At 33.4% G+C, this 57671-nt stretch carries 60 protein-coding genes (1 of these 60 running past the window's edge); 13 read left to right on the top strand and 47 right to left on the bottom strand.

Annotated elements, in window-relative coordinates; translation table 11 throughout:
• Positions 1 to 313: 313 nt before the first annotated feature.
• The 4 genes from recA to NBRC110019_RS09635 all read left to right on the top strand — a co-directional run bounded on the left by recA (position 314) and on the right by NBRC110019_RS09635 (position 4111).
• Entirely contained in the window at positions 314 to 1321 is a 1008-nt protein-coding gene (gene recA / locus NBRC110019_RS09620) for a recombinase RecA (protein ID WP_281754397.1), read from the top strand.
• A 111-nt stretch (positions 1322 to 1432) separates the two neighbouring features.
• Entirely contained in the window at positions 1433 to 1867 is a 435-nt protein-coding gene (locus NBRC110019_RS09625) for a hypothetical protein (RefSeq protein WP_281754400.1), read from the top strand.
• Positions 1868 to 1916: 49 nt separating this feature from the next.
• A complete protein-coding gene (locus NBRC110019_RS09630; protein WP_281754402.1) occupies positions 1917 to 2468 on the top strand; it encodes an RNA polymerase sigma factor in 552 nt (183 codons plus the stop codon).
• Entirely contained in the window at positions 2468 to 4111 is a 1644-nt protein-coding gene (locus NBRC110019_RS09635; RefSeq protein ID WP_281754404.1) for a hypothetical protein, read from the top strand. The genes NBRC110019_RS09630 and NBRC110019_RS09635 overlap by 1 nt, the downstream gene beginning before the upstream one ends.
• 81 nt (positions 4112 to 4192) lie before the next feature.
• On the opposite strand, the gene NBRC110019_RS09640 is transcribed toward NBRC110019_RS09635, so the two are convergent.
• A complete protein-coding gene (locus NBRC110019_RS09640; protein WP_281754406.1) occupies positions 4193 to 4927 on the bottom strand; it encodes a lysophospholipid acyltransferase family protein in 735 nt (244 codons plus the stop codon).
• 543 nt (positions 4928 to 5470) lie between these two features.
• On the opposite strand from NBRC110019_RS09640, the gene trpS reads away from it, so the two are divergent.
• Positions 5471 to 6439, top strand: coding sequence for a tryptophan--tRNA ligase (gene trpS / locus NBRC110019_RS09645; protein ID WP_281754408.1), 969 nt, complete (start codon positions 5471 to 5473; stop codon positions 6437 to 6439).
• Positions 6440 to 6601: 162 nt separating this feature from the next.
• Here trpS and dprA read toward each other — a convergent pair whose 3' ends face one another.
• Positions 6602 to 7705, bottom strand: a complete 1104-nt coding sequence (gene dprA, locus NBRC110019_RS09650; RefSeq protein WP_281754409.1) for a DNA-processing protein DprA — start codon at positions 7703 to 7705, stop codon at positions 6602 to 6604.
• Positions 7706 to 7784: 79 nt separating this feature from the next.
• On the opposite strand from dprA, the gene NBRC110019_RS09655 reads away from it, so the two are divergent.
• A complete protein-coding gene (locus NBRC110019_RS09655) occupies positions 7785 to 8729 on the top strand; it encodes an HU domain-containing protein (protein ID WP_281754411.1) in 945 nt (314 codons plus the stop codon).
• 129 nt (positions 8730 to 8858) lie between these two features.
• Positions 8859 to 9374, top strand: a complete 516-nt coding sequence (locus tag NBRC110019_RS09660; RefSeq protein ID WP_281754549.1) for an acyl-CoA thioesterase — start codon at positions 8859 to 8861, stop codon at positions 9372 to 9374.
• Between the two features lie 53 nt (positions 9375 to 9427).
• On the opposite strand, the gene NBRC110019_RS09665 is transcribed toward NBRC110019_RS09660, so the two are convergent.
• The 24 genes from NBRC110019_RS09665 to NBRC110019_RS09780 all read right to left on the bottom strand — a co-directional run bounded on the left by NBRC110019_RS09665 (position 9428) and on the right by NBRC110019_RS09780 (position 29725).
• Positions 9428 to 10654 carry a murein hydrolase activator EnvC family protein gene (locus tag NBRC110019_RS09665; RefSeq protein ID WP_281754413.1) on the bottom strand — a complete coding sequence of 409 codons (1227 nt, stop codon included), beginning with the start codon at positions 10652 to 10654 and terminating at the stop codon, positions 9428 to 9430.
• A gap of 9 nt (positions 10655 to 10663) precedes the next feature.
• Entirely contained in the window at positions 10664 to 11443 is a 780-nt protein-coding gene (gene lolB1, locus NBRC110019_RS09670) for a lipoprotein insertase outer membrane protein LolB1 (protein WP_281754415.1), read from the bottom strand.
• 4 nt (positions 11444 to 11447) lie between these two features.
• Positions 11448 to 12398 carry a tetratricopeptide repeat protein gene (locus NBRC110019_RS09675; protein ID WP_281754417.1) on the bottom strand — a complete coding sequence of 317 codons (951 nt, stop codon included), beginning with the start codon at positions 12396 to 12398 and terminating at the stop codon, positions 11448 to 11450.
• Between the two features lie 14 nt (positions 12399 to 12412).
• Complete coding sequence (locus NBRC110019_RS09680) at positions 12413 to 13423, bottom strand: sugar phosphate nucleotidyltransferase (RefSeq protein WP_281754419.1); 1011 nt, start codon at positions 13421 to 13423, stop codon at positions 12413 to 12415.
• Between the two features lie 67 nt (positions 13424 to 13490).
• Complete coding sequence (gene dut / locus NBRC110019_RS09685; RefSeq protein ID WP_281754420.1) at positions 13491 to 13925, bottom strand: dUTP diphosphatase; 435 nt, start codon at positions 13923 to 13925, stop codon at positions 13491 to 13493.
• Complete coding sequence (locus tag NBRC110019_RS09690; protein WP_281754421.1) at positions 13922 to 15382, bottom strand: lipopolysaccharide biosynthesis protein; 1461 nt, start codon at positions 15380 to 15382, stop codon at positions 13922 to 13924. The genes dut and NBRC110019_RS09690 overlap by 4 nt, the downstream gene beginning before the upstream one ends.
• 247 nt (positions 15383 to 15629) lie before the next feature.
• Positions 15630 to 16091: a hypothetical protein gene (locus NBRC110019_RS09695; RefSeq protein WP_281754422.1), complete on the bottom strand. Its 462-nt coding sequence runs from the start codon at positions 16089 to 16091 to the stop codon at positions 15630 to 15632.
• 85 nt (positions 16092 to 16176) lie between these two features.
• Positions 16177 to 17040 carry an ATP synthase F1 subunit gamma gene (gene atpG / locus NBRC110019_RS09700; RefSeq protein WP_281754423.1) on the bottom strand — a complete coding sequence of 288 codons (864 nt, stop codon included), beginning with the start codon at positions 17038 to 17040 and terminating at the stop codon, positions 16177 to 16179.
• A gap of 36 nt (positions 17041 to 17076) precedes the next feature.
• A complete protein-coding gene (gene atpA, locus NBRC110019_RS09705) occupies positions 17077 to 18657 on the bottom strand; it encodes a F0F1 ATP synthase subunit alpha (RefSeq protein ID WP_281754424.1) in 1581 nt (526 codons plus the stop codon).
• A gap of 40 nt (positions 18658 to 18697) precedes the next feature.
• On the bottom strand, positions 18698 to 19252 hold the full coding sequence (atpH, locus tag NBRC110019_RS09710) for an ATP synthase F1 subunit delta (RefSeq protein WP_281754425.1): 555 nt from the start codon (positions 19250 to 19252) through the stop codon (positions 18698 to 18700).
• A 6-nt stretch (positions 19253 to 19258) separates the two neighbouring features.
• Complete coding sequence (locus NBRC110019_RS09715) at positions 19259 to 19750, bottom strand: F0F1 ATP synthase subunit B (protein WP_281754426.1); 492 nt, start codon at positions 19748 to 19750, stop codon at positions 19259 to 19261.
• Between the two features lie 85 nt (positions 19751 to 19835).
• A complete protein-coding gene (gene atpE / locus NBRC110019_RS09720) occupies positions 19836 to 20036 on the bottom strand; it encodes an ATP synthase F0 subunit C (RefSeq protein WP_281754428.1) in 201 nt (66 codons plus the stop codon).
• Between the two features lie 38 nt (positions 20037 to 20074).
• Positions 20075 to 21172, bottom strand: coding sequence for a F0F1 ATP synthase subunit A (gene atpB / locus NBRC110019_RS09725; RefSeq protein ID WP_281754429.1), 1098 nt, complete (start codon positions 21170 to 21172; stop codon positions 20075 to 20077).
• 135 nt (positions 21173 to 21307) lie between these two features.
• Complete coding sequence (locus NBRC110019_RS09730) at positions 21308 to 21694, bottom strand: hypothetical protein (RefSeq protein ID WP_281754430.1); 387 nt, start codon at positions 21692 to 21694, stop codon at positions 21308 to 21310.
• A gap of 13 nt (positions 21695 to 21707) precedes the next feature.
• The gene (locus tag NBRC110019_RS09735; RefSeq protein WP_281754431.1) at positions 21708 to 21929 is read right to left on the bottom strand and encodes an AtpZ/AtpI family protein; all 222 of its coding nucleotides are present in this window, start codon (positions 21927 to 21929) and stop codon (positions 21708 to 21710) included.
• Entirely contained in the window at positions 21901 to 22308 is a 408-nt protein-coding gene (locus NBRC110019_RS09740; RefSeq protein ID WP_281754432.1) for a bactofilin family protein, read from the bottom strand. The genes NBRC110019_RS09735 and NBRC110019_RS09740 overlap by 29 nt, the downstream gene beginning before the upstream one ends.
• An 11-nt stretch (positions 22309 to 22319) precedes the next feature.
• On the bottom strand, positions 22320 to 24878 hold the full coding sequence (porW, locus tag NBRC110019_RS09745) for a type IX secretion system periplasmic lipoprotein PorW/SprE (protein WP_281754433.1): 2559 nt from the start codon (positions 24876 to 24878) through the stop codon (positions 22320 to 22322).
• A 108-nt stretch (positions 24879 to 24986) separates the two neighbouring features.
• A complete protein-coding gene (locus tag NBRC110019_RS09750; protein ID WP_281754434.1) occupies positions 24987 to 25682 on the bottom strand; it encodes an ABC transporter ATP-binding protein in 696 nt (231 codons plus the stop codon).
• Positions 25683 to 25698: 16 nt separating this feature from the next.
• Entirely contained in the window at positions 25699 to 27174 is a 1476-nt protein-coding gene (locus NBRC110019_RS09755) for a DUF5687 family protein (protein WP_281754435.1), read from the bottom strand.
• Between the two features lie 64 nt (positions 27175 to 27238).
• Positions 27239 to 27955: a hypothetical protein gene (locus tag NBRC110019_RS09760; protein ID WP_281754436.1), complete on the bottom strand. Its 717-nt coding sequence runs from the start codon at positions 27953 to 27955 to the stop codon at positions 27239 to 27241.
• 10 nt (positions 27956 to 27965) lie between these two features.
• A complete protein-coding gene (locus NBRC110019_RS09765) occupies positions 27966 to 28673 on the bottom strand; it encodes a hypothetical protein (protein WP_281754437.1) in 708 nt (235 codons plus the stop codon).
• Positions 28670 to 29119, bottom strand: coding sequence for a hypothetical protein (locus NBRC110019_RS09770; protein WP_281754438.1), 450 nt, complete (start codon positions 29117 to 29119; stop codon positions 28670 to 28672). Before NBRC110019_RS09770 ends, NBRC110019_RS09765 begins: the two co-directional genes overlap by 4 nt.
• A gap of 14 nt (positions 29120 to 29133) precedes the next feature.
• The gene (locus NBRC110019_RS09775) at positions 29134 to 29388 is read right to left on the bottom strand and encodes a hypothetical protein (protein ID WP_281754439.1); all 255 of its coding nucleotides are present in this window, start codon (positions 29386 to 29388) and stop codon (positions 29134 to 29136) included.
• A gap of 4 nt (positions 29389 to 29392) precedes the next feature.
• Positions 29393 to 29725, bottom strand: coding sequence for a PadR family transcriptional regulator (locus NBRC110019_RS09780; RefSeq protein ID WP_281754440.1), 333 nt, complete (start codon positions 29723 to 29725; stop codon positions 29393 to 29395).
• A gap of 359 nt (positions 29726 to 30084) precedes the next feature.
• Here NBRC110019_RS09780 and NBRC110019_RS09785 point away from each other — a divergent pair, with 359 nt between their 5' ends.
• Positions 30085 to 30594, top strand: a complete 510-nt coding sequence (locus NBRC110019_RS09785) for a hypothetical protein (protein WP_281754441.1) — start codon at positions 30085 to 30087, stop codon at positions 30592 to 30594.
• Between the two features lie 68 nt (positions 30595 to 30662).
• Entirely contained in the window at positions 30663 to 31712 is a 1050-nt protein-coding gene (locus NBRC110019_RS09790) for a ferredoxin--NADP reductase (RefSeq protein ID WP_281754442.1), read from the top strand.
• Here the strand turns inward: NBRC110019_RS09790 and NBRC110019_RS09795 are convergent.
• Complete coding sequence (locus NBRC110019_RS09795) at positions 31697 to 32773, bottom strand: glycosyltransferase family 9 protein (RefSeq protein ID WP_281754443.1); 1077 nt, start codon at positions 32771 to 32773, stop codon at positions 31697 to 31699. The two genes, NBRC110019_RS09790 and NBRC110019_RS09795, sit on opposite strands and share 16 nt — an antisense overlap.
• Positions 32774 to 32786: 13 nt before the next feature.
• Positions 32787 to 33392 carry a DUF4254 domain-containing protein gene (locus NBRC110019_RS09800; RefSeq protein ID WP_281754550.1) on the bottom strand — a complete coding sequence of 202 codons (606 nt, stop codon included), beginning with the start codon at positions 33390 to 33392 and terminating at the stop codon, positions 32787 to 32789.
• A 109-nt stretch (positions 33393 to 33501) separates the two neighbouring features.
• Between NBRC110019_RS09800 and upp the strand changes: the two genes are divergently transcribed.
• Positions 33502 to 34161 carry a uracil phosphoribosyltransferase gene (upp, locus tag NBRC110019_RS09805; RefSeq protein ID WP_281754444.1) on the top strand — a complete coding sequence of 220 codons (660 nt, stop codon included), beginning with the start codon at positions 33502 to 33504 and terminating at the stop codon, positions 34159 to 34161.
• Here the strand turns inward: upp and NBRC110019_RS09810 are convergent.
• Complete coding sequence (locus NBRC110019_RS09810; RefSeq protein WP_281754445.1) at positions 34150 to 35079, bottom strand: DUF6427 family protein; 930 nt, start codon at positions 35077 to 35079, stop codon at positions 34150 to 34152. The genes upp and NBRC110019_RS09810 overlap by 12 nt on opposite strands.
• Before the next feature lie 49 nt (positions 35080 to 35128).
• Here NBRC110019_RS09810 and NBRC110019_RS09815 point away from each other — a divergent pair, with 49 nt between their 5' ends.
• Entirely contained in the window at positions 35129 to 35356 is a 228-nt protein-coding gene (locus NBRC110019_RS09815) for a DUF6341 family protein (RefSeq protein WP_281754446.1), read from the top strand.
• A gap of 2 nt (positions 35357 to 35358) precedes the next feature.
• On the opposite strand, the gene purD is transcribed toward NBRC110019_RS09815, so the two are convergent.
• The 17 genes from purD to NBRC110019_RS09900 all read right to left on the bottom strand — a co-directional run bounded on the left by purD (position 35359) and on the right by NBRC110019_RS09900 (position 55611).
• A complete protein-coding gene (gene purD / locus NBRC110019_RS09820) occupies positions 35359 to 36636 on the bottom strand; it encodes a phosphoribosylamine--glycine ligase (RefSeq protein ID WP_281754447.1) in 1278 nt (425 codons plus the stop codon).
• Entirely contained in the window at positions 36633 to 37409 is a 777-nt protein-coding gene (locus NBRC110019_RS09825) for a glycosyltransferase family 2 protein (protein WP_281754448.1), read from the bottom strand. Before NBRC110019_RS09825 ends, purD begins: the two co-directional genes overlap by 4 nt.
• A gap of 9 nt (positions 37410 to 37418) precedes the next feature.
• Positions 37419 to 38468, bottom strand: coding sequence for a UDP-N-acetylglucosamine 4,6-dehydratase (locus NBRC110019_RS09830; protein WP_281754450.1), 1050 nt, complete (start codon positions 38466 to 38468; stop codon positions 37419 to 37421).
• A gap of 41 nt (positions 38469 to 38509) precedes the next feature.
• Positions 38510 to 39652 carry a DegT/DnrJ/EryC1/StrS family aminotransferase gene (locus tag NBRC110019_RS09835; protein ID WP_281754452.1) on the bottom strand — a complete coding sequence of 381 codons (1143 nt, stop codon included), beginning with the start codon at positions 39650 to 39652 and terminating at the stop codon, positions 38510 to 38512.
• A 21-nt stretch (positions 39653 to 39673) separates the two neighbouring features.
• The gene (locus tag NBRC110019_RS09840) at positions 39674 to 41035 is read right to left on the bottom strand and encodes an exopolysaccharide biosynthesis polyprenyl glycosylphosphotransferase (RefSeq protein ID WP_281754453.1); all 1362 of its coding nucleotides are present in this window, start codon (positions 41033 to 41035) and stop codon (positions 39674 to 39676) included.
• Between the two features lie 129 nt (positions 41036 to 41164).
• Positions 41165 to 42307: a glycosyltransferase gene (locus tag NBRC110019_RS09845; RefSeq protein WP_281754455.1), complete on the bottom strand. Its 1143-nt coding sequence runs from the start codon at positions 42305 to 42307 to the stop codon at positions 41165 to 41167.
• A gap of 5 nt (positions 42308 to 42312) precedes the next feature.
• Entirely contained in the window at positions 42313 to 43587 is a 1275-nt protein-coding gene (locus tag NBRC110019_RS09850) for an O-antigen ligase family protein (protein WP_281754456.1), read from the bottom strand.
• Positions 43559 to 44626, bottom strand: coding sequence for a hypothetical protein (locus tag NBRC110019_RS09855; protein ID WP_281754457.1), 1068 nt, complete (start codon positions 44624 to 44626; stop codon positions 43559 to 43561). Before NBRC110019_RS09855 ends, NBRC110019_RS09850 begins: the two co-directional genes overlap by 29 nt.
• The gene (locus tag NBRC110019_RS09860; protein ID WP_281754459.1) at positions 44626 to 45705 is read right to left on the bottom strand and encodes a glycosyltransferase family 4 protein; all 1080 of its coding nucleotides are present in this window, start codon (positions 45703 to 45705) and stop codon (positions 44626 to 44628) included. The genes NBRC110019_RS09855 and NBRC110019_RS09860 overlap by 1 nt, the downstream gene beginning before the upstream one ends.
• 16 nt (positions 45706 to 45721) lie before the next feature.
• Positions 45722 to 46636, bottom strand: a complete 915-nt coding sequence (locus tag NBRC110019_RS09865; protein ID WP_281754461.1) for a sulfotransferase family protein — start codon at positions 46634 to 46636, stop codon at positions 45722 to 45724.
• Positions 46637 to 46642: 6 nt separating this feature from the next.
• Positions 46643 to 47965, bottom strand: coding sequence for an MATE family efflux transporter (locus tag NBRC110019_RS09870; RefSeq protein WP_281754463.1), 1323 nt, complete (start codon positions 47963 to 47965; stop codon positions 46643 to 46645).
• Positions 47944 to 48930 carry an SDR family oxidoreductase gene (locus NBRC110019_RS09875; protein ID WP_281754464.1) on the bottom strand — a complete coding sequence of 329 codons (987 nt, stop codon included), beginning with the start codon at positions 48928 to 48930 and terminating at the stop codon, positions 47944 to 47946. Before NBRC110019_RS09875 ends, NBRC110019_RS09870 begins: the two co-directional genes overlap by 22 nt.
• 27 nt (positions 48931 to 48957) lie before the next feature.
• Positions 48958 to 50208: a nucleotide sugar dehydrogenase gene (locus NBRC110019_RS09880; RefSeq protein WP_281754466.1), complete on the bottom strand. Its 1251-nt coding sequence runs from the start codon at positions 50206 to 50208 to the stop codon at positions 48958 to 48960.
• A 238-nt stretch (positions 50209 to 50446) separates the two neighbouring features.
• Positions 50447 to 51493: a hypothetical protein gene (locus tag NBRC110019_RS09885; RefSeq protein WP_281754467.1), complete on the bottom strand. Its 1047-nt coding sequence runs from the start codon at positions 51491 to 51493 to the stop codon at positions 50447 to 50449.
• 12 nt (positions 51494 to 51505) lie between these two features.
• Positions 51506 to 53191 (bottom strand): DUF6909 family protein, encoded by a 1686-nt coding sequence (locus NBRC110019_RS09890; protein ID WP_281754468.1) that lies wholly within the window; start codon positions 53189 to 53191, stop codon positions 51506 to 51508.
• 45 nt (positions 53192 to 53236) lie between these two features.
• Positions 53237 to 54730, bottom strand: a complete 1494-nt coding sequence (locus tag NBRC110019_RS09895; protein ID WP_281754470.1) for a GH3 auxin-responsive promoter family protein — start codon at positions 54728 to 54730, stop codon at positions 53237 to 53239.
• Positions 54731 to 54738: 8 nt separating this feature from the next.
• Complete coding sequence (locus NBRC110019_RS09900; RefSeq protein ID WP_281754472.1) at positions 54739 to 55611, bottom strand: M23 family metallopeptidase; 873 nt, start codon at positions 55609 to 55611, stop codon at positions 54739 to 54741.
• Between the two features lie 109 nt (positions 55612 to 55720).
• Between NBRC110019_RS09900 and tatA the strand changes: the two genes are divergently transcribed.
• On the top strand, positions 55721 to 55921 hold the full coding sequence (tatA, locus tag NBRC110019_RS09905; protein WP_281754551.1) for a twin-arginine translocase TatA/TatE family subunit: 201 nt from the start codon (positions 55721 to 55723) through the stop codon (positions 55919 to 55921).
• A gap of 136 nt (positions 55922 to 56057) precedes the next feature.
• Positions 56058 to 57284 (top strand): MFS transporter, encoded by a 1227-nt coding sequence (locus NBRC110019_RS09910; RefSeq protein WP_281754474.1) that lies wholly within the window; start codon positions 56058 to 56060, stop codon positions 57282 to 57284.
• On the opposite strand, the gene NBRC110019_RS09915 is transcribed toward NBRC110019_RS09910, so the two are convergent.
• On the bottom strand, positions 57281 to 57671 hold the 3' portion of the coding sequence (locus NBRC110019_RS09915; RefSeq protein WP_281754475.1) for a Tex family protein. The gene runs 1736 nt beyond the window's last position; the window shows 391 of its 2127 coding nt (coding positions 1737-2127); the start codon falls outside the window, past its right edge; its stop codon occupies positions 57281 to 57283. The two genes, NBRC110019_RS09910 and NBRC110019_RS09915, sit on opposite strands and share 4 nt — an antisense overlap.

Genomic DNA, 57671 nt, shown 5'->3' on the forward strand with positions numbered 1-57671 from the left:
CAATTTTATAGTATAAAAAACCAAAAAGCGCTACCAAAAAAATTTGATAGCGCTTTTCGCAGCTAATTCGTTAATACGTGTGTTTTTTTAAAATCTTATACATACTAACGAATAGCTAACCTCCGTCAAGCTTACAATTTATAGTCATATAAAAAGTAAGGCAACCGTTTTTTAAAAACATTTTCTTGCTCAAATACTTCATATAACATCCCTGTTTATAGGGTAGATACGAAAAATTGAAAAAGGTTGCGCTGCCAATTGTATCCTGATAAAAGAAATAGTATTTTAGCCTGCATAAAAAGGAAACGAAGATATGGCCTCAGAAAAAGACGCAAAGTTAAAAGCACTTAAGCTAACGTTAGATAAACTAGACAAAACATACGGTAAGGGTACCGTGATGAAAATGGGTGATAGCGCTGTAGAACAAGTAGAAGTAATACCTTCTGGTTCTATAGGTTTAGATATAGCACTTGGAGTTGGCGGATATCCAAAAGGGAGAATTGTAGAAATCTACGGTCCGGAATCTTCGGGTAAAACAACCCTTACGTTACACGCTATAGCAGAGGCTCAAAAAGCCGGTGGTATTGCTGCTTTTATTGATGCAGAACATGCTTTTGACCGTTTCTATGCAGAAAAGCTAGGAATAGATATTGATAACCTTATTATATCGCAACCAGACCATGGGGAACAAGCGTTAGAAATTGCCGATAACCTGATTCGTTCTGGAGCTATTGACTTGGTAGTTGTGGATTCGGTTGCCGCTTTAACTCCTAAAAGTGAGATTGAAGGTGAGATGGGAGATTCAAAAATGGGATTACACGCTCGTTTAATGTCGCAAGCCTTACGTAAATTAACCGCTTCTATTAGTAAAACACATTGCACCGTTATATTTATTAACCAGTTACGTGAAAAAATTGGGGTTATGTTTGGTAATCCTGAAACTACAACAGGTGGTAATGCATTAAAATTCTATGCTTCGATACGTTTAGATATCAGACGTTCTACACAAATTAAGAGCAACGATGGTGATGTAGCCGGTAACAAAACACGTGTGAAAGTAGTTAAAAACAAAGTAGCACCACCATTTAAATCAGCTGAGTTTGATATTATGTACGGCGAAGGAATATCTAAAGTCGGCGAAATTTTAGATATTGGGGTAGAATATGAAATTATAAAGAAAAGTGGCTCGTGGTTTAGCTATGGTGATAGTAAATTAGGCCAGGGTAGAGATGCCGTTAAAAACTTATTAATGGATAATCCTGAACTCCTCGAAGAACTCGAACAAAAAATAAAAGAAGCCTTAAAAACGGTCAATTCATAATTACAATCAAAATCTCGATGTTTATCGGGATTTTTTTTATTTTAACGCAACCTTTACACAACCCTTGTATCTACTAAAAAAGTTAATGAAGGTTAGATAAATTTATTGTATATGAAAACGAATATGAGAACCATGAAGAAGTATGCTTTATTATTAATTGTTGCACTTGTATCTTTTTCTTGTAGTATTGATGATGACGAAAATGTAAATTACCGTTTTGAGTTTGTTGCCACTGATACTGTTGAGTTTCCATCAGAAATTTATGTAAACAATACGTACAATGTTACTATTTATTACACCCTACCCAACAGTTGTTATTACATAAACGGAATTGATTACAATTACACTGATGATTATGAACGTACAGTAGCTTTGGTTGCTACAGTATATGATGGCACCAATTGCGATGCAAACACGGTATTAGAGAGCACAACATTTGATTTTAAACCTATTAATGCTGGTACCTATACTTTTAATTTTTTAACAGGCCAAGATGATAACGGAGACTATACCTATAGCACGTATGACGTAGTAGTTTTAGAGTAGTTAAAAAATAAGGATTATATTATAGTATTAATGTAACAAAATTATTCTATTGAGTTTAGAGCAACTCATTACAGCATGTAAAAAGGGCGAGCGTAAGGCTCAGCACCAGCTATACCAATTATTTGGTGGCCGGCTGTATTCGGTTTGCTTAAAATATTCAAGGAATAAAGAAGAAGCAGAAGACAACCTTCAAGACAGCTTTTTAATGATCTTTGATAAAATAGATCAGTACAAAAATAAAGGGGCTTTTGAAGGATGGCTAAAACGGGTTACCATTAATACCTGCTTACAAAAATATAGAAATCAAGGGGTTTTTGATATTATACCCAATAGAGAAATTGAAGACGAAGATGTCTCTGTAAGTTTTGAAGAAGAGTCACTTAGTTTAGATTATTTATTAGGGTTAATACAAGAATTACCTAACAGATATAGATTAGTGTTTAACTTATATGTTTTAGACGGCTATTCGCATAAAGAAATTTCAGAAACGCTAAGTATTTCAGAAGGAACTTCTAAATCTAATTTGGCTAGAGCTCGAATGATTTTGAAACAGCGAATTGAAGAAGAGGAGATTACAAAAAAAAAGAGTAATACGTTGTAATGGAGCATGAAGATAAAAATATAGACAGGTTATTTCAGGAGAAATTTAAAGACTTTGAGGCTCTCCCTAATAACGCTGTATGGAACAATATACAAGCAAAGCTTGATGAGGAAGACGATAACGCAATTCCTTTAATTCCATGGTGGTTAGGAAGATCGGCTGCTGTGGCTTTATTTCTTATTGGTATGGGGATATTAATGTATTTTAATCCGCCACAAAAAACTGCTAACGATAGTTATGTAACATCACCTGAGGTTATTTTAGGTACCGAAAATAAAAAGAATCTTAGCGATCCTACTACTCAAAACGAAACAACAACTGTTGATGTTTTGGTTGAAAATGATGCCGTACATATCAGCGCAGAAGAGAATACACCTGAAATTAATAAAACTGCAATAGCTAATGACGTAATTGCTAACAGCAAACAACAGTCAGATGCGATTATTTCTACTAATAAAAATACTTTTAATGCCGGTAAAAACGCTAGTAAAAAATACTCGTATCAGAATAATAACTTTAGTACTAAATACAGAAACGATAAAACGTTTAAAAAGAGAAAAGAGTTAGCGTATCCTGAAGAGCCCGAAAATGAAAACTATATTGCTACTGCTACCCCTAATGTAGCAGCCAAAAACAAGGTGTTAGGAACCAATACAACTACTGGAACAACACTAACAAAACAAAATAATAATAGTACGTTACGTGTAATTATAGATACTACGGTTACTACTAATGCCTATGCATCTAATAATTACCTTCCGGTAAACATAGAAAAAGAAAAATTAGATTCTCTTTTGATGGAAGAAGCAGTACTTGCAGAAGAAGCTCTAACACTTGAAGAAGCAATTAGAAAACAACAGGAAAAATATAATGACCCAGAGGAAGACGAGAAAGAAGACAAACTTGCGGGTATGAAAAAATGGAGTATTAATCCTAATGTAGCTCCTGTGTACTTTAACTCTATTTCTGACGGATCACCTATTAGTGGTGACTTTGCGAGCAACGGTAAAACCGGACATGTAAACATGAGCTACGGTATTAATGTTGGTATGCAAGTAGACAAGCGTTTTAAAATACGCTCTGGAGTAAGTAAGGTTAATTATGGCTATGCTACAGAGAATGTTTATTTTACCAACACCTCGCAATCACAAGCTATTAGCTCTATAAATTATTCAGAATCTGGCGCCACTATAGCAATGGCTACCAATACCGATGATTTAACCTCAACCAATGTATCAGACGGATTAATTGATGTTACTGAATCTAATGCATCAGTAGAGAAATATAAAGGGGCTCTTATTCAGAACATGGATTATATTGAGATTCCGGTAGAACTTGAATATCAATTAATAGATGCTAAATTTGGGGTAAATCTTATAGGAGGGCTAAGCACCTTGATTCTAAGTAACAATGAAATTCTATTAGAGTCAGACGGATTAATAACCGCTATCGGGAAATCTAACAATATTAACACGTTAAACCTAAGTACGAATATAGGTTTAGGAATCAATTATACATTTACAAATAGGCTTTCTTTTAATGTAGAACCTATGTTTAAATATCAACTAAATACATTTGCTGATGATAACGGTTTTAAACCTTATACATTAGGATTATATACAGGCTTTAGTTTTAGGTTTTAGTTAGGTTAGGTTAGGTTCTTTTAAAAAGTAATGATGACCTAAATGTGTCCCTGAATTCTTCGGGGGCACTTTTTTTTATGATTACGCCTCTAAATGAGAAAGCATTGTATGGTAAGCCTGTTTCTTTAATTGGTTCTTATCGGTTTTATCTAAACCTTCTGTACTAATAAACGGCAATACTTTAGCTCTTGAAACCCCTGGAGTACCTTTTAAAAAAACATACGGAAAACGCTTTTTATTATTAAATACCATTGGTACTAAAGGTACTTGGTACTCTATAGACAATCTAAAAGCTCCGTCTTTAAAGTTGTCTAAAACAATGCTAATATCGTCAGGAACACCGCCCTCAGGAAATATGCAAATACTTAATCCTTGATTTAATCGCTCTTTAGCTTTTTTATACGCAGCAGATCTACTATTGGCATTACTTCTATCTACCAAAATACATACACGTTTGTAGAAGAAACCAAAAACGGGCAACTTAGTCAGTTCCTTTTTACCCACAAATACAAACGGATTTCTAGATACTTTTAGCATTAGCATTATATCTAACATGCTAGTATGGTTAGCTATAAGCATGTAACTTTTACCTTTTACTATTTTTTCATCATAGGTAATTTTAGGAAAAAAGCCTGCACCATACATCACTACATTAGCCCATATATTTCGTGCTATCCAAAAAAATGCAGGGTACCATTTTTCTTTAGAGCTTAATACCAATAAAATAGGAAAAAATAAAATTATGGGTACCGCTACTAATATGTAAAACCATACCCGCCAAAGTGTATAAATAATTGCCTTTATGATAGTAGTCATAACAACAAAAATAACAAAAGGTTTATTGCTTTACACTAATAAATTTGTTCTACGGTAAAAAAATATCTTCTATGTCGTTTACCTAAACTAAATATGACTATTGTGGTTGCTACCAAATATTCATCTACTGTTAGTATAGGTGAATTTTCGGCAATTCGTATCCATATTTTCTAATAGCAATATTCGGAACCAACCAGATTATAACACCCAATTACTCATACTTGTGTTGAAAATAAATTTTGTAGTCTCCTTCTAGGGTAATATCAAACTTATGATTTACAGAATCGTACCAACTTATAGTAGGATACCAAATATCACACGTTGAAATTTAGTAAGCATTGCATTTCTATTTAGAGACAAGTCTCGGAGCATTTAATCTCAATTATTGAGTGAAATTTTAAATACTCTTAAGCAACATAATCAAAAATTGTGTGGAAGAACACAATGCAACAAGCTCTTTATAAATACAAAAAATTATGTCATAAAATTACGGTAACAATTTTTTTTGCCGTTTTTTTGTAGTAACAATATAAAACCAAGATTATGTCACGGATTTTAACGGGTATTCAAAGTACAGGAGTGCCCCACTTAGGAAACATTCTAGGAGCCATTTTACCGGCCATTGAGATGTCTCAAAAACCGGAGAATGACTCATTTCTGTTTATTGCAGATTTGCACTCTATTACACAAATTAAAGAGGGTGAAACCCTGAGACAAAACACGTATAGTGTTGCAGCAACCTGGCTTGCTTTTGGTTTAGATATTGAGAAGGTTGTTTTTTATCGCCAGAGTGACGTAGCACAGGTAACAGAATTATCTTGGTATTTAAGTTGTTTCTTTCCTTACCAACGTTTAACATTAGCGCACTCATTTAAAGATAAAGCGGATAGATTGGCTGATGTAAATGCAGGATTATTTACTTATCCTATGTTAATGGCTGCCGATATACTTCTATACGACGCAGAATTTGTACCAGTTGGTAAAGACCAATTACAACATATAGAGATTACCAGAGACATTGCTACCAAGTTTAACAATCAAATGGGAGAAACATTTATGTTACCAGAGTCTACTTTAAGCTCAGAAACCCAATATGTTCCCGGAACCAATGGTGGTAAAATGAGTAAATCGGCTAATAACTACATCAATATCTTTTTACCAGATAAAAAGCTACGTAAACAAATTATGGGTATTGAAACCGATAGTACACCACTTGAAGAGCCTAAAAACCCTGATACGTGTAATGTATTTGCGTTATACAAAATATTAGCTTCTACAGAAGAAACGGCTACCATGCGTGCCAACTACGAAGGTGGTAATTATGGGTATGGTCATGCAAAACAAGCTTTGTTTGAACTAATCTGTAAAAAGTTTAAAGAGCCAAGAGAGAAATTTAACTACTACATGGATAACCTTGATGAAGTAGATGCCATTTTAAAACAGGGGGCTAAAAAAGCAGCGGTAATAGCTGACGAGGTACTGGAAAGAGTACGTAAAAAATTAGGTTATTAATAGATTTTGGGCGTACCATACAAAGTATGTAATCTAAAATATTGAGTGAATATAAAAAAGTAACGGGGCTAATAAGCCCCGTTACTTTTTTATATCTTTAATGACTACTACAGATATACCCATCTAAAAAATTAGGAAATACAAATAGTTACATGTAAAACGCTAAACTGCCTCAAATAATTTACCCGGTAGCGGACGTACCAACCCTTTCATCTCTAAATTTAACAAGGTAGCCGATACTTTAAAAACGGGTAATGTACACTCCATAGCTATTACATCCATCAACTGCTTACCCTTATCTCTTAAAAAATTATAGATCGCATGTTCATCTCCGTGTAGCTCTACAAACAATTGCTTCTGTACGGGCTTTACCGTTTCTGTTTCCAAACTCCACCCTAAACTATAAATAAGGTCGGCTGCACTAGTTAGCATTTGTGCTTTTTGTTGCTTTATTAAGGCATTGCACCCCACACTATACGCATCTCCTACTCTGCCCGGTACAGCAAACACATCGCGGTTATAGGAGTATGCAATATCGGCTGTTACCAAACTTCCTCCCCTATCTGCAGATTCTATTACAACGGTAGCATCGGCCATCCCAGCAATTATACGGTTTCTCCGTAAAAAGTTATTTCTATCAAAAGTAGAAGTACTTTTAAAATCGGTTACAAAACCACCATTAGCTTCTATTGAAGCAACATATTTGCTATGAACCTTAGGATATATTTGATTTAACCCATGCGCCAAACAGCCTATTGTCTGTAATCCATTCTTAACAGCTGCTTTATGCGCACAAATATCTACCCCATAGGCAAAGCCACTAACCACAACTACATCTAGTACAGCTAACTCTTCTATGAGGGCTTCACAAAAACTACTCCCATACATTGTTACCTGTCTGGTGCCCACTATACTTACCACCTTTTTCTCCTTTAAATCAATAGTCCCTTTTTGAAAAAGTATTAACGGAGCATCTATACAATGTTTTAGTTTATCAGGGTATGCTTCCTCATTGTAATACGTAGCAGTAATATCATTATCCTTTATAAATCTGAGTTCTTTAGTGGCCTCTTCCAAATAATCTTTCTCAAATAAATTTTTAATCATTAACGTACCAATACCATCTATTTTGGCCAAATGATGTTTCTTTTCGGTAAACACATTCTTGGCACTACCACAATGGTTTATGAGTTTTTTAGCATTAATATCCCCCACTTTTGGCACACTTTTCAGCGCCAAAAACCAAAGCAAATCTTCTTCTGACATTCCATTAAATTTAGCTAAAGGTAACTAAACTTATTAACATACTTCTGAACCAACTTAAAAAATTACTACTTTTGTTTTTATGAAATTGGAAAATTACATAAGCGAACTTTTATACAGATATGAGTGTGTAACCATCCCTGGTTTTGGTGCTTTTTTAACCAGTACTAAGGGTGCACAAGTGCATACCTCTACCAATGCATTTTACCCACCTACTAAAATGATCTCTTTTAACAAGCAGGTTATTAATAACGATGGGTTATTAGCTAATTACATTGCCTCTGTAAAGAAACTATCTTATGATATTGCTCTTATAAAAATTGAAACTTCGGTTTTTGAGTGGCAACAAACGCTTAACAGTAATGCCATTCTAACCTTAAAAAATTTAGGTGAATTTTGGTTAAATAACGAAGGTTCTTTACAATTTAATCCTTCGCAGCATGTAAATTATTTAACCAGCTCTTTTGGGTTATCTACATTTGTTTCTCCTGAAATTACTAGGGAACAACTTCATAAAGAAGTAGAAACAATAGAGAAAAAGACACCTATTACCCTTACCCCTGAAGCTAGAAAAACAGCTCCATCCTATTTAAAATATGCTGCTGTATTTGTATTAGGATTAAGTGTTGCTGGTTCTATAGGTTATAACTACCTGAACACACAGACAGAAAACGCTATTGTTGCAGAACAAGATGCACAAGAGAAGGTAACTCAAGAAATTCAGAATGCTACCTTTTTTGATGAACTTCCGCTAGAGTTAGCTCCTGTACAGCTCACAGTAACTAAAAAAGTTACTCCGTTAAAATATCATATTGTAGCGGGTGCTTTTAGAGATGAAAACAACGCCCACACTAGAGTAGCCGAACTGAAAGAGCAAGGTTACGAGCACGCTACCATTTTAGGTCAAAACAAATTCGGGTTGTGGCAGGTTTCATTACAAGGCTTTGAAGAAAATAGAGAGGCTGAACGCTTTTTGTTTAAAAACAGAAAAGCCATTACAGGTATTTGGCTATTTGTTTCTGAATAATGTATACAAACACCTTTTACTTACTATCTAAGTTAACAATTACTATGTAATTGATAGCTAACCCATGTTTCCTTTTAAAAAAAACAGGTAACTAGTTTTCTTATATTTGCACCAAACAAAAACCAAATGATGCAATCTAAAACTCCAAGTGAATCTAGAACCGTAATGACAGATCTGGTATTACCCAGTGAAACCAACCCTTTAAATAATTTATTTGGAGGTGATCTTTTAGCGCGCATGGATCGTGCAGGAAGTATTGCAGCTCGCAGACATTCCCGAAGAGTCGTAGTAACTGCATCTGTAAATCATGTAGCCTTTAACAGGTCTATCCCACTAGGAAGTGTAGTAACTATTGAAGCTAACGTTTCAAGAGCTTTTAAGAGTTCCATGGAGATTATTATAGATGTTTGGATAGAAGATAGAGAAAACGGACACAGAACGAAGGCAAACGAGGCTATTTACACTTTTGTAGCCGTAGACGATATGGGAAAACCTACTCCCGTACCTTCTTTAACTCCTGAAACTGATTTAGAAAAAGAACGTTTTGTTGCTGCTTTAAGAAGAAAACAACTTAGCTTGGTACTAGCCGGTAAGATGAAACCTAGTGAAGCTACCGAATTGAAAGCTATTTTTATGGAAGAATAAGCACCTAAAATGTAATCATAAAAAAGCCTGCTTAAAAGCAGGCTTTTTTATGATTACATTTTATAAATCCACAGTTCAGGATTTAATTTAATGGTATTCTTATAAAGCAAAAACTTAAGCTCTGTTTTACCAGTATATTTACTGGTAAAAATAGTACCGATAGGTTGTTTAGCAGGTATCACATCACCTTTCTTCACATATAAATGATCTAGATTACAATAGGTGCTAATGTAATTACCATCCTTAAGATACACATTAGCTTTCCCCCTATTAATGGTTATTCTAATCACTTCTCCTTCAAAAATTGCTCTTGCCACTTCTCCTTCGGGCACCATAATATTTACCCCACTATTTTCTTGCACTAATCCAGGATATACAGGATCTGAATATTTACCATAACCAATAGATACTACCCCTCTTTCTACAGGCCAAATTAATTTACCCTTATTAGCGGCAAAGTTATTGGCTATCATTTCTTCTTCTGGTGTTAAGGCAAAGGTATTAGAAGAACTACTTACCTTCTTACCATTGGCGGCAGCTTTTTTTCTACTTTCAGCTATAGCCTCTCTAATCAAGCGCTGAATCTCTTGCTCTAATCGATCTGCTTCTTGTTTCTTCTCTTTAATCTTAGCTAAATATGATCCTTCCTTCTTCTTAATCTCAGTAATAAGTTCCTGTTGCTTTATGCGTTCCGATTCTAACTGTGTTCTAATTTCTTTATTTTCTTCAATCAGCTCCTGCTTATCTGCACGCTGCGTAACCAACGATTGATTTAACCTCTGTAATTCCTTTGCTTTATCTTGAATAATGGTTCCTTGCTTCTTTAAATGCGCCCTAAACTGTCGCATATACTCCATACGTTTATACGCCTGAAAAAATGTTTCAGAAGCCAAAATAAACATTAACCTGTTTTGTTGCGACTTGTTACGATACGATTTACGTATCATCTCGGCATAATTGCCTCTTAAAACCTTAAGTTCATCCTCAAGACTCTTAATGGTTTTCTGGTTATTTTTAAGATTGGAGTTAATTAAATTGATCTGCTGATTGGTAACCTTATTAAGTTTTTCGCGAACCAAAATCTTTTTGTTAAGACCTTCTACCTGTGTAACTACCGACTTCTTTTCTGAAGTTTGCTCATTTAGTAACAACTGTATTTGCTTAATTTCTTGTAATAAATCGTTTCGTTTACGCTGCAAGGCATCTTGCTCTTTTGACTGTGCATTTACAATACCTACAAAAGAGAAACACAAAACAACTATAAGAAACTTAATACGCATGGTATTCAATTATTTTTCTAAGGTAATTAGACTATAACCGCTTGGTATGTTATACGGAAATGTCACTTTTTCGTTCAGTTCTATTTTTTTGTACTCAATATCAATTCCTGTAATCCCTTTTGAATCCTCTACCTTTATACTAACCTTATCAGGAAAAGCTTGTCCGTCTACATCTTGATACGAATCGTACGAAATACTGGAAACACGTCCTTCAGCCGGTTGAGATACCTGCTGCAAACTCATTTTATAATATTTAGGCTCTACCAAAAACAGTAATTTAAAAGCTCCTAATGATTGCTCAGGTTTTAACTGATAACGATTATCACCTACCGTAACACCATACTTATCTTTTTTCATATCTACAATGGCCTGCCCTAATAATACATTCTGTAATTTATCAAAATCAAGTTCGGTACCCAATAAATTACTGATATATGAAAAATCACCCTCAAAGTATGTATTATCTAACTTGTTATAGAATGATACACCATTAGGCGTTATATAAGCCTTCACCAATCCAAAAGTTGCTTCGCTAATCCAAATAGCCTTATCCTTTTCCATTCGAAGACTCACCCCAAAAGAGTTAGAAGAATCCCCATCATTATACTTAACCTTAAGTTTCCCTTTAATGGTTTTAAAATCAAGTGCATTTGTATAATGATTTTTAACAATCTTTTTGGCCGTTAAACTAGTGTTTACAGTACCCTCTCCTACTATCTTTTTGGCTTCGCAAGAAGCTAGTAGCAGTATTACCAAAACCATTGTGGTTGCTTTATAAATCAACTTCATATAGTTATATATCATTTGCTTTGTGCAGATATTCTTGTTGCTCTTGTATATTTCCTAATTGCTTATGGCAATTTGCCAAGGCTAAATACAGTTCTTTTTCTAAAACGACATCATCTACTAAAAATTCAATTGCCATTTCATAAGACTCAATAGCCTGTTTAAACTGTGTCATATGCTCATTGGCCACCCCTTCCATATAATACAAAAAAGGTTGTGTTGGATAACTCGCCAAAGCCTCTTGAGCCTTTTCTTTTAATGTTGCAAAGTCATTAGCTTCTTGTAAGTTAGTAAGCTCATTTCTAATATCCTTTAGCGGATCGGTTTCCTCGCCATCAACAGCATCTGTTGCTTCCGTCACCTTTTCTACATCTTCAGATATTTCTGCATTGTGCTTTTGCATAGCTTTAAAATGCGCACGTTTCTTATCTCTTTCAGAAGAAGATCCGTATAACTCATCAAGTGTATCTAATTGCGCCAAGGCTTTATCGTACTGAAAGTTATTAGCATACAGATACACCAAACTTTCCTTAAATGCATCTTTATACTGAGCCAGATTTTCTGCTGTTTCTATAGCCTCTTCAATTTTGTTCTGTGCTTTGTACACATTAAATAAGGCCTCGGAATACCAACGATTAGAAGGTTCTTTTTCTACCGCAGCTAACAATGCATTTTCTGCATCTTCATACAACCTAGCCGAAGTATAATTAATCCCCATTTCATAATCTACAGCAGCATTTTCGGGGTCTAACTCCTTACACAGTAATAACTCGTCTATAGCCTTTCCGTAATTTTCTATAGCACGCTCTTTTAGAGCCGTAAAAAAATGTTCTTGAAAATCACTTTCTACAGTTTCCGAAGTTACAGAGGCATCATCATTCTCGTTCTGAGCATTTCCTATAGAAACCCACAAACAAAATGTTAATCCTAACAATATAACGCTCGAAAACTTATGCATATAAGCTGTTTTGTTTACACTAATTCTGAGTAATCACCAATACTAATACTTGTAAAATTACCATCAAAGGTAGCATGATTTCCTATCATAGCATTATCTAAGTTAGCATTTTTAATAATAGCATGGTTTTGTACTAAACTATTCTTAATAACCGAACCTTCAACCACACACCCATCTCCTAATGATACATTAGGGCCTAATGTTACATTACGTAATACTACATTATCACCAATATAACAAGGTGGTATAATCTCAGAGTTTTCAATGGTAACCGATTCTGCTACCAAACTATGCCCATCTTCATATAAAAACTGTAACATTCGTTTATTAGTATCTACAGTGATGTTTTTATTTCCACAATCCATCCAAACATCTACCTTACCAGGAACAAACTTCATACCATTTTCCATCATGGCTTTAATTCCATCATTAATCTGGTATTCACCTCCGTGAATAATATTATTATCCAATACTTTTTGCAATTCAGCTTTTAGCACCTCTGCTTGTCTAAAGTAATATATACCTATCACCGCAAGATCGGACACAAACTCCTGAGGTTTTTCTACCAATCCGGTAATATCACTTTCTTCATTTAATTGCACTACCCCGTATGCCTGTGGGTTTTCAACTTTCTTTACCCATATAACACTATCTGCCGAAACATCTAAATTAAAATCTGCTTTAAACAAGGTATCTGCATAGGCAATAACACACGGACCATCTAGTGAGTCTTTAGCACACATAATAGCATGCCCAGTACCTAAAGGTTGATCCTGATAATATATTGTGCCTTTAGCACCAACACTTGCTGCAACCTCTAGTAAGTGCTCTTCTATAGCATCACCAAAATCATCTTTAATTACAAATGCCACTTCTTCTACTGGTTGTTTCAATACCTTTGAAATATCTTCAACCAAACGTTGAACAATAGGTTTACCCGCGATAGGAATCAACGGTTTAGGTACGGTTAATGTATGGGGTCTTAGGCGGGATCCTCTCCCTGCCATAGGTACAATAATTTTCATAATGTTGCCTTTAAAAATTCATTTAGGGGATTTACATATACTATTCTAAAATACTCGCAAAGTACAGTTATTTGGTTCCGGTACTACCAAAACCACCAGCACCACGTACCGTTGAAGACAATTCGTCTACTGTTGCCCACTCTGCTCTCTCATATTTTGCAATGACCATTTGCGCCACACGTTCTCCATCTTCAATCACAAAATCTTCAGTAGATAAGTTTACTAAAATAATCCCTACTTCTCCACGGTAATCTGCATCAATAGTACCCGGAGCATTTAACACCGTAATTCCTTTTTTAGCAGCCAGCCCGCTTCTTGGTCGTACCTGAGCTTCATACCCTACAGGCAACTCTATAAAAAGCCCGGTTTTTACAATGGTTCTTTCCATAGGCTTTAAGGTAATAGGAGCCTCTAAATTGGCTCTTAAATCCATTCCTGCAGAAGCTCCGGTTTCATATTCCGGTAACGTGTGTTTAGAGGTAGTTATAACTTTTATTGTCATGCTTTTTTAAGTGTTTTTTTAAGGGCTTTACCCTCCAATATATAGATCATTAACAAAAATATAAAAACAAATAGGGTTCCCACATATATGTTTCTATTAAAAACATAGAACGACAAGGTTGCATACACCATACATGTACCCATGTATAAGGCTATTTTTTTGACGTTATAAGGGATTTTATAATTTTTTTGACCGTAGTAATACGAAATAAACATCATTCCTGCATAGGCCGCTAAAGTAGCTATAGCTGCCCCTTTATAACTTATGATAGGAATGAGCATAAAGTTTAACGATAATGTGATAACAGCCCCCACAATTGATATGGCCGCACCATACCAGGTTTTATCGGTTACCTTATACCATACCGATAGGTTATGATAAATACCCAAACATAAGTTGGCCATTAAAATAAACGGCACCACCCAAAGAGCTTCCCAATATACTTGTTCCGGAATTAATATTTGCTTTAGGATATCTGCATACACCACTACAAACAACACAATAAACGAACCGAATATGGAAAAGTACAATGTTATATTAGCATAGGTTTCTTTAGCGTTCTTTTTATTGGCATGACTAAAAAAGAAAGGTTCTACACCCAATTTAAAAGCCGTTACAAACAATGTCATAAACACGCCTAATTTATAACAAGCAGCATAGATTCCAACAACATCATCGGCAACTTTTTTGGGTAGCATGTAACGCAATATCAATTTATCGAATCCTTCATTTATAGAAAATGCGATACCCGCTATAAGTACAGGAAAAGCATACTTGAGCATTTTTTTAAAGATAACCTTATCAAAAGAAATTCCAATACGTTTATAAAGGGGTAACACCATTAACAAAGTAAAAGCACTGGCCACTAAGTTTGCCAAAAAAATGTAGTGCACTTTATCTTCAAAATTAAGATGGGCTATTAACCCCTTAGGGTTTTCTCCAGCAATGGCCGGTAGCCCAACAAAGAAAAAGATGTTCAGTGAAAAATTAATAAGTACGTTACTAATTTTTACAAAGGAATATTTAATAGGCATCTCTTGGTTTCTGAACCAAGCAAACGGAATAACTGACAATGCATCTAAGGTTAAAATACCTACGGCATAACCAATAAATGCCGGTGTATAATGTAACCACTGTGCTATAGGATTTTCAAACAGTAAACCCAGAACACAAAACAACACAGAAGAAATAAGTAAAGCCGTTAATGCTGTTGATTGTACCTCAGATTTACGTTCGCTCTTATTCATAAACCTGAAAAAGGCGGTCTCCATACCATACGACAGCATTACGTTTCCTAAAATAAGGTATACCATTAAGGATGAATACACCCCATAATCGGCTTTATTTGGTAACTCATGAATATAGAAAGGAGTAAGAATTAATCCGAGAATACGAGGCAATACGGTTGCTAAACCGTAGATAAAAGTAGTTTTAAAAAGTTTCTGTAGTGCGCTCAAATTCAGTTACAACATTTTAACCTGCGCTAATGTATAGAATTATATACAGCACTACAATTTTATTGGTTGATTTTTAAAACCCACCAGATGATTTACCATTATTATTTGTTTTTAGGTATAGGTACCTCAAAATACAGGTTCTCTTCTACACCAGAAAAAGTAATATTAATTCTAGTTTCCAGTGTTTTCATAACCACATATTACTACACATTTAAAGCAATTACATAAGGTAATATTGCTAAAGGGCTTAGCATTGTTCTTTTAATACACATTCTAACTCATCGGGATTATTAGTAACAATACATACTCTAAACCTACTGGTAACCAAATTAAAACATACTGCCATACCCGGTTTAGTATTAAATACCAATCGTCCTCCCGGTGCTAAACGAATTCCCATACCAAACCAACCAGGTATTTTTTCTTGTGCTATACTTTCACGCAGCATATTCTTAAGAGAATATTTTATATTTATAATACCCAAACCAAAGCTTAGTTTTAAATGGTCTTCTGTTATAGCAATTGTAAAATTAAAGAACAACAAAATAAGCACCACAAACACTACAGTAATACCAATTACAGAATTTAAAGAGGCATATGTTTCTTCTCCAAAATACAATAGCGCCTGAAAAGAAGCCAGAAAAACGATTATAAATACAATAAGAATATGAAATAGTTGTGTCTCTTTGTAAACGTATATTTTCTTCATATATTAAAGGTACTTCATAAAATGATTAAACAAAAAAACCCTGCCTTAATTAAGACAGGGTTAACATATAAAGAGTATTTTCTATTTATCCGTTCAATGCTTCGGCACCACCAACGATTTCTAAAATTTCGTTTGTAATAGCCGCCTGACGAGCCTTGTTGTACGTAAGCTTTAATTGGTTACGTAAATCGGTTGCATTATCGGTTGCTTTGTGCATTGCCGTCATACGTGCACCATGCTCAGAAGCAAACGAGTCTCTAATAGCTTTATATAATTGTGTTTTTAAAGACTTCGGGATCAATGTTTCTACAATTTCCTTTTTAGATGGCTCAAAAAGATAATCTAAAGTAACATTAGCTGTTTCCTCTGTCTTCTCTTGAACAATTGGTAAAAACTGTTCCTGTAGCACAATTTGGTTAGCCGCATTTTTAAAATGATTGTAGATAAGTACAATCTTATCATACGTTCCTTCAGCATAGAAAGTCATTAACGTATCTGCTAAAGCCGCAACATTTTCAAAGGTTAAATCATCAAAAATCTCGTTGTGGTTTTCAACTACCACTTGCGATTTCTTAATAACATCATTTCCCTTTTTACCTATTGTAAAGTAATAAACCTCTTTACCCTTATAGGTATCTGCAGCAGCCAAAGAAGCTTTTATAATATTTGCATTAAAACCACCACACAAACCTCTGTTAGAAGTAATAGGTACCAATAACACTTTCTTCACCTCTCTTTCCGTAGCATATACACTTCCGTTATCACCCTCTAGAGTAGCACTTAATGCCTGTAACAATTCAGTTAACTTACTAGCATAAGGTCTCATTGCTGTAATAGCATCTTGGGCTCTTTTCAACTTAGCTGCCGATACCATTTTCATGGCACTGGTAATTTGCATGGTTGAACTTACCGAAGCAATTCTGTTACGTATTTCTTTTAAATTGGCCATAGTTTTAATTATGGATTATGAATTCAGAATTCTAAATTATCTTGCGTACTTAGGAGCAATCTCTTTAGCTACAGCTGTTAATACATCTGTTTGAGCATCTGTATATTTACCAGCTTTTAACTCATCTAGTGTTGATCTGTGCTTAGCGTTTAAGAAATCGATATATTCTTTTTCGAACTCTTTAACACGCTCTACAGGTACTTCTTTTAATAAGTTTTTAGAACCAGCAAAAATGATAGCAATCTGATCTTCTACAGTATACGGATCGTTTTGAGCTTGCTTTAAGATCTCCACGTTACGTTTACCTTTGCTAATTACGTTCATTGTAGCAGCATCTAGGTCGGACCCAAACTTAGCAAACGCTTCTAATTCACGGTACTGAGCTTGATCTAATTTTAACGTACCTGCTACTTTCTTCATTGATTTAATCTGAGCCGAACCACCTACACGAGATACCGAGATACCAACGTTAATTGCAGGACGTACACCAGAGTTAAATAAATCTGACTCTAAGAATATCTGACCATCGGTAATCGAAATTACGTTGGTTGGGATATATGCAGAAACGTCACCTGCCTGAGTTTCGATAATTGGTAACGCTGTTAACGAACCACCACCTTTTACGATTGGCTTTAACGACTCTGGAAGGTCGTTCATGTTCTTAGCAATATTATCATCGGCAATCACTTTAGCAGCACGCTCTAATAAACGAGAGTGAAGGTAGAAAACGTCTCCAGGATATGCCTCACGTCCTGGTGGTCTTCTTAATAATAATGACACCTCACGATACGCAACCGCTTGCTTAGATAAATCATCATAGATAATTAACGCAGGACGACCTGTATCACGGAAGTACTCACCAATTGCAGCACCTGCAAACGGAGCATATACCTGCATTGGAGCAGGATCTGATGCGTTAGCCGCAACAATAGTAGTATATGCTAATGCCCCTTTATCTTCTAAAGTTTTAGCAATACCAGCAACAGTAGAAGCTTTTTGTCCTACTGCAACATATATACAATATACAGGTTCCCCTGCATCGTAAAATTCTTTCTGATTAATAATGGTATCAATACACACAGTAGTTTTACCAGTCTGACGGTCACCAATAACCAACTCACGTTGACCACGACCAACCGGAATCATAGCATCTACAGACTTAATACCAGTTTGTAACGGCTCATTTACCGGTTGACGGTAAATTACACCAGGAGCTTTACGCTCTAACGGCATTTCGTAAAGAGTTCCTTCGATAGGGCCTTTACCATCGATAGGGTTTCCTAATGTATCAACAACTCTACCAACTACACCTTCACCAACTTTAACAGATGCAATACGTTGCGTACGTTTTACAGTAGCGCCTTCTTTAATGTCTTTAGAAGCCCCTAAGATTACAACACCAACGTTGTCTTCTTCAAGGTTAAGTACCATACCTTCTAAACCACTTTCAAACTCTACTAATTCTCCGTATTGAGCATTTGATAGTCCGTATACGCGGGCAATACCATCACCTACTGTTAGTACTGTTCCTACTTCGTCTAATGAAGCCGAGGCTTCAAAACCTGATAGTTGTTTTTTTAATATTGCTGATACCTCAGCAGCTTTTACTTCAGCCATCTTACTTTAGTATTTAAAACCGTTTCGGTTTATTTATAAATTAAAGTTGTGAAACGTATAAATTGTTATTAAACTCTCTTTCTAATTTTCTGAATTTAGCAGCAACACTTGCATCATATTGCTTATCGCCAATTCGTATTACAAAACCACCAATAATAGTAGGATCTACTTTGTTTTCTAAAGTAATCTTCTTATCTGTTAATTCTGTAATCTTAGCCAACACCTTAGCTTCTAATCCACCGGTAAGCGGTATTGCAGTAGTAACAACTGCCGTTTGCTCCCCTTTATAAGCATGGTATTGAATGATATATTTTTCTGCAACCGTTTGCAAAAGATTAATTCTTTTGTTTTCCTCAAGCACACTAAATAATCCTTTAGTAATTTCAGAAACATCAGCGAAAATTTCTTTTAATGCAGCTATCTTAACATCCGCTTTAACAATAGGACTCATTAACATTAAACGTAGCTCCTTATTGCTAACAATGGTGTTTCTAATAAGCTTCATTTCAGCATCTACCTTATCCGCTATTTTATTATCAATAGCCAACGAAAGCATTGCTTTTGCGTAACGTATTGCTGCTCTAGTACTAACCATAATTTATTAGTTTAAAGTAACTTCGTTAAGCATTTTTTCTACTTGCTTCAATTGCTTAGCCTCATCAGAAAGTTCTTCTTTAACAACTTTCTGTGCAATCTCTAAAGAGATATTAGCTACTTCGGTCTTTAATTCAACTAAAGCAGATTTCTTTTCAGATTCAATCTCAGCTTTCGCTTGCTCAAGAATAGCAGCTCCCTGAGTAGCTGCAGCCTCTTTAGCATCAGCTATTATTTTATCTTTAATTTCACGAGCTTCTTTTAACATTGCATCTCTCTCAGCACGTGCTTCAGCAAGCATTTTTTCATTATCAGCCTGAAGATTCTCCATTTCTTCTCTAGCCTTCTTTGCTGCCTCTAGGGCTTCTTCAATTTTAGACTCTCTATTATTAACTGCAGACAGTATTGGTTTCCATGCAAATTTTCTTAATAAAATAAAAAGAACAACAAAAACAATAACTGTCCAAAATATTAAACTCTCAGGATGTGTAATATTCATAACTTTATATTTTTCTACTTAATAGATTTAAAATTTAGTACACAACTCAAAAACCAACCGTTTTTGAGTTGTGCATTTTCAAAAATTATTTTGCGATTAACGCAACAACTACAGCGAAAAGTGCAACCCCTTCAATAAGTGCAGCAGCAATAATCATAGCAGTTTGAATTTTTGAGGCAGCCTCTGGCTGACGAGCAATTCCTTCCATTGCTTTACCACCAATCTGACCGATACCTATTCCTGCAGCAAGTGCAGCTAATCCAGCTCCAATACCAGCTAAAACCATAATATAAATATTTATTAATTAATTAAATAAACTCAATTTTAATGATGATCGTGTTCTGCAACTGCCTGACCAATAAACAGTGCCGACAACAAGGTAAATACATACGCTTGTAATGCAGCAACCAATAACTCTAACACATTCATGAACAACGCAAAACCAACAGAAACTGGTGATACCCAGGCCGTACCAAAAATAAATATTAAAGAGAATAAACTTAATATAATAATGTGTCCTGCTGTAATGTTAGCGAACAAACGAATCATTAATGCAAAAGGTTTTGTAAAAATACCTATCAACTCTATTGGCGCCATGATAATTTTCATTGGCACAGGGATTCCTGGCATCCAGAAAATGTGTCCCCAATATTCTTTATTACCGCTAAACTGAGTAATTAAGAATGTAATAGCCGCCATTACTCCGGTAAATAAGATATCGTTAGTTAACGTACCAGAAAATGGAAAGAAAGGAATTAACCCAAAAATATTTCCAATCCAGATAAGAAAGAATACCGTTAATAAATAAGGCATGTATGCTTTATACTTCTTCTCTCCAATATTTGGCTTTGCAATATCATCTCTAACAAAAAGAATAAGTGGTTCCATAAACCTACCAATTCCTTTAGGCATTACGCCATTACCCTTTTTATAAGAACGTGCTGTAGGTATAAAGATTAGCAACATCAATGCTGCCGCTAAAAACAAAGAGAAAACGTTTTTAGTAATAGAAAAATTTAGAGGTCTTCTATTTTCTGCATGATGCTCTTCATTTAAGGTAATACCACCATGCTTATTAGCATAATAAATTTCTTCGTGTAAGCGCACAAACTTCATCCCATTCTTTTCAACCACATGCTCTCCGGTATTATCATGATGAAATTCACTAGACATAAAAGTAACTAAACCATTATCTGTCCAAAGAATAACAGGGAGCGGGAAAGAAATAGATTCTCCATTAATATCGGCGACATGAAATTCATGAGCATCACTAATGTGATGCATAATTAACTCGGTTGCATCAAACTCTTCTTCCGTATCTGCCTTTTTTTCCGCTTCATGATGTTCCTGAGAAAAACCAAGAATAGAGGTGAACATTAAAAATAAAAGCAATGTTCTCTTGATAGTTGTTTTTGCTATCATTTTATCTGTATATGTTAAAAATTATAACGCTCAAATTTTGCGCAAAGGTACACTATTAATTTATAACTGAAACTTTGAAATAATTTTTTTTTATAATTAATAGCGTTATCCTATTTTTTGATAAAAATCTCTAAATTATTTCTTATTAATCAACGAAATAGCACCTATAGTTTCGAAAATCAAAAATATGAAATAAGGTATAAAAAAGTTGAGAATATCTGCTAAATAGTTATATCCGTCTAAATTGATAAGAGGAATAAACAGTAAAAACGAAGCCAACATTTTAATTACTACACCAATTAAAAACCCCATTCCTACATAATCTTTCAAAAACTTCGACAAATAATATAACCCTAAGTAGATAAGCAATGTAAGACTAAAAAGATACACATATATTATCCATAGTGAATAATACATACCTGAGACCTCAAGACCCCAATTAAGTACACTGTAGTGCACCCCAAACGAAAAGATGGTTAACAACACCAACCTAATTATAAAACCAATCAAACTATTTTTCAAAATACTATCATCATTAGTCTTCCTTATTCATAGCATTCACCTTCCTAAATACATTATATAAAGCAAGAAAAACACCAAATAAAGAAAGAGCCACCGTAAAAAAGGGGCTCATATCTGTATATTTCTTATCTAACCAGTCACCTAAAAAAGCTGATAGGACTATTAAAACTGCCATTTCAATTCCCATTTGAGAGAATTGAATCCATTTACGATGCTGATTTTTTTGATTGCCCACTTGTCAATGATTTTAAGTTATTGGGGCTCATATTACAAGTTGCGTTAAAGACAGCACCAGCGTCAATATCTAATTTAGAGGCTACAATTTCACCTTCAACATTAGCAGTAGATTTCAACGAAAGTAAACCTGATACAATTAGGGTACCTTTATAAGTTCCTTCTATATCTGCATTTTCGCATTCAGCCTTTCCGTCTACAACTCCCGTTTTTCCAATAACTAATTTTCCTGAAGTTTTTACCGTTCCTTCTAAAGATCCATCAATTCTAAAATCGGAATCAGAAGTCACTTCTCCTTTTATAGATGTATTTACTAATATACGGTTAGACATTCCTGTTGCTTCTCCTTTTGTTTTAACCGGCTTCTTTTCTGAAAACATAATGTGTTGGTTTAGGGTAAATTTGGTTCTCTATATTCTTTTAAATTCTTATGGATTTGCAATATACTATAATTACCCGATGTGATGAAAAACTCATCCTCAGGTATTGTCAAATCTTTAGTTTCTTCTAACATTTTTTTAAACACCTTTATCTCCTCGGTATTTCTAAAACCATGTACCACAAAAAATCCGACATAGTCATCGTACACATCATACGAGAATGTAAGGTGATCAAAAACTTCAGGGTGTTCTAAAGCAGCTATGGCATTTACGACAGAAGTATTGAATTCCTTAACAGACGCTTGGGTCTCACTGTTATACGGAACAACCCATTTCCAGCTTTTAACCCCTTCTATTGACTGCTCAAACTTTAACTTTTCAAGATCACGGATGGTTTTCTGAAGTAAGGCTGCCGCTCTCTTTCCTTCATCACTAGCCGGATAGTTAAGTGAGACAAATTCCAATGCTTTCTTATAAGCAGATACTCCTTTTAACCTACCAGTTGCAGAAGCTTTTAGCATCTCAAGTTTTGGCGCAGCCTCTTCCCCGCTGTATTGGGCAATATCGCCGTCTATTTCCTCTAGCAATAATACAAATTCCTGGTTTTCAAACAGCTTATTATAGAAATCAACCACGGCATCCGGACTATTTTCATCATCCTTTATTTGTGCATATGGATTTTGCAATAACATCGCATATCTAGAATCGGGGTAATCAAATATAATTTCTTGTTTAACAACCTCTGCCCTAGAAGGTTTTAACTGTTGATATATTTTGTAAAGATTGTACTTAGCAGGTAAAATTAATTTTTCGTCGGGTTTATTTGCCAGCAACGACTCTAGCCTATTGGCAGCTAACTGATACTCCTTAAACTTAGCGAAATAAATTAGTCCTAATTGATAATATGCATAGTTACGCGCTCTATAAATACTATCAATATATTTTTCGTCCGTAGGAATTTTTGATAAATAATACTCTAGGGTAAGCTCTTTGTCTATCGAAGTGGTATCAGTTACTTCCTCCTGCATCTCTTTAAACTCTTGATTGCTTAGCAAACTCTTATCAGACAATCTCCATTCGTCCTCAAGTTTACGATTGCCCCATACACGTTTAAACTCATTCTTACCATATGTAACTGTTGACTCATTATAAAAGTAAAACGAATTACTCTTACCCCTTGCTTTAGCAGCATTTGCAGCCTTTAAAGCCTCTAGCTTACGCTTTTCTTCTTCCGCCTTACGCTGTGCCTTAATACTATCTATAACATTCGTGTAGTACACTTCTTTTTCCTTATCGGTCATATTTACTACATATAAAATGCTATCATTCTTAAAAGCTACATCCTCAAAATAAATAACATCATCTAAATTATCGCGCTTCTTTTTAACCAAGCGATACATTTTAGTATTCTCCTTTAAATTAAGCAATGTACTATCATAATACTTACCGGCAGGTTTATAGCGCACTTCATTAAATTCCATTTCAGCCAAACGGTCATAATTCTGAGCATTTAAAAATAAATCGGTACTATGTTTAGATAAAGATAATCTGTAAAAATCGGCTGCCACTTCTATATTATCTGTATGCAAATAGTAGTTCCCCAATTCGTGATAAATAATATCTAAATAAGGTCTGTTCTCTCTATTTTTAGCAAGCTTGTTTAACATGCCTAATAGGGCATTTTTATCGCCACGCTCCCAATTAAAATTTCTTGCCTTTTGTATATATGCATTAATCATATATACTCTAGGAGATTTACGGTTTAGCTTTATAAGCTTATCAAAAGTAGCATTGGCCTTCGCCTTTTTTGCTATTTTATTGTACAACTGCCCAATAATAAACAAGTATCTACCTCTCTCCTCATTACTTTTGGTTAAGTCTGCAGCCATACTTAATGAGGTTGCAGCACTATCATATTCTTTCAGATTAATATAAGCCTCAGCCATCATTGCCCTAATGTCGGCATGCTCTTGCTCGTCCATTGTGTTTCTCTTAAATATTTTTTTAAGATTACTTAGAGCCAACTCATCATTATCTAATCGAATGTTTACTTTTTCTCTCCAGGTTTTTGCCTGTACAATACCACTACTTTTTGGGTACTTTTTAAGCACGTAGTTAAATGCCTCCATTGCTGGAATCATACGTTCGTCATAATAACGCGCTTTCCCTAACAGCAAGAATGCCTCGTCTATCTGGCTATTCTTTTCTCTACCATTAATATTCATGGAATGCTTTTGAATAGCCTTGGTAGCCTTTTCTTCGGCCTTTTCAAAATTGGAGTTCTTTTTTTGACCTGGTAACTGAACCTCATCTTTCTCTTGCATACGCTCTACCGGTAAAATATCCCAGTAATTATCCTGATAAGTAGACTCTAGCTCTAGCTTTCCTTTTTCTAAAGCTATATATCCATTATAAAGAATGTTGTAACGTGTAGTTAGTGCATGAAAATTTCTGTTCAGAAATTTATCTTTTTTGCGAGAGCAACCCGCCAATGTAGCTAATGCTATTAGTGTAGCTGCAAATATGTAACGCCTCGTGTTCAATGCTCGGGTAAATAATGTACTATACAAACTAAAATACGCGTGTTTTAGTATAAATTGGAGGTAAAAATACATTTCTTTTTTTAGAAAATAAAAATACCTACTATTAAACTAAAGTTAGCTTTGTAATTTAGCAGCTTACCCAGCAAAATATGCCTCAAGCTCCTTTAAGGTAGCTTCTGAAGTAGCTAAATCTTTAACCACCTCTCCTTTGTTAAGCACTACAATACGCTCGCACACCTCTGTTACATGTAATAAGTCGTGACTAGAAATAAGTACAGTTACATCTCTTTTCTCGGTAAGTTCTTTAATTATCTTCTTTAATCTAAACTGGGTTGTTGGATCTAAATTAGCAAAAGGTTCATCTAAAATCAACACCTTAGGATTCCCAATAAAAGTAGCTACAATACCCGCTTTTTTTTGGTTACCCTTACTCATGTCTCTAAGATATTTCTTCTGCTCTAAAATTTCACCGTGAAAAAAATCTTCAAATGTAGCCAACAATGCATCTACCTCCTTTTTACTAACCCCTCTTAGTTCACCAATAAAATAGAAATATTCTTCGGCAGTAAGGTACCCTATTAAAAACGACTCATCTATAAAAGCCGAAGTAAAAGGTTTCCAATCTTCACATTCGTGTACAGCTATATTATTGCTTTTTATATAGCCCGTTGTGGGGTTAATTAAATCTAACAATAAGCTAAACAACGTGGTTTTACCAGCACCATTATTGCCTACCAAACCAAAACTTTGTCCTTTAGGTATGCTAAGACCGTTAATGTTTAAAACGGTATTTGAATTGTATGTTTTTGAAAGGTTATATATTGTAATCATTGTTATATTCTATTAGTTAGTTTTTCTTTTTATAAGCAGCCACTGTGGCATATTTTTGTTTTTGGTATTGCTTCTCAATAAATTTAAAAATAGGCTTTTTAAAAAGTATCCCTACAACTCCTGATGCACCTAAGCAAATAACGCCAGTATATAAATCATTTGTTATTAAGTAAGGAATTAGAAAAATGACAATTGGTAAAAGCAATTTTGGAAGTGCTATTAATAACATAGAAGCGTTAAATGCCTGAGTATTAGAAAATGCTTTTGCCTTTTCATTCAACGGAATAGCCGTTTTGTTAAAAACACCACCCCACAACACTACAAAGGAATTTAACCCTATGTTAAAACATGCCCCTGCAATAACGAAATACAAAATATCCATACCAAAATACACATATGGTATTGCCAAAATAAACGAAATAAAAGTAGCCACTACCATTAAGTACCATTTACTCTCTAAATAGGTACGATATTTAATATTTTGGCTCATCATTAAATTATAATACTCACTATCCCAAGAAGGTACATTTTGTCCGAATGTCATTAAAAAACCTCCTGTAATAAACATAGCAATAAAAGGTTTAATCCATAACTGATTATCATATACAGATTGTGTAAAGAATATCAATCCGTAACCTACAAATAGAATAGAAATAAACACCACTTGTTTTGGACGCTTGTTTCTCCAAATCATTTTGATATCATTTTTTAAAAATGGCGCCACTTTACCAAACCTATCTAAAAAAGTAAGCTCTGTTGTTTTTACTTCTTGTACTTTTTTCTTGATAGAGCCATCTAAATAAAAATCTTTTCTAAGAAAATTGTAATTGATATAGTAAAACAATGCTAACAACCCAAACGGCAGCAATGCATAGTAATAGTTTGTGTAAATACCATTTAAAAAGCTACCAACATAGGGTGCTGCATCAAAATATCCATAGTACGCCAAGCCAATAAAGGTTGCCAAAACACCTACTATAACAACAAAATATAAGTTGTTTTTATTAATTAAAAAATTAATAAAATTAACCGTACATGTTATAGCTAACATAGACATAAACCATAAGGTTACTCCAAAAACATCATACCCTTCTATTAGCAATACAATGGTAAACGGAATGTAAAAAAACAATGGCAATAGATTGAAAAAAGAAACCAATCCTTTTGCTAGTAAAAAGTTAATAGATATTCTACGCTTTATAGGCAAAACCAACAACGGTTTAATATCTAAAACCGGTAGTTTTTGCATGAAAAACCTAATAAGTAAATCAACTATAAAATAATAGATTAAAGCACTATTAACAACAAAAAGAGGATCTAAACCATCACCTTCCTTTTTTATAATAAAATAGGCTGCTATTCCCATAAAGCTAAAACAAGCAATAAAATAAAGCGCAAAAAGCGCCATAAAAATTTTAGTGATGAGTTTTTGCTCAAAAGCAGGTGAACGTTTTAACTGCTTCCATTGAAGTGATAAGAATTTTTTTACCATAAACCATGGTTATTTTAGTGGTTATCTATAAAGTTAGTAGATTTTTGTAAAAAACGTTACAGAATTACTCAAATTTATTATACTCTGGGTACACTTGAGTTAAGTACTTATGAGCTCTTTTAGGTATGTAAAAGAAGCAAATAAAACCATATACATATAACAACACTAAAGTAATACTTATTATTAGCGCATAATAAAAAACAACAACTCCGTTATCATCAATCCTATTGAAATAGATGTTTAAAAAATTAAATGGTACATGTACAACAGCAAAGGCTCCCCCATAATTAAATATAATCTCTTCTAATAAAAACTTCTTTTTTTTCTCTGTTCTATTTTTCTTGTTTCGAATCATCAGCACTAGTGCAATAATAGCCATAAGAACCGTTACCCCCATAACAAACTCAAAACCATAAGAAAAGTGCATTAATAACCAGTAAATTAAATACATACTACCCAATGACAGAATAATACGTGGAACCTTAAAAAAGGTCAACATTTCTTTCCCCACCATTTTATAATACCTTTTACTAAGTACTTTTTGACGTTGTTCTATGATATCGGAAAAGCCAAAAATTCCAAATTTTTTAAACTCTACTTGTAATGCATCTTCAAAAGAAATATAACTGTTGGTTTTCCATTGCTCCTCTATACCATTAGCCAAATGATCTACCAATTCTGTTTGTAAATCATAATACGCTACATAGTGCTTTCTGGTAAAACCGAATAACTCTTGTATTTCTTGCTTAGACACCACTCTATGTTTATAGTTTTCACTCATAGCACCAAGCTTAAATTTTACCTAATTGTTTATAGCCAGGGTGCATTTCATCTAAATATTTTGAAGCATTTATTGGTATCATTATAAAGGTTACAAATAAATACAAACCAAAAACAACCATTAAAAATGCAGTAATCCATCTCATATACTCACTCATATATCCCACTTTTTCAAAGGTACTTACACTACGCCAAAACAGGGAATTAAAAAGCACAAGAGGAATGGCTACATAATCTTTATAAAGTATTTTCTGAAACACCAATTTAGCTTTACTCCTTCTATATTTACGATATTGATACAGCGTATATGCAATTATAAAGAGTAAGACAACCGGAACTAGATACGTGTAAAACAAACTTAAGGTACCTATTTCCATTAACCCCAGTAATAAATATATCAAATAGACCATTAATACCGTTGCAATGACTTGTGGCAACTTAAAAAAGCCAACCATCTCTTTCCATATCATCGTATGATACCGTTTCTTTAAAAAGAGATATTTTTCTTCCTGAATATTCTCAAAACCACTAACCCCAAATTTTTTAAACTCTTCATTAAAGGCAATTTCAAATGATACATGCTCATTTTCTTTCCACTGCTCTTCTATTCCATTAGCCATATGATCTACCAATTCCATTTGCACATCATAAAACTCAACATGTTTAGTAACAAAAAGATATATATCTTCAATTTGTTCTGTTGTTAATTTTTTATTCATGACTGTTCATTTAAAAACTTATATTCAGGAAAAGTCGCTGTTAAATACTTTTCGGCACTCTGTGGCAACTCATAAAACACACTAAAACTAACCCGTAAAAAAATAATTATAACACCGGCTATAACCCATTTATCATCATCATTAACCACATGATTATCAGTATATGAAACCAATGCATTAATAATAAATATGTTTAGAATAAAAAGTATATTCTTGGCATAAGTACCTTTCATAAGACTCTCTAATAAAAACTTATTTTTTCTTTTATTAAAAGATCGGGTATACTTAATGTAAAAGAAAAGCTCTCCGCCAAAAACACCCATCATTATACTAATAAAAAACATATCTAAAGAAGCGCTATTTAATAGCCCTAAAGTTGTGTAAAGCAAAAAGAAAAGTACTACCCAAATTAACCCTAGCCAGGTTTTAAAAGATGAAAAGCACATATAGACTATTTGTTTTAAATACCTCTTTTTAGCAACGCTGTTTTTTCATCCTGAATCTTTTTAAATCCCAATACACCAAACTTATCCGATTCCTTTCTCAATGCTTCTTTAAAAGTAACATCGGCACCTTGTTCCCATTGAGCCTCTATTCCTTTTGTTAAATGATCAACAATTTCGTTTTGCACATCAAAATAGTCAACCTCCATTGCCACATGTTTAAATAAATAAGCAACCTCTTCTTTCGATAACTTATTGTTTTTACGATTCATGATGCTAGCTAAATTTAGGATTTAAAAGAGTTTGCATGGTCTCTAAATACTTTTCTAACTCTGCTAATTTAGACACCGTCTCCTTTTGTCCTTTCTCAGTAAGTTTATAGTATTTTCTTAATCTTCCATCCACTTGTTGAACCTCAACATCTACTAACCCTTCAGCCTCTAATTTATGCAATGCCGGGTATAGAGCACCTTCAGTAATTTTTAAATCACCCCTAGTTACCTCTTTAACTTTCTGTGTTATTTCGTACCCATACATCTTATCATTACTTTCTAAAAGTTTCAATAAAATAGTATGTATACTACCCTTAAAAAGATTTGTTTTACGCATAATACGGTATATTAATAATTCAAATATATAAAATACTTACATACATAAAAATATTAGGTATGTAATTTTAACATAAAAGAGGCATCCTGTTTAGGTTAACAACCGGTGGTTCCGTCTTTAATTCACTTATATAACAACGAATAAATTAATAAAAAACACTTACATTTTAATTATTAATTAATAAATAGATAGATATATTATCATATATCTAATTTTACAGAGCTATAGAAGATAAAATTTGTTACACTAACACTAAATATGTAATATTACTCCTTGAAAACTTATCAAAATTTTATCAACCGTTAAAATAATTATTACAATACATTATGAAAGCTAAAACCTCCCTGAATACTCTCATCATGCTTTTATTATTTACAGGTGCTATGTATGCCCAAGAACCTAAATTATCAAAATTTGCTCCTGAAAATAGTAATGCTTCGGTAATGCCTCCTTCTAGCACATCAAAATTTCAATATGAAAGCGTTGAAGTTGGTGTCAAATATGGTCTTCCTTTCGACTATTTTGATTATGCTTTAAACTTTGATGCTAAGCTTAACTTTACAATTTCCGAAAAATCACTATTAACTGCAGATGTTCAGTATACCAACTTTTCTAAAAAAGATGGTGTAGACGTTACTTTATTACCAGTTAAATTTGGTTTCAAAAATTATCTTGCCGATATATTTTACGGAACAGCAGAATTGGGTACTGCAATTGCCTTATCTAATGCAGAAGGCGCACAGCTTGCATACGGATTAGGAGCTGGTGTTAGATTGTCTAACAATCTTGATTTTAGTTTAAATTACGAAAATTACACAGGATACACGGGTACTCAGTTAGGTTTTAGAGTTGCCTATGCCTTTAAATAAAAGCACCTCTTATTTGTAGGTTACTTTTAAATATCGTGACTTCTTGCTACATTTAACAAAAAATTTTGATGAATAGAGCATACAAGTTAACGGTAAAAGACTTAAAATATAATACATCAAATGCGGTAGAAATCGCATTTGATGTACCTTCTACATTAAAGAATACATTTAAATTTATTCCCGGACAATACATTACCCTAGAAAAGGAACTAAACGGAGAAACACTTAGACGCGCTTATTCTATCTGTACCGATCCTACTTCAAGAAGCCTTGCTATTGCTATAAAAAGGGTTAATGAAGGTACTTTTTCTATCTATGCCAACGAAGTACTGAAAGCTGGTGATGTTTTAGATGTATTTCCTCCTCAAGGACGTTTTACTTACAAACCCATTAATACAGGCAACACAATAATGGCCTTTGCCGCAGGAAGTGGTATTACACCCATTATAAGCATTCTAAAAACTGTTATTTATAAAACCAATAATCCATTTACATTAGTTTATGGTAGCAAGTCTATTAAAGATTGTATGTTTTATGAGGAATTAATGGATTTGCATAGCAAATTTTCGAATAGACTTACGATTCATTTCGTATTTAGTCAGCAAAAAGAACCAGAAGCCGATTTTGGAAGAATCGATTCTACTGTTGTTACATCGTTACTTAACGAGTACCCATCTAAAGAAGACTTAGAAGCTTTTTACATATGTGGTCCTGAGACTATGATGACCACTATAACAGATTCTTTAATTGAAAATAATATACCTAAGAGTTTAATTTATCAGGAACTATTTACTACAGACCCTTTAGAACCTTTAAAAAATGTTTCTTTAGAAGAAGGAATGTGTACAGTAAAAGTTACCACAGATGACGAGGAAACTACCTTTGTAATGAATAAAAAACAAACCCTTTTAACTGCAGCACTAGCCAATGGTGTAGATGCCCCTTATTCTTGTCAGGGTGGTATTTGTAGCAGCTGTATAGCAAGGGTTACAACAGGTAAAGCAACAATGGTTAAAAATCAGATTCTTACTGATGATGAAATCGCAGAAGGCTTCGTTTTAACCTGTCAGGCATATCCAGATACAGATGCTATTGAAATAGATTATGATGACGTATAATTATGAGCTTTTACTGTTTTAAGATCTAAGATTTTGGTAAGTTTAGTAACCACCTCTTTAGGATCAATGGTACGCATAACATCCTCATAACCTATTACTTCTTTATTACCATAAACAGATGTTGGCAACATAGGATATTTAGCTCTGTCTGAAACAAAAGCATTTTCCATGGGTTGCCTAAATGGCATAAAACCAGCGTACGGGTGCGTTGCTCCCCAGAGTGTTAATACATTAACTCCCATCATTGCAGCTATATGAGCATTCCCACTATCCATGGCCAATAACACATCTAAATGGCTAATTAAAGTAACTTCTTCTTCAAAAGTCATGTTTCCGGGCACTATATACGTGTTTTTGTACCCTTGTCTCAACTCCTTTAATTTAGCCGTTTCAGCTCTTGAGCCAAATAAAAACACTTTTACATCTCTATATTCTGTAATAGATGCCACTAATTGCTTCATTAAATCTTCAGGGTATATTTTGCTATCATATTGTGCATAAGGTGCTATCCCTAACCATTTTTCGTGCTTAACATCTCCTGAAAGTTGAATAATATCTTTAGACAAAGGCTTTTTCTCAGGAAAATCAACCACTGAAAGATCTATAGGATACCCAAGGCTTTCGAACGTATCTGCATGCCTCTGAAACATTGATTTAAGCTCTTTAAAATCTTTATTTAGTGACCTTACCAAGGCTTTCTTTTCGTCTCTTCCCTTATCGGTGTGTGCTACCTTTTTACCCCAAAGTCTAAATAAATTTCTAATAATTTTAGACCTAAGAACATTGTGTAAATCGGCTACAACATCAATATTTAGCCTCTTTAAATCCGCAAAAATTTTAAAAATACCATCAAACCCCTTATGTCTCTTATTAAGGTTTACACCATAAAAATGAACTCCGGGAATAGTATCAAATAGCGGCTTAAAAAAATGGTGAGACACTGCAGTAATTCTTACCTCGGGATATTGCTGCCTAAATGCCCTAAGCACAGGAATTGTCATAGCCACGTCACCCATGGCCGATAATCGGATTACTAAAATGTGTTTAGCTTCAGCAGCCATCCTAAAAGGTGCTTTAATTCTTACCCTGGTACAATACAGGATTTAATTCATCATCATTGTACATCTTCATTTGCTTGTATACTTTCATATACTTTTCTCCGTTCTCAATATCCTGTAAAAGCGTATCTATAGCGCTAGACAAATCTTTCTTTTGTTCTAATAATACTGCGAGCTTTTCTGCACATTTAGCTTTATGCGATTCAGAAGCGCCTTCACGGTCTACTTCTTCTTGCATGTGATATATTTTTAGTGCTAAAATAGATAATCTGTCGATAGCCCAAGCAGGGCTTTCCGAATTAATTGTAGCAGAACTCTTTGGTTCTACACTCTCGTATTTGTTAAGAAAATAACTATCAATATATTCAACGGTATCCGTTCTATCCTGATTAGAAGCATCTATCTTTCTTTTAAGATCAAGTGCCGCAACAGGATCTATTTGAGGATCTCTGATAATATCTTCGTAATGCCACTGTACTGTATCTATCCAGTTCTTTCTGTATAACAAATGGTTTAGGCTATCAGAAGGATACGGATTTTCAAATGGTTGATAAACGTCATCCAAAATGTGATATTTTTCAATACTTTCTTCAAAAATTTTAAATGCAGCCTCACTAAACATGTTCATGATATTATCTTATACTTTTAAAAGTAACTCAAAAAAGTTACCCTTTTAGATTGCTACAAATATACTTTAAATAATTACTTTTGAGTAATAATACTTTAGTGAAATGAAGATACACCACTTATCATCTGAAAATTCTATTGTTCATAAATTTATTAATGAGCTTCGAGATGTTACCATTCAAAACGACAGAATGCGTTTTAGAAAAAACATTCATCGCATAGGAGAAGTACTTGCTTATGAGCTTAGTAAAACACTTAAGTACACAAATAAAACTATTGAAACGCCACTTGCACCCTATAATGCATCTAAAATTTCTGATGACGTTGTTATATGCTCTGTTTTAAGAGCTGGTTTACCCTTACACGAAGGTATTTTATCTTTTTTTGACGAAGCTCAAAACACATTTATATCTGCCTATAGACACCATACCAATTCTGAAAATGACTTTGAGATTATAGTAGAATACTTAGCATCTCCTTCTATAGAAGGGAAAACGCTTATAATTGCAGACCCTATGTTAGCTACGGGACAATCTTTAGTGGCTGTTCAAAAAGCTCTTGAGAAAATGGGTACTCCAAAACACATACACATTGCAGCCGTAATTGGTGCCACGCAAGGTATTTCATTTGTAGAAAATCATTTCCCGGAGAATACAGACCTCTGGATTGCGGCTATTGACCCTGAACTTAATGAAAAAGGATATATTGTACCCGGCTTAGGAGATGCCGGAGATTTGGCATACGGAACCAAATTACAACACTAAAGACAGTACTGCTAAAAGCAATAATGGCCAAAGCAACAACTCTTTAAAATGTTTTTTTTCCTGCTTTTCTATTAACAATGCTATAAAAACAACTAATGGAAAAAATGTAAAAATTACTACCGATTTATTAGTAGCGTCTACAATTTGCAAAAATATGCTAAGCACAAAAAGAAAAGTTAAAAACCAATACGGTTTCTGAAAAGAGATTGATTTACTTTGGAAAGAAGCCAAATATGATAGCATTCCAAATACCCCTACAGGAAGTATATAACCAATAGATATATAGTTAATTACTCTATTATATTTAGGAAACCCAAAGGTTACTACTTTTAGATCTTCAGGCAATGTAAATACAATAACACAATCCTTTATAATATAAAATTGGTAAAGAACATACCCCAAATAAAGTAACCCAAAAACAACTAATGGAATTAACCAATTCCTTATATCTTTAGCATCATATAATACAATAGTTATATAGCACATTAACAACAGGAGTACCCCCCAATGATAAACAAAAGCCCCAATACCAATAAGTAAGAAACTATCAAATATTTTGGCCTTCACAGACTTTAAAGAGTGTAATGATAATAATCTTCGAGCACCCAAAATAAACAGCAAATTAGCTATCAGTATTTCCCTGTTAACCATTACTTCTGGGAAACAACCAATAAGTAGTACATAAATAGCTACAGCATAAGTTGTATGATTGGTTAGTTTGTTTTTATAAAATAGAAACGCGAGTAACAAAACAGATATTAGAAGTATTACAAAATTTATGGTAATGTCTAGATATGTAATACTTTTTAAGACTTCAAGACTGCTAAAACTTATTGCCAGAACAACCATTACAAGCAGCAGAAGTATTACCGCAATGTAATTTATTGGTTTTGTTTTCTCAAAAATGCTTGAAATCATTGTTTCTTTTTATATTTTTGTCTTGTAAACATAATTCAACTTTACACTCATGAGAGATTTACTTGAAGGCGTAGCATACATTTTTGAAAACTATTTGTTTGTTCCGTTTAACTATTTAAAAGCACTTGAGCTAAAAAATTGGTGGGCAGCCAGTACAGTAAGCTGGATATTTATCATCATCGGTTTTGTTGCATTCATTTACTGGATGCGTGAATTAAATAACTACAACAAAACCGAACCAGAAGATAAATCGATGTCTGCACATTCTTATATGTAAGACTATAAATCGAAACCGATATCTTTACGATAATACATCTTATCAAAATTTAGCTTGTCTATATTTTGATAAGATTTTTTTAGTGCTTCTTTAAAATCTTTCCCGTAAGAGGTAACGGCAATTACTCTACCTCCGCTAGTAACTGTTGCACCATCTTTTATAGTAGTTCCTGCATGAAAGACTACTACATCTTCAGCTGTAATTAATTCTTCTCCTGTAATTACTTTACCTTTTTCATAAGCCTCAGGATAACCTCCAGAAACCGCCATTACTGTTGTAGCAGCACGTTCATCTATTTCAAAAGCTACCTCATCTAAAGTCTGAGTTGCTACTGCTTCTAATAACGTAACCAAGTCCGATTTAATTCTAGGAAATACAACCTCCGTTTCAGGATCTCCCATACGTACATTATACTCAATTACATACGGATCGTTAGCTACTTTAATTAATCCAATAAATACAAACCCTTTATATGGTATGTTATCCTTTTGAAGTCCGTCTACTGTAGGTTTTACAATACGGTCTTCTATTTTCTTCATAAACTCATCATCTGCAAACGGTACCGGAGAAACCGCTCCCATACCACCTGTATTTAATCCAGCATCACCTTCACCAATACGCTTATAATCTTTAGCAGTTGGAAGTATCTTATAGTTTTTACCATCGGTAAGCACAAAAACACTTAACTCAATTCCGCTTAAAAACTCTTCTATAACCACTTTGGTACTTGCATCACCAAATTTAGCATCAACCAGCATGTTTCGTAACTCTTCCTTAGCTTCATCGATATTTTCGATAATAAGAACCCCTTTACCAGCAGCTAACCCATCAGCCTTTAAAACATATGGTGGCAACAATGTTTCTAGAAACTCACAACCTTCTTCTACGGTATCTTTAGTAAAACTCTTATAAGCTGCGGTAGGTATGTTATGACGATCCATAAACTCCTTAGCAAACTCTTTACTTCCTTCTAAAGTTGCTCCCAATTTCTCTGGTCCTATTACCGGAACCTCCTTTAATTCTTCATCTTGAAGAAAGAAATCGTGCACCCCTTTTACTAACGGGTCTTCGGGGCCAACAATCACCATTGAAATCCCTTCGTCTAATACCAATTTCTTTACTGCCTCAAAATCTGTTGCACTAATAGCAACATTGGTAGCTATTGCATTTGTGCCCGCATTACCAGGGGCTACAAATAGCTTATTAACTTTAGTACTCTGTGCAATCTTCCATGCAAAAGTATGTTCTCTCCCTCCAGATCCTAAAATAAGTATATTCATGAATGTTTTTTAGTTTGCTTAGTTTTTACAAAAAAATGCTCTAATAAAAAGCGCGATAAAAATACTCCCGACTTTAAAACACCAAAGTTAAGTGCCTTTCTGTAAAAAATATAATTATGCTTTAATAAATTCATTTTATTTGAAGAAATAGAGCCATTACGCACTCTATATCTTGCTAAAGTTTCAGAGATACCGTACGCAGCACCACTAACCTTTATACACGACAACCACAAACCCCAATCTTGTCGTTTTCTAATAAGCGGCATAAATACCTTCCCAAGCTCTTTAGCATTGTACATGCCTGTTAGGTTGCCTACATAATTACTTTTAAGCATCTTATTGTAAGTTACCTTAGGTAATGCCTCTATTCTAATGGCTTTAGAACTCCCATCTTCATTCATTAATTCATAGGATGAAAACGATACGAGTACCTCAGGGTTTTGTTGCATAAACGTTACCTGGGTTTTAAGTTTTTGAGGTAACCATATATCATCGGCATCTAAAAAGGCAATATAATGACCTTGAGCCTCATTTATAGCCATATTACGAGCATAACCTGCTCCTTTGTTTGATGATAGCTCTATAAGCTTAATACGTGTGTCTTTACCCTTAAAATCATTTACGATTTGCCTAGTAGTATCTGTAGATGCATCGTCTACTACCAACAACTCCCAATACGGATAAGTTTGTTGTTGAACTGATACTATAGTCTCTGAAATAAACTTTGCTGAGTTATAGGTTGGGGTAACGATAGAAACTAACGGTTTTGCCACAATACAATTTTATAAGATTGAACAATTTGTAAGCGCTTCAATAAGCGCTAATTTAATTTTTTGGGGTGAATGAATGTGGGCAATTATTTCCTCTAGATGATTACATATAGCTACAATATTACTCGTGTTTCTGTTTTCATATAACGCTATTATTTTAGTATGTGTAGTTGGCTTTATCAGTGCTGTTTTTTCATATAATTCTTCATACAACTTTTCACCTGGTTGTAATCCGGTTTCTATAATCTCAACTGGTGTAATACCTAACAAATCAATTAATTTATTTAATATAGATTCAATTTTTATAGAGGCTCCCATATCAAATGTATACAATACATGAGCATCGTTTAAAACTGTACATTGCAATATTAAATCACAAGCCGCATTAATTGTTAAAAAATAGCGCTCTACCTCTTTACTTGTTAAGGTTACAGGTTTACCCGCTAGTAACTGACTCTTAAAAGTTTCTATAACCGACCCGTTAGAATTAAATACATTACCAAATCTAACGATAGAAAATTTAGTATTGGTTATGATTCCCTGTTGATACAGCACATATTGCTCTGCCAATTGTTTTGTTATTCCTAAAACACTAATTGGATTTACAGCCTTGTCGGTAGAAATAAAAACAACCTTTTCACAATTACTAGAAACGGCAACTTCACATACATTTTTAGTTCCTAACAGATTTACTTCTATAGCTTCTGCCGGATTTTCTTCGGTTAACCAAACATGCTTATAAGCTGCCACATGAAACACAATATCAGGTGTTGTTTCATTAAAAATGGATTGTAACCTATTTTTGTTTCGTATATCTGTAAGATACCTTAAATTGGTAGCTCCTGTCTCAGTAACATATCGAGAAATAGCATGAAGCGGTGTTTCTGCTATATCAATCAATATCAATTTTGAAGGGGTATATTTTAGCACCTTTTTTACAAGATTACTACCAATACTCCCTCCCGCTCCGGTAATTAAAACGGTTTTTCCTGATAGGATTTTATATATCGCATCTACATCAATATTATAGTCTATTTCAGGTATAAAATCCGATTCGGTCATAGCAAAATTTTTTAAATATAAATTTACAAAAAGAATTTAGCTTATGACTTAAAATACTTCTTTATAGTATTTTCTATATATCGTAAATCTTCATTGGTAAGTACAGGAGAAGAAGGCAAACAAAGTCCGTTTTCAAATAAACTATCTTCTAGATTAGCTCCAAAGTATTCAGCTTTCTCATACAAAGGTTGTAAATGCATAGGTTTCCATAGATATCTACTTTCTATTCCCATACTAAAAAGATACTCTTTAACGTCCTTATTCGATTTTCCGTGCTCATTCGGATGGATTAGTATACACGTTAACCAATAATTAGAAATGTACGCTACAGTAGGCTCACTTATTACTTCTATATAATCATATGATTTGAACAAACTTTTGTAAAACGCATTAATGGCTCTTCTTCTTTCTATAAAATTGGGTAACCTGGTTAATTGTGCCCTACCCATTGCGGCCAACATATTGCTTTGAGCATAATTAAAGCCTAATTGACTGTGTTGGTAATAAGAAGATTCGTCTTTAGCCTGGTTTGCAAGAAAACGAATGTATTCTGCACGCTCCTTAGTTTTACACAAAACAGCTCCACCACTACTCATGGTAATTATTTTGTTACCATTAAAGGATACAATACCATAATCACCAAAAGTACCACAAAGTTGATTTTGATGACTACTCCCTAATGCCTCTGCACTATCCTCAATAACAGGAATATTGTATTTTTTACTTATCTCAATTATTTGGGTATAATTACATGGCATCCCATATAAATCTACCGTAATTATAGCTTTGGGAAGTTTTCCTTTATTGGTATAGCTTAAAATAGCCTTCTCCAATTGTTCCGGACACATATTCCAGGTATTCAATTCAGAGCCTATTAAAACAGGTTTTGCGCCTACATACAACACAGGGTTTACAGAAGCCGCAAAAGTAAAGCTCTGCACCAACACGATATCTCCTTTGTTAACTCCAAGTGCTAACAACGACAAATGTATTGCGGCAGTACCCGAAGATACAAGCACCGGAAATACTTCATTTCCAAAAAATTTCTTTAACTCGTTTTCAAATAGTATACATTGCGGACCACCAGGAGCTACCCAATTATCTGAAAAGCTTTTTGAAACATATTCTTCTTCCAACTCGTTTACACAAGCCGGAGATAACAATATATTTCTTTCTCTTCTCAAATAATTGTAGTTATGAAGTTATTAGTACGCCTTTTCTTCTCCTTTAACGGCATTGTAAACCGTAAGGAAGCTAATTTTAAGATCTAAAAGAATAGACCAATTCTCTATATAGAAGATATCAAACTTAACACGATTGATAATATCATTATCAGTTTCTACCTCACCTCTGTATCCTCGCACCTGCGCTAAACCTGTAATACCAGGTTTAATAAAGTGACGCACCATAAATTTATCAATTCTCTTCGCATAGTTCTCTGTATGAGAAATCATGTGAGGTCTTGGCCCTACAACTGACATATCTCCTAATAATACATTATAAAACTGTGGCAGTTCATCTATACTGGTTTTTCTTAAAATGGCTCCAACTTTGGTTATACGCGCATCTCCCTTAATAGCTTGTTGTTTATTAGCATCTTTGTTAGGCGTCATAGATCTAAATTTGAAACACTCAAACTCATGATACCCTACACCACTTCTTTTTTGTTTAAAAAATACGGGGCCTTTAGACTCTAATTTAATTAAAAGTGCAACTAACGGTGTTAACCATGATAAAACAAAGATGATTACTAAAGAAGAAAAGAAAATATCAAATGCTCTCTTTGCAATTTTATTAATTGGCTCATCTACCAAAATACTTCTTAAAGATAAGATTGGGGTATACCCATAGTACTCATATTTAAGCTTTTTACTAAAGATTGCTTTATTATCGGGTAAAAACTTAATCAGTTTCAAGTTATTATCAGCAAAGGCAATAAATTCGGCAATATTTTCATCACTCATTTCAGATAAAGAACAATAAATTTCATCTATATTATTGTCTATAATGAAGTTAAAGCATCCCTCTATATTAGAAAATGTGGCGTTATGCCCTACAGAAACAAAACTTACAAAGTGAAAACCAAGCTCAGGATTCTTCTGAAAAAAATCTTTAAGCATTAGTGTATTTCTGTTCTGGCCAATAATAATAATACGTTTTTGACTACCTCCTAAAACTCTTCTATAGCGTTTCATAAAAAAGAAGATGGTAAGCCTTACCGCTCCCATAAAAGCCATTATCAGAAAACCATACGCAACTACCTGAAAAGGTGGCAAGTACACATTATGAAAGATTCCAAAAAACGTAAATGTAAAAAGTAACATTATAAAACTTTGTCTAAAAGTTTTAGATGCTATACTTATTAGATTCGTATATCTGTGAATTTCATAAAAATTCTGTTGCAATGAAGTAAAAAACCAAACAATTGAAATGTAACTATAAAAAGGAACATTAAAATTACCTTCAAATAAAAAAAAGTGTCCTATTACATTTAAAATAAGAATGTCTATTATAAACGACATGGGTCTAATAAGACCTGTCGATTTTCTCTTTTTAATAACACTCATAATTGGTTAGTTATGTAAAATATGGTTTAACGGACGATAAAACTAAGAAATATATCAAAATCTAATGCTAATTTTAGAATAATATTGCTTTAAGTTTTTAATTTTTGATTAAAAACTTAAAAAATATACCTATCGAATATCAGAATATCTTGAGTAAATACTCTCTAAAACAGGGATATTCTTCTCAAGATTAAATATTTCATCAAAAACCATAAATGAATTACTTTCAAATCTGGCTCTTAGTTTTTGTTCGTAATATAATTTATTAATTCTCTTAACCATTGTAGATACATCATCTTGTTTCACAATATACCCGTTAAATCCGTCCTCTATTAAATCAACATTCCCATCACACTCTGTAACCACACAAGCTTTAGAAAGAGCTAAACTTTCGATAATTGAATATGGTAATCCTTCATATCTAGATGTAGTAATATACAACCAAGACTCCTTTATAATAGTAAAAATTTTTTCTCTATCAATCCATTCAATTAATGATATATTATTCTTTAAATCTAATTCATCAATCATTTTCATAATAGAATCTTTGTTAGGGCTATATTCACCAACGCCCATTACCACTAAATGAATATCAGGGATCACTATTTTTAATTGTGCTATCACTTTAACCATCATTTCTATGTTCTTTTGGTAAGACGGTCTACCAACTGTACAAATATAATTTGGTTTAAGATTAAACTCTTTAAAAACTTCATTAGTATCAGGCGTTTTTCTAATAGGTAATACCGAATTTTTAAAAACAATAACTCGTTTCTTTTTATAACCTACTTCTTTTAATCCTCTATTCATTTCAGAATCTGAAGTAGCTAATAAATATGAATTAAACCGCCTGAATATCTTTTCTATAGTTAAGTATACTTTTTTTGCCATAGGAGAACTGGCACTCAAATAAGAATAGGCATGCGGTGTATGTAATACCGGCACTCTATAAAATAATGAAGCCAACCTACCTATAATACCTCCTTTAGCACTGTGCGCATGAATTAAATCAGGTTTCTCTTTACGTAAAATTTTAACTGTCTCGTAAACACAAAGTAAGTCCCTTAAAACACTTATTTCACGCTGAATAGGAATTTTATATTCCAAAAGCTTTTCACCCTTGTTATTTATATATCTCTTCTTCTTCTCATCTTTCTGGTGAATAACAATATTCTCAAACTTATCAGAATTAATATTCTCAGAAATCAACCTCAAATAAATCTCAAGTCCACCAACCGAGTGTGTTACATGCGCTATCTTAATCTTTCTCAACGTATTCAGTTATTTTTTGTATTATAAAAATACTTATTGGCAAATATAGCAAACCATAAAGCGCTAAAGGTAATACCATCATATCGAATTAAAAAATCGTCTGTAAGATTAGAAATAAAAAACAATAAAAAAAATGATATTATTACAGAATCTTTTAGTTGCCAACCTAAATATCCTATTCCAAACATAAAACAAAAAATACCTATCAACCCTAAAACACCAAATTTCAATAGAAAATCGATATATTGATTGTGAGTAGGAAACTCATATTTAGCCAAAAATTTTTGATCTGTATTCTTATAATAGTCTACCAGTTCATGCCTTGCATCAGATGCCCCGTAACCGGTAAACAACCTGTCCTCTGATAATTCCAAAGCCGATTTCCAAATAGAAACTCTAGTCACCAGCTTATTAAAAAAACGTATTTCCGGATGTTCAACAGCATCTAAATTTCCTACATACTCCATATCTGAAAAACTGCCCTCTGTAAACTTCTCCACTGAATAAGGAAAGATCTTTACAAAAGCTACCATACTAGTAATTACCACGCCCAATAAGATTCCGGAAACCTTTATGGCCTTATAAATATTTTTATTCTTAAACAATTCAAAAAAACATACGATACCATATCCTAAAACTGTTGTAACCACCGCAACCCGAGTATTAATGTACATTACAATTACAAACGACATCACCAGAAAAAACCCATGAAGCAAGAAGGGTTTCCAACCCTGTTTTCTATTAAAAAAAAGGTATAAACAGCAGATACTAACAAATGACATGTGCAAGTTTAATGCAGGGGCATGTATACCAAAACTATATGCAAAATTATAGCCCATCTCCCATAAGTGTATTCCGTGAATATATTTTAAAACATTATCAAAATACAGAATAGCATATCGTACATACAGTAGTAACAATAAAATTACCATGCCAAAAGCATACAACTTTAAAAACTTTTTATAGTCAAATGTCTTTCTATAGCCTAGTAAAAATGTGGGGAAAATTATAAAAGAAAGACGCTTTTCAGCAGATTTCCATCCTTGATATAAGCTATCATTATTCCAAAAGAAAATAACATCCAATAAAAACGGACTGGCTATTAAAAACCACCAAAATAATTTTCTTCGATCATACCTTAAATTCTTATAGAACGAAAGATTAAAAACTACAAATACTAGTATTAGTAGGGAACTAAATTTTCTAAAAATTAATGTTGATGCAATCAATAATAGAAAATAAAAGAATATTTTATCGTAATTTTTTTCTAAGGTCTTCATAATAAAATAGATAATAAATTAAAGGAAAAATACCTGCTTTATGTCTAATAGCAGACCCTAAATCGGGTTCAAAAACCCCTTGAACCACAAAAAACGAAAACAACATTAAAAAAAGCCATAATTCAGGATTATTCTTTCTTCCTTTTTTAAAACAATGCCCGAACCTTATAAACAGTACTACAAAAAACAATAATTGCCATATTACAAATGCAACAATATGCGGAGATAATAAATGTTTTAAGCCATTTACTGGAAGGTTAACAGAAAAAAAACCATGAAATATACTTACCAATTCTCCATACCAGGTATCGGGTGCCATAGGCGACAAGATCATTGAATTAGCATTATCCTCTCCTAACCTACTAATATTAATTCTATATCTAGTTTCTTCAGAGATATATTTGCCTTTTACCACACCATAACTCAACGAGATAAAAACCATTCCCATAAGAGAAATAAAGATTGTAGTAAGCCTTTTATTTCTTAAATTAAGCTTGCTTAGTGCAAACATACCTATAGACAATACAATAATAAACAAATAGTATATTCTATAAAAAACAGCAAAAATTAGAAGTAAAGTAAATCCAATGGCCAACGCTTTTTTTACATCAGTCCCATATTCTTTAAAAACGAATATAATTAAAGATACATAGACAAAATTCAAAAAATCTTTGGCAGGCATAGACAAATAAATTGCCGTAATTATAAATAAAAGATAGATAAGAGCGTTCTTTAAACTTACCTTATGAAAGTTTTTTGAAATACCTATTTTAAAAAGAATGTACAATACAATTGAATATTGCATAAATCCTATAATAGAAAAGTGTATGTACTTTAAGCCTGTAATGTTATAAAACAAAATTGTTAAAGGATAGCTACCTATATAGCCTATTTCATTGTATCTGTCGTAGATTAAAACATTTGTATCTAAAAAAAATCTTTCTGGGAGATATAAAGTAGTGGTACATGAAATTAGTAAGCCAATAGTGCCTATTAAAATAAAAGTAAATACATTTCTTTTTATAAGAATCTTTTCCATTATTTTAAATAAATATCATTCAATCTATTAACATACTTAGATGGTTCAAAATTTTCATCAAAAAATTGCTTCCCACTTTTACTAAGCTGGTCTCTTAAATCAGGATTTTTATATAAAATACGAATCTTTTCTGCAAGACTCTTCGGGTTACTTACCTCAAACGTTAGTCCATTAACATTATTCTCTATTAATTCTGAAAAACTTGTAATATCAGAAGAAATAATAGGGCACTCAAATTTAAATGCCTCTAAAATAACTAACGGAAGTCCTTCTGAAATAGAAGGTAATACAAATAAATCAGATGCTTTAAAATACTGATATACCTGATGACTAATTCCTTCAAAAAAAACAACAGATGTTAATTCTAATTTCTCTGTTAGCTCTTTTAATTGCTCTAATAAAGCTCCCGAACCTACCAGATAAACCTCAATTTGCTGTTTTATATTTTCTTCAAGTAAATGAATGGCTTCAATTAAAGTATGCACAGATTTATGGGAAATAAACCTACCCACAAACAATATTTTAAACTTATCTTGATGTTTAGCTAAATTAGTGGGCATAGGAAGTTCTGAAGTATGACCAACCGAAATGGTATTATAAAGCAAGTAAATACGCTTATAATCAAGCCAAAATTTCTGGTGGATATGTTCCTTTAAAGCCTTAGAAATTGCTATTATTTTTGTTTCTCTACAGATAACATTAAACAATATACGATAAAGTATATAATACAAAGAATCCTGAAAATTATTCCTATATGTTGTACTATGCACTGTAGAAATGGTTTTAATTCCCTTACAAGACCTTGCCGCTAACAGCCCAAATAAATCTGCATGGGTTAAATGCGTATGTACAACATCGGGTTTAATTTTTTGTAATACCTTTCTAATTTCGGATATGATATTAAATTTTAAAGGTATATGTATTACATTCACCCTCTTATCAAACTCATTAACCAATTTTGGCACCTTAAAATAAATCACTGTTACCTCATGAAATTCTAATTGCATTCCGGTAACATTTACCAGTAATTTTTCTGCTCCTCCTACTTCTAATGAGGTTATGATGTGTACAATTTTCATGAGATATACTTCCGTTTTATTTTAACCAGTTAGATAAATCTCTACTAACTACTTTTGAGAGTTTTAAAATATCTTCTTTAAAATATTCTTGTAAATATTTTTTTTCTTCCAAAGGAACCCCAACTTTCTTTAAATTTTTATCCTTCATTCGCTCTTTTCTCTCGACAAGAAAACTTCTTACCTTTTCAGGTACGTATTGCTTAATTTCTCTTGGAAACACGGCCTTTTCTAAAACTTTTTGAAGCAACTCATTTTTAGGTACTCCCGAAATATTATACCTAATTCCATAGTCCAACTCTTCTTCTTCCTCTACCCCAATGAAATCAATCAATCCCTTATAAAATGTCTCAGGATCGTCTTTAAAATCGTCATAAAAAAGTACAGAGGTATCAAAATTTTCCATAAACGGAATCACTTGTTTACTATAAAGTCCCTGTTCTTTATAACGCCACAAAAAATCATAATGCTCTTCCTTTCGCTTTTCCTCCAATAACAATGCTTCTTTAAAAGTTTTGGTTTCTCTACTATCTCTTATCAAGTGCATATAAGCAGAAAAAGCCCTTTTGGTAGGATCTCTTAAAACAATAATTATTTTAGGATATTTATCTTTAGGGTAATACTTTTTTATACTCTCAATAGTATTTTCGTAATACAACAAATACTCTACCGAAGCATCTCCTAATTTCTGATTAGGCTTGCTTTTATCAAATAAGCTCAAATAATGATTTAAATCTTTTATAATAGCCTCATTGGTAACCTCATCTCCAACTCCTTTAAAGATGGGATCCATATTAGAAAAAAATCTACATTCTTTTCTTGCAGGAATAAATATTTCTGAATGTTTTTGTAGCGTAGTTGCAATTGACGTAGTACCACATTTAGGCGCTCCTACAATTAAAAAATCTGGTAAATAAATATTGTCTACTTTCAAAGCTTATTATTTAAAATTATAAAAAAACAAAATTTTATCTTTTCTATATACGTAATAAACAGCTAACAAATTCCAAAAAATCATGCTTATGGCTGTACTTACTGCTGCTCCATTCATTCCATAATCTGGAATAAAATATATATTTAAAATTAAATTTAAAACAAGAGCAACCAGAAGTATTCTTTGAAAAATAAATTGTCTTCCAGTCATATTAAGATATACCCCAACAGATCCGGAAAACACATTTATAAACTGGCCAAATGTACATATTAATAATGAAATATAGGCTTCGGTATAAGCCGTTCCAAAAAAACCTAAAATAGTTTTGGGAATTAAAAATAACATAATTAAAACCGGAATGGTTAAATACACATTCATTTTTATCGACTTGTTTATAATCGATAACAGTTTATCTCTTTCACCCGAATAAAAATATTTAGCAATATCTGGGGCTACTATAGAATTTACTGCTAACAAAACAATGCTAGTTACAGAACTCACCTTTACAATTACTCCATAATAAGCAACAATATTAAAACTATGGTAATGCTCCAGAATAATAACATCAGCACTTTGCATAATTAGCATCGTTAAAAAACTAATAGTCATAGGGTAAGATGTTTTAATAATATCTTTAAATCCGTATGAGTTATTAGAATCCGTTTTATGACGTAAGTGGATAGGTGTATCTTTTTTTAAATTTTGTAATAATCTAAAAACATATAAAGAAGTAGTAGTTGCAAGCAGAATTAAAGCCAATATAACCCCATCCAAAAGATAATTATAAACTCCAAAAACATGAATGGCATAAACCATAACTATCACCAAGCCATACCTCACTAAGTTTCCAAAAATTTCAGAAGCCATTAATTGCTTCAAGCCTCGTATAGCTCTAAAATTTAATATAGATAAGCTCAGAAAAAAAACTCCCAAAAAGGCTTTTAAGAGAACTTTTTCTAGATTCTTATCTAGTATCTGAAAATCAAACACATAAAACAATAGGTACGCTCCAAGTAAAATACTACTTGTTACCAAAATAATACCCACTTTTTTAAAGTAAATATCTCTTACCTTATAAAAATTACCCTCAGCCTCTAGTTTACCCGCAAATTTAAGAAAAGCATCTTGTGTACCTAAAACAGCTATAGAACTCAATAAAATAAGCATGGAGTTAAGGTAATTAAATTGCCCTACTAGTTCTTTATTAAAAAATTTAGTTACCAAAACCAGAGAAAAAAAACTTAGCCCTGCCCCAATTCCTTTCAAAAAAACAACTAGAAGACCACTTTTTAAAAAAGCCCCCATTTTTAATTTTTGCCTAAAAACCATTGTACCGTATTTTTTAAACCCTCTTCAAATTTAACAGTGGGTTTATACGCTAACAAATGTACTGCTTTTTCAATAGACGCTAAGGAGTGCTTTACATCCCCTGCGCGTTCTGGTCCGTATACTGGTAATTCAGGAGATACAATTCCATTTGCTATCAATTCATCTTTAATAGCAGTAAACAGCTCATTCAAATTCGTATTTTCACCGCAAGCTACATTGTACACCGTATTAACAGCCTCCGCATTATCTATTAAAGCAGCCAATTGATTCATTTGAACTACATTGTCTATATAGGTAAAATCTCTACTATGCTCTCCCGTGCCATTAATTACAGGTTGTTCCCCTAATTTCATTAAATTGATAAACTTAGGTATTACCGCAGCATAGGCTCCGTTAGGATCTTGCTTTGGGCCAAATACATTAAAGTAACGTAATCCTATGGTTTCTATACCATAGGTTGTAGCAAACACCTTCGCATATAATTCATTTACATATTTAGTTACCGCATAAGGAGATAGTGGATTTCCAATACTATCTTCTTGTTTAGGTAACCCAGGATGGTCTCCGTAGGTAGAAGAACTTGCAGCATACACAAAACGTTTTACCTTGTTTTCTTTTACAGCCCACAACATATTTAAAAAACCGGAAACATTTACATCGTTACTTGTAATAGGATCGTTTATAGAACGCGGTACAGATCCTAATGCTGCCTGATGCAAAACTATTTCTACATCTTTAGTAGCTTTTAAACAGGTATCTAAATCTCTAATATCTCCTTCAACAAAAGTAAAATTAGGATGCGCAAAATGGTACTCAATATTCCGCATATGTCCGGTAGCTAAATTATCCAAACATATTACTTTATTATTTTGAGTAAGCAAGACATCTACAAGATTAGATCCAATAAAACCTGCTCCTCCTGTTACTAATACTGTTTTGTTTTCAATTTGCCTATTCGCGGTCATAGTTGTTATTTACTACTTCTATTAATCTTATAATGAGTCTGTTGCCAACCCTTTTTCTAATATGTTCTTTACATCAAATATGATTGTATCCTTAGCAATAGTATCCCAATCATAGGTTAAAAACTCTGCATGTCCAACTGCTATAATAATTCCTTGATACTTCTCAATAGCTTCAGAAGTCACATGTATTCCATATTCATGTTCAATATCTTCTGTTTTAGCAATAGGATCATAAATATCGGCTTCAATACCATACTCCAATAATTCGGTATAAATGTCTATTACTCTTGTATTTCTAATATCAGGACAATTTTCTTTAAATGTAAAACCTAAAATAAGTGTATTTGTACCCTTTACATTCTTTTTGGTATTAAGTAGGTGTTTTACATATTTCTTTACCACCTGAGCGCCCATATTATCGTTAATTCGTCTACCAGCAAGTATCACTTCAGGATTATGTCCTAAGCTCTGTGCCTTGTAGGTTAAATAATAAGGATCTACCCCAATACAATGACCTCCTACCAATCCTGGTCTAAACGGTAAAAAATTCCATTTAGTACCAGCTGCTTCTAAAACTTCCAATGTATTAATATCCATTTTATCAAATATCATGGAAAGCTCATTAACAAAGGCAATATTTAAATCGCGTTGAGAATTTTCAATTACTTTAGCTGCTTCCGCCACTTTAATAGAAGATGCCTTGTGCGTACCGGCAGTTACTATAGAACCGTAAAGATCATCGATAAAATTAGCAATTTCTGAAGTGCTGCCAGAGGTCACCTTCACAATATTATGTACACGCCTTTCTTTATCACCCGGATTAATACGTTCAGGAGAATACCCGCAATAAAAATCGATATTGAATTTCATACCGCTAATCTCTTCCAAAATAGGTACACATACCTCTTCTGTACACCCAGGAAAAACTGTAGATTCGTATATCACAACATCTCCCTTTTTAAGCCAATTAGCTACTTCTTTCGTTGCAGAAACGATAGGCGTTAAATCTGGCTTTTTATATTTATCAATAGGTGTTGGTACGGTTAGAATAAACACATTAGCCCTTTGCAAATCTTTAGGGTTAGTAGTATAATGTAAGGTTTCTGCGGCTAGTAATTCTTCTTTAGATACTTCACATGTGGTATCTATTCCTTTTTCAAGCTCTTCAATACGTTTATTATGAATATCAAACCCTATTACCTCATAGCCATTTTTTGCAAATTCTACAGCTAACGGCAATCCAACATATCCTAATCCTATAATTGATAGTATACTCATATTTCTAATTTGTATTTAACCGTTTCAAAGGTAATTTTTATAATTCTATTTTTATAAGTTAAGGTATGTATCTTCGTTTAAATACTTTTCTTATCTAAAAAAAGTTAATTATTTCCTTAATTATCGAAATCAAATAATAAAAGAAACAACCTTACAGTAGACTAAATGTACTTATCTAAAAAGTAAAAAGCTTCTTTATCATATGATAAAGAAGCTTTTATTTTAAGGTTAAAAACCTCTATTTATTATATGCTTTTAAAAAAGTATTTAGCCTTAAAAGTAAAATAACCACAAAAACCAAGGTTATAAATAATAGCGGTAAAACTACCTTCATTTCTCTTGAAATTCTAATCACTTTAATACCCCTATCAGGAAATTCTGAGATTACATTTAATGACGCCTTCTGAGTACCCTTATCTTCATTTAATTTAACCAAACTTCTTCTAATATTATTTATCTGCTCTATCAATTCAACACCATTAAAATTGTTGTTTCTGTCATCAGATAAACTAATACTAGCACCCGCCCCAGGGTTTTCTGCTGCAGCTACCATAGATTCTCTATAAGCAATTTGCATAGAATCTATTTCAACCAATTGCTTTCTCAAAATAGTGTCTTGTAACGCTATATTGGTTTTCTTTATTTTCTCTTGCTCTTTAAAATAAGGGTTTTGAGAAACTGATGCCACAATAGAATTTTCAAGCTTTTTAACAACTGTATTATCTGTACTTACTACTTTTACCGTATGGTAGGCAGCATCAAAATCATTAAAATTATTTGAATACATTTCATAGTCAAAACTCTTTTGAGTTAAGGTATCAAGTCCTTTAATAAACTTATCATACAAATACAGCTTTTGTCTCTCTGTAACTAATGCTTCCACAGAAAAAGATACAATTTTACCTGCTTCAGATGGAGTAATCTTCATAGCCTTGGCTAAGGTTATTGAATCTTTAGAAACCGCCAAATCACTAAAATAAGCGATTTGATTATAAAGTTGTATCGAACTATTAAAATTTGGCTCTACCACCATTTCAGAAGTATAAGTAGGGGCTTTAGTTTTATCTAAAAATACTCCCGCAACCACACCAATAACTAAAGCAATTACAAAGTAAATTATATTCTTTTTTATTAAAAGAAGTAATAGGATAAATACATGAAATATCCATTTGAATAAGTTCCCTATAGACTTAAAAAAATTCTGAATACTTTTCCCTAAATAGGCAAAAAACTGAATAATATCAATTTCATCAGAATTATGGTCTTGGTTGGATTGGTTGCTCATAGAAAATATAACTTAGTTTAATATTTGTTCTAATATTTTAATGGTAATTAAATATGTTGGTTTCACTCCTGTAATCCCTAATCCGCCCGAAGCTAATGTACTACCGGTTTCTAATGGATTATCAGAGGCATAGTATGCATAACGGACTTTTACATCGTTTCGTATGCTCTTTCTAATTTTAGAAGCAGACTGTATAGCTTTTTGATAATGAACACCTTCCATCTCTAAACCTATCACATTCCAGGTAGATTCATGGAAAAACTTCAATACATCTTTATTTTGTAGTGAGGTGCCTAAAACCGTTACCATAGACCCCTCAAAAACTTTCAGGTCGTTATTTTCAAAATCTGCGGCACACAACTCATTATTAAACGGATAATTATCGGCTGTACCCTCAAATATGTGAGCATTCGGAATCATAAGATCTCCTTTTCCTCCTTCAAGAATACCAGCTTTACCCATAATAGAAACCGAATCTACTTTTAAAAATGTAGTTTTTTCTTCCTCTTTATATGGTTTTAAAAACTCATCAATGGTTTCGTAAGCCTGTTCACCAAAAGCATAATCCATTACAAATAGCACCGGTTTCTCTTCATCAGGTGTGGTTGCATTTGGCGCAAACCTACTTTTCGTAAAGTTGATTTTAGCGGTGTCAAATATTTGAACATCTATGTTGGTACCAGAAGTATCATCTACCTGAATCATTCCGTTCTTAAGAGCAAAGTCTCTTACTTTTTTTCGTAATGCATCATTACCAAGTTCACTCAACGCCTCAAAAACGTTAAACGATTTTTTGTCTTTATATTCTTTATCTAATACTTGATCTGCATAAATACTATTCATTACACTATGCATATTAGCACTTATAATGTGTACAGGTCTGCCAAGTAAGTTATTATCTTTTAATACTTTTTTAATGTTAGAAGCCCATACATCACCATGAATATGGTGTCCTAAACGCTCTCTTAATACCGAGCTAAATGTAATAGTGCGCTTATCGTTTTCTACAATCTCTTCAATGGCAAGTTTACCCATCCAATAAATTACATGTAAAAAGCGTTCGGGTTGTTTTTTAGTGGTAAAGGTATTGTGAGCGGTTAAAATCTCTTCAAAAGTTCTTCCCAATACATTACCAAGGTGAATAAAAGCTACCTCTCTTTCAGATTGATTTAATTTCCCTTTTTTTACAGCCGTTTCAATCTTCTCCCAATCTCTGGTGGTTTTGCCATCTTCACCTACCAATACTTTATTGGCTATTTTATGAGACTCAATAAACATGAAGGTTAAATGGGTAAGAATATCATAGATATCTGAACGTCCACGAGTAATTTCAATATTCATTTGCTCATCGTCTATACGATAGCAATTTCTTCTACGCTTTGGCGGTATAATAGCATCAAAATGCGATTGATGATACCCTTCATTAGAAGTTAAGTTAATAAATCGGCACTCCTCAATACCTTCTGGCAAGCGCTCTAGTATATACATTAAACCGTTTATCTCGGTTTTATCTTCAGAAATGGTACCATATATTTCAGGACGTAATAACAGTAACGACTCCCGTAATGTTTCTCCTGAAATTCCCATAGGTTTATAGAATCCCCTGTTAAACAGGTGTCTCATGGTAATATATAAACGTTCTATGGCTGCGGTAGACTCCTGTGCTCTGGTCTGCTGTATGGTACTTGTAGTTGTCATATCAATTTTTAAGATACAAAAATACGTCTAAAATTTTATATGAATTTAAATTTTATATAAAGTCAAGGCATCTGCTACTTTACGATTATTAGATAATCGCTGTACTTTGTTCTGCCCGCCAAGCTTTCCAATAGATTTCATATAAGCAGAAAAGGCATTTTTTTGTACCGAAGTTATTTTTAATGGTTGCAATACTTTACCAGTTATTAAATCATCGTAATAGGTGTTCTGTTGTTGCATTGCTGTATCTATTGCCTCAGCAAAAGCATCCATATCAGCAGGTAGAGTTTCAAACTCTATAAACCACTCATGATAAGGTAATCCCTCTTCAGGTGTTATTTGAGGTGCCACTGTAAATTCATTAATACTCACCGCTGTATTAGCCGTAGCTATTTTTAGGGCTTCTTCCACTTCTTTAGCAATTACATGCTCTCCAAAAGCAGAAATGTAATGCTTAATTCTACCCGATACAATAACCCTATACGGCTTAAGAGAAGTAAACTGAACCGTATCGCCAACGTTATATGACCATAAACCGGCATTGGTAGAGATAATTAAAACATAGTTTACACCTAGTTCTACCTCAGCAATAGTTAACCGCTTAGGGTTTTCTTCAAAAAACGAATCCGATTTTATAAACTCATAAAATATGCCCGAGTTCAAAAGTAATAACATTCCTTTCTCGGTTTGGGTGTCTTGATATGCAAAAAAGCCTTCACTTGCCGGAAACAGCTCTATACTCGGTACACTTCTACCAATAAGGTTATTAAATTTAGCTCTGTAGGGTTCAAAATTTACCCCACCGTAAATAAACAATTTAAAGTTCGGAAATATCTCACCAACTGGTTTTCCTGTTCTTTGTTGCAATCGCTCAAAATACATTTGTACCCAAGAAGGTATTCCGCTAATAATAGACATATCTTCTTTAAGGGTCTCATCTACTATGGTATCTACCTTCGTTTCCCAATCATCTATACAATTGGTTTCCCAACTAGGCATTCGATTTTTTTGTAAATATCCCGGAACGTAATGGGCTACAATACCCGATAATCTTCCTAATTTAACACCGTTTTCTTCCTTTAGAATAGGACTTCCTTGTAAAAAAATCATCTTGCCGTCTACAAAGTCAGCTTCTCCGCTTTCTGCTATATAAAATAAAATAGCATTACGGGCAGCCTCAATATGCGATGGCATAGATTCTTTAGTAATAGGAATGTATTTTACACCACTTGTAGTACCCGATGTTTTTGCAAAATAAATAGGTTTTCCGGGCCATAAAATATCCTCTTTTCCTTCTACTACTTCTTCTACATATGTTTTTAGCGCTTCGTAATCACGCACAGGAACCTGAGCAGTAAAATCTGAGTACGATTCAATGGAATCAAAATTATGATCTTTCCCAAATTTGGTTTGGGCAGCTTTAGCAATAAGTTCGTTAAATACTTTTTGTTGTGTTGCCACCGGATTTTCAATCCATTCACGAGATTTTGATACTACTCGTTTAGCAAATAGTTTAGCTGCAAAAGATTTTAATGACATAAATACCTTTATTTAAAATCTATGTATTGTGTTGGGTCTACTGGATACCCATTATTCCAAAGTTCAAAATGTAAATGTGGTCCGGTGGTAAGTTCTCCTGTGTTACCAACAGTACCAATTACCTCTCCACTCTTTACAAAATCTCCTTGCGATTTGTTTAAAGAAGCATTGTGTTTGTATACAGAAACAAGACCATTAAAATGTTCTATCATTATAACATATCCGGTTTCTGTTGTCCACTCCGAAAAAATAACCCTACCGTCTCCAACCGATTTCACTGGAGCATTTGCCGTAGAAACAATATCTACTGCATAATGTTTTTCTTTAGGGTTATAATCGTTAGAAATGGTTCCGCTTACCGGAGAAAACAATACAAAGTTCATAGCGTTTTCTGTAGCACCAGAAAAATTATATCTGTCTTCCTTTGCTACTTCTTCTCGTAAAATAGAGTCTGCTTTATTAGTACCAAAATCTAACTTTACATCATTCTTTTCCTGCACAGCTTTTATAGAATCTTTGCTTATATCTGCAGATGATAAATCACCTGTTAATACCTTTCTTATAGATTCTAAATACAGATGGTTTGCATTTAATTCTTGAGTAACCGAATCTGTCCTTACTAATAACTGAGCAGTTTCATCTTTTAATTTTACCGATGAGTATCCGGGTATGTACTCTCTCAAAGGAGTAAACGCAATAATAACCGTTGTTACTGCTATTAAAAATATAGAAGATAAAGAGCCAAATACAAATACATTAAGCCTGTTTAACTTAAATGATAAGTGCTCTTCAAACGTATCTTCATTTAAAATTACCAGTCGGTATTTATAGATCCATTTTTTATGTAACTTATTCCTTCTGGACGATTTACCTTTCTTCATGTAACAAATATACGTATTGAATTTTTTCTCATAATGTTAAAATCAAAAATATCATAATTAACGTTGATATTAAACATTTCTTTTTACCTTTGCTTCATAAATTTGAAAAATAATGGAATTATCAATTTTTTTAGGAGGGGTAGGTCCTTGGCAAATAGCAGTAGTGGCCATTTTGGTATTATTACTTTTTGGAGGTAAAAAAATACCTGAAATGATGCGTGGGTTAGGTAGCGGAATTAAAGAATTTAAAGATGCTTCCAAAACTGAAGATGATAAAGATACTACTTCAACTAGTAGTAATAAAGAATAATATTCTACAAAAACATATACGTAAAACCACACTCTAATAAAGTGTGGTTTTATTTTTTTAAAGACCTGCCAACTAGAAACATCTTACTAGTAATTAACTGGTTAATTCTGGTACCTTTAATCTCCATTATCGGGTTATGAAAGCATGGTCAAAAAACACATTCAGAGCATTACAACATCCTAATTTCAGAATTTTTATTTCCGGACAAGCCATTTCCCGTATTGGAACCTGGATGGAACGTACTGCAGTAAGTTGGGTGGTGTATGATTTAACCAACTCTACCTTTATGTTAGGGCTTACAGCTTTTTGCTCTCAATTTCCCATGTTTTTACTTTCGCTGTACGGTGGTATTTTAGCTGACCGATACGACCAACACAAAATTGTAATTATAACCCAAATAGCATCCTTTATTCAAGCGGCAATTTTAACCATACTTATTTTTGTGGGCGGATTTGAAATTTGGCACATTTTAGTACTTATTACCATATTGGGTATTATCAACGCTTTTGATATGCCTGCACGGCAATCGCTTATGCATCTGCTAGTAGACAACACTACCGATTTGCAAAATGCCGTAGCGCTTAATTCCTCTATTGTGAATATTGCCCGTTTATTAGGCCCTGCACTTGCCGGAATTACACTAAGTAAATTTGGTGCAGGCGTCTGTTTTTCTTTGAATACATTAAGCTATTTAGCTGTGATTATCTCTTTATTTTCATTAAAAATGTTACCCCACGAAACCAAGGTTAAAAAACAGAGTAACCTCAAAGAAATTAAAGAAAGTATTGCCTATTTAAAACAAAATTCTCAGCTTGGCATACTAACCATTTATACAGCCTGTATTGCCTTTTTTGTTTCGCCTTACATTACCTTATTACCCGATTTTGCCAAAGAGATGTTTAAAGGTGATGCACAAACATACGGGTATATTACCAGCTGTATTGGCTTTGGAGCCATATTGGGGTCTCTCTTTTTAGCAGCCCAAAAAGAAACCAGCAGAATGGTAAATATAGTACTAATAAATGCAGTAATTTTAGGAGGAGCACTTATTACGTTTGCCTATATGGAATATTTACCTGCTGCTCTCCTATTATCTGTAGTTACAGGCTTTTGTGGGCTTACCCAGTCTACCATTTGCTTAACTATTATACAAACAAAATCGGCCCCTGAAATGCGAGGCCGTATAATTAGTTTATTTGCAATGTCATTATTTGGAATGCTTCCTTTGGGTGGTTTGGTGTTAGGTATTCTATCACATCAGGCAGGTAGTTCACTTTCGGTAGCTATAGAAGGTGGTATTGCCATTCTAATAGCTACTTCTTTTTACCTACTTAAAAAAAGAAACCATAAAACCACTGCTTAATCAATCATAGATAGTTGAATACGTTTTCTAGAAATGTCTACCTCTGTAACCGTAACCATTACATGCTGGTGTAATTGTACTACCGAGTTTACATCTGAGATAAACTCATTAGCTAGTTTAGAAATATGAACCAATCCACTTTCTTTAATTCCTATATCTACAAAACATCCAAAATTGGTAATATTATTTACAATACCTGGTACTTTCATACCAGCCCTTACATCGTTAATCGTCTTGATATTCTTATCAAACTCAAACACCTTGGCCTTCTTTCTAGGATCTAAGCCCGGTTTCTCTAATTCTGATGCAATATCTTCTAAGGTAAGCATTCCTACTTCATCAGTGCAATATTGTTTTAAATTAAGGCTTTTAATAAGCTCTTTGTTT

The sequence above is a fragment of the Neptunitalea chrysea genome, assembly GCF_027924145.1.
Lineage (GTDB): Bacteria > Bacteroidota > Bacteroidia > Flavobacteriales > Flavobacteriaceae > Neptunitalea > Neptunitalea chrysea.

Excerpts from the sequence above, each read along its gene's own strand:
- dut (WP_281754420.1), bottom strand. The coding sequence starts at position 13,925 with ATGACAATAAAAGTTATAACTACCTCTAAACACACGTTACCGGAATAT.
- NBRC110019_RS09890 (WP_281754468.1), bottom strand. The coding sequence starts at position 53,191 with ATGACAACTACAAGTACCATACAGCAGACCAGAGCACAGGAGTCTACC.
- NBRC110019_RS09850 (WP_281754456.1), bottom strand. The coding sequence starts at position 43,587 with ATGAAGACCTTAGAAAAAAATTACGATAAAATATTCTTTTATTTTCTA.
- NBRC110019_RS09765 (WP_281754437.1), bottom strand. The coding sequence starts at position 28,673 with ATGAATAAAAAATTAACAACAGAACAAATTGAAGATATATATCTTTTT.
- dprA (WP_281754409.1), bottom strand. The coding sequence starts at position 7,705 with ATGTCAGAAGAAGATTTGCTTTGGTTTTTGGCGCTGAAAAGTGTGCCA.
- atpA (WP_281754424.1), bottom strand. The coding sequence starts at position 18,657 with ATGGCTGAAGTAAAAGCTGCTGAGGTATCAGCAATATTAAAAAAACAA.
- NBRC110019_RS09750 (WP_281754434.1), bottom strand. The coding sequence starts at position 25,682 with ATGATTACAATATATAACCTTTCAAAAACATACAATTCAAATACCGTT.
- NBRC110019_RS09660 (WP_281754549.1), top strand. The coding sequence starts at position 8,859 with ATGCAATCTAAAACTCCAAGTGAATCTAGAACCGTAATGACAGATCTG.
- NBRC110019_RS09800 (WP_281754550.1), bottom strand. The coding sequence starts at position 33,392 with ATGTTTAGTGAGGCTGCATTTAAAATTTTTGAAGAAAGTATTGAAAAA.
- NBRC110019_RS09910 (WP_281754474.1), top strand. The coding sequence starts at position 56,058 with ATGAAAGCATGGTCAAAAAACACATTCAGAGCATTACAACATCCTAAT.
- NBRC110019_RS09880 (WP_281754466.1), bottom strand. The coding sequence starts at position 50,208 with ATGAGTATACTATCAATTATAGGATTAGGATATGTTGGATTGCCGTTA.
- NBRC110019_RS09895 (WP_281754470.1), bottom strand. The coding sequence starts at position 54,730 with ATGTCATTAAAATCTTTTGCAGCTAAACTATTTGCTAAACGAGTAGTA.
- NBRC110019_RS09790 (WP_281754442.1), top strand. The coding sequence starts at position 30,663 with ATGAATAGAGCATACAAGTTAACGGTAAAAGACTTAAAATATAATACA.
- NBRC110019_RS09780 (WP_281754440.1), bottom strand. The coding sequence starts at position 29,725 with ATGCGTAAAACAAATCTTTTTAAGGGTAGTATACATACTATTTTATTG.
- NBRC110019_RS09655 (WP_281754411.1), top strand. The coding sequence starts at position 7,785 with ATGAAATTGGAAAATTACATAAGCGAACTTTTATACAGATATGAGTGT.
- NBRC110019_RS09870 (WP_281754463.1), bottom strand. The coding sequence starts at position 47,965 with ATGGTTTTTAGGCAAAAATTAAAAATGGGGGCTTTTTTAAAAAGTGGT.
- NBRC110019_RS09860 (WP_281754459.1), bottom strand. The coding sequence starts at position 45,705 with ATGAAAATTGTACACATCATAACCTCATTAGAAGTAGGAGGAGCAGAA.
- NBRC110019_RS09785 (WP_281754441.1), top strand. The coding sequence starts at position 30,085 with ATGCTTTTATTATTTACAGGTGCTATGTATGCCCAAGAACCTAAATTA.
- trpS (WP_281754408.1), top strand. The coding sequence starts at position 5,471 with ATGTCACGGATTTTAACGGGTATTCAAAGTACAGGAGTGCCCCACTTA.
- NBRC110019_RS09810 (WP_281754445.1), bottom strand. The coding sequence starts at position 35,079 with ATGATTTCAAGCATTTTTGAGAAAACAAAACCAATAAATTACATTGCG.
- atpB (WP_281754429.1), bottom strand. The coding sequence starts at position 21,172 with ATGATAGCAAAAACAACTATCAAGAGAACATTGCTTTTATTTTTAATG.
- NBRC110019_RS09815 (WP_281754446.1), top strand. The coding sequence starts at position 35,129 with ATGAGAGATTTACTTGAAGGCGTAGCATACATTTTTGAAAACTATTTG.
- NBRC110019_RS09715 (WP_281754426.1), bottom strand. The coding sequence starts at position 19,750 with ATGAATATTACACATCCTGAGAGTTTAATATTTTGGACAGTTATTGTT.
- NBRC110019_RS09770 (WP_281754438.1), bottom strand. The coding sequence starts at position 29,119 with ATGTGCTTTTCATCTTTTAAAACCTGGCTAGGGTTAATTTGGGTAGTA.
- upp (WP_281754444.1), top strand. The coding sequence starts at position 33,502 with ATGAAGATACACCACTTATCATCTGAAAATTCTATTGTTCATAAATTT.
- NBRC110019_RS09760 (WP_281754436.1), bottom strand. The coding sequence starts at position 27,955 with ATGAGTGAAAACTATAAACATAGAGTGGTGTCTAAGCAAGAAATACAA.
- NBRC110019_RS09840 (WP_281754453.1), bottom strand. The coding sequence starts at position 41,035 with ATGAGTGTTATTAAAAAGAGAAAATCGACAGGTCTTATTAGACCCATG.
- atpE (WP_281754428.1), bottom strand. The coding sequence starts at position 20,036 with ATGGTTTTAGCTGGTATTGGAGCTGGATTAGCTGCACTTGCTGCAGGA.
- NBRC110019_RS09625 (WP_281754400.1), top strand. The coding sequence starts at position 1,433 with ATGAAAACGAATATGAGAACCATGAAGAAGTATGCTTTATTATTAATT.
- NBRC110019_RS09875 (WP_281754464.1), bottom strand. The coding sequence starts at position 48,930 with ATGACCGCGAATAGGCAAATTGAAAACAAAACAGTATTAGTAACAGGA.
- NBRC110019_RS09695 (WP_281754422.1), bottom strand. The coding sequence starts at position 16,091 with ATGAAGAAAATATACGTTTACAAAGAGACACAACTATTTCATATTCTT.
- purD (WP_281754447.1), bottom strand. The coding sequence starts at position 36,636 with ATGAATATACTTATTTTAGGATCTGGAGGGAGAGAACATACTTTTGCA.
- NBRC110019_RS09680 (WP_281754419.1), bottom strand. The coding sequence starts at position 13,423 with ATGAAAATTATTGTACCTATGGCAGGGAGAGGATCCCGCCTAAGACCC.
- lolB1 (WP_281754415.1), bottom strand. The coding sequence starts at position 11,443 with ATGAAGTTGATTTATAAAGCAACCACAATGGTTTTGGTAATACTGCTA.
- NBRC110019_RS09775 (WP_281754439.1), bottom strand. The coding sequence starts at position 29,388 with ATGAATCGTAAAAACAATAAGTTATCGAAAGAAGAGGTTGCTTATTTA.
- NBRC110019_RS09635 (WP_281754404.1), top strand. The coding sequence starts at position 2,468 with ATGGAGCATGAAGATAAAAATATAGACAGGTTATTTCAGGAGAAATTT.
- recA (WP_281754397.1), top strand. The coding sequence starts at position 314 with ATGGCCTCAGAAAAAGACGCAAAGTTAAAAGCACTTAAGCTAACGTTA.
- NBRC110019_RS09675 (WP_281754417.1), bottom strand. The coding sequence starts at position 12,398 with ATGCATAAGTTTTCGAGCGTTATATTGTTAGGATTAACATTTTGTTTG.
- NBRC110019_RS09900 (WP_281754472.1), bottom strand. The coding sequence starts at position 55,611 with ATGAAGAAAGGTAAATCGTCCAGAAGGAATAAGTTACATAAAAAATGG.
- NBRC110019_RS09755 (WP_281754435.1), bottom strand. The coding sequence starts at position 27,174 with ATGGTAAAAAAATTCTTATCACTTCAATGGAAGCAGTTAAAACGTTCA.
- NBRC110019_RS09740 (WP_281754432.1), bottom strand. The coding sequence starts at position 22,308 with ATGTTTTCAGAAAAGAAGCCGGTTAAAACAAAAGGAGAAGCAACAGGA.
- NBRC110019_RS09830 (WP_281754450.1), bottom strand. The coding sequence starts at position 38,468 with ATGACCGAATCGGATTTTATACCTGAAATAGACTATAATATTGATGTA.
- atpG (WP_281754423.1), bottom strand. The coding sequence starts at position 17,040 with ATGGCCAATTTAAAAGAAATACGTAACAGAATTGCTTCGGTAAGTTCA.
- NBRC110019_RS09665 (WP_281754413.1), bottom strand. The coding sequence starts at position 10,654 with ATGCGTATTAAGTTTCTTATAGTTGTTTTGTGTTTCTCTTTTGTAGGT.
- NBRC110019_RS09885 (WP_281754467.1), bottom strand. The coding sequence starts at position 51,493 with ATGAGCAACCAATCCAACCAAGACCATAATTCTGATGAAATTGATATT.
- NBRC110019_RS09640 (WP_281754406.1), bottom strand. The coding sequence starts at position 4,927 with ATGACTACTATCATAAAGGCAATTATTTATACACTTTGGCGGGTATGG.
- atpH (WP_281754425.1), bottom strand. The coding sequence starts at position 19,252 with ATGGTTAGTACTAGAGCAGCAATACGTTACGCAAAAGCAATGCTTTCG.
- NBRC110019_RS09855 (WP_281754457.1), bottom strand. The coding sequence starts at position 44,626 with ATGGAAAAGATTCTTATAAAAAGAAATGTATTTACTTTTATTTTAATA.
- NBRC110019_RS09795 (WP_281754443.1), bottom strand. The coding sequence starts at position 32,773 with ATGGCTGCTGAAGCTAAACACATTTTAGTAATCCGATTATCGGCCATG.